The organism is Streptomyces sp. NPDC090798 (assembly GCF_044768965.1).
Lineage (GTDB): Bacteria > Actinomycetota > Actinomycetes > Streptomycetales > Streptomycetaceae > Streptomyces.
The window spans coordinates 1-47,626 of sequence record NZ_JBIVXA010000038.1 but is presented as its reverse complement, the minus strand read 5'-3'; the positions used below and the strand labels follow the sequence as shown (position 1 = coordinate 47,626).

General features: G+C 69.7%; 46 protein-coding genes and 1 pseudogene. 18 read left to right on the top strand and 29 right to left on the bottom strand.

Annotated features, from left to right (window positions below; translation table 11 throughout):
• The first annotated feature begins 970 nt into the window (after window positions 1-970).
• Genes deoC through ACIQTP_RS45190 form a run of 3 tightly spaced genes read left to right on the top strand, consistent with a single transcriptional unit; the run spans window position 971 to window position 4,276 of the window.
• Window positions 971-1,921: a deoxyribose-phosphate aldolase gene (gene deoC, locus ACIQTP_RS45200; protein ID WP_402036020.1), complete on the top strand. Its 951-nt coding sequence runs from the start codon at window positions 971-973 to the stop codon at window positions 1,919-1,921.
• Window positions 1,922-1,926: 5 nt separating this feature from the next.
• Window positions 1,927-3,375: an aldehyde dehydrogenase family protein gene (locus ACIQTP_RS45195; protein WP_402035092.1), complete on the top strand. Its 1,449-nt coding sequence runs from the start codon at window positions 1,927-1,929 to the stop codon at window positions 3,373-3,375.
• Complete coding sequence (locus ACIQTP_RS45190) at window positions 3,368-4,276, top strand: aldehyde dehydrogenase family protein (RefSeq protein WP_403411615.1); 909 nt, start codon at window positions 3,368-3,370, stop codon at window positions 4,274-4,276. The genes ACIQTP_RS45195 and ACIQTP_RS45190 overlap by 8 nt, the downstream gene beginning before the upstream one ends.
• A 37-nt stretch (window positions 4,277-4,313) precedes the next feature.
• Here ACIQTP_RS45190 and ACIQTP_RS45185 read toward each other — a convergent pair whose 3' ends face one another.
• Window positions 4,314-4,730: a hypothetical protein gene (locus ACIQTP_RS45185; protein WP_403411612.1), complete on the bottom strand. Its 417-nt coding sequence runs from the start codon at window positions 4,728-4,730 to the stop codon at window positions 4,314-4,316.
• Between the two features lie 221 nt (window positions 4,731-4,951).
• Between ACIQTP_RS45185 and ACIQTP_RS45180 the strand changes: the two genes are divergently transcribed.
• Entirely contained in the window at window positions 4,952-5,578 is a 627-nt protein-coding gene (locus ACIQTP_RS45180) for a uridine kinase (protein WP_402035085.1), read from the top strand.
• Window positions 5,579-5,798: 220 nt separating this feature from the next.
• Here ACIQTP_RS45180 and ACIQTP_RS45175 read toward each other — a convergent pair whose 3' ends face one another.
• Entirely contained in the window at window positions 5,799-6,551 is a 753-nt protein-coding gene (locus tag ACIQTP_RS45175; protein WP_403411608.1) for a SigE family RNA polymerase sigma factor, read from the bottom strand.
• 309 nt (window positions 6,552-6,860) lie between these two features.
• Here ACIQTP_RS45175 and afsQ1 point away from each other — a divergent pair, with 309 nt between their 5' ends.
• From afsQ1 to ACIQTP_RS45150, 5 genes are all read left to right on the top strand, one after another.
• On the top strand, window positions 6,861-7,538 hold the full coding sequence (gene afsQ1 / locus ACIQTP_RS45170; protein ID WP_403411605.1) for a two-component system response regulator AfsQ1: 678 nt from the start codon (window positions 6,861-6,863) through the stop codon (window positions 7,536-7,538).
• A complete protein-coding gene (locus ACIQTP_RS45165) occupies window positions 7,535-9,112 on the top strand; it encodes an ATP-binding protein (protein ID WP_403411602.1) in 1,578 nt (525 codons plus the stop codon). Before afsQ1 ends, ACIQTP_RS45165 begins: the two co-directional genes overlap by 4 nt.
• Window positions 9,109-9,756 (top strand): hypothetical protein, encoded by a 648-nt coding sequence (locus ACIQTP_RS45160; protein WP_403411599.1) that lies wholly within the window; start codon window positions 9,109-9,111, stop codon window positions 9,754-9,756. The genes ACIQTP_RS45165 and ACIQTP_RS45160 overlap by 4 nt, the downstream gene beginning before the upstream one ends.
• A gap of 295 nt (window positions 9,757-10,051) precedes the next feature.
• A complete protein-coding gene (locus ACIQTP_RS45155; protein ID WP_403411597.1) occupies window positions 10,052-10,603 on the top strand; it encodes a VanZ family protein in 552 nt (183 codons plus the stop codon).
• 119 nt (window positions 10,604-10,722) lie between these two features.
• Complete coding sequence (locus ACIQTP_RS45150; protein ID WP_402035080.1) at window positions 10,723-10,923, top strand: PspC domain-containing protein; 201 nt, start codon at window positions 10,723-10,725, stop codon at window positions 10,921-10,923.
• Between the two features lie 104 nt (window positions 10,924-11,027).
• Here ACIQTP_RS45150 and ACIQTP_RS45145 read toward each other — a convergent pair whose 3' ends face one another.
• Window positions 11,028-11,381 carry an ATP-binding protein gene (locus ACIQTP_RS45145; RefSeq protein WP_403411595.1) on the bottom strand — a complete coding sequence of 118 codons (354 nt, stop codon included), beginning with the start codon at window positions 11,379-11,381 and terminating at the stop codon, window positions 11,028-11,030.
• A 147-nt stretch (window positions 11,382-11,528) separates the two neighbouring features.
• Complete coding sequence (locus ACIQTP_RS45140) at window positions 11,529-12,677, bottom strand: adenosine deaminase (RefSeq protein ID WP_403411592.1); 1,149 nt, start codon at window positions 12,675-12,677, stop codon at window positions 11,529-11,531.
• Window positions 12,678-12,789: 112 nt separating this feature from the next.
• Between ACIQTP_RS45140 and ACIQTP_RS45135 the strand changes: the two genes are divergently transcribed.
• A complete protein-coding gene (locus ACIQTP_RS45135) occupies window positions 12,790-13,551 on the top strand; it encodes an alpha/beta hydrolase (protein WP_403411589.1) in 762 nt (253 codons plus the stop codon).
• 79 nt (window positions 13,552-13,630) lie between these two features.
• On the opposite strand, the gene ACIQTP_RS45130 is transcribed toward ACIQTP_RS45135, so the two are convergent.
• Window positions 13,631-14,593: a LysR substrate-binding domain-containing protein gene (locus ACIQTP_RS45130; RefSeq protein ID WP_403411586.1), complete on the bottom strand. Its 963-nt coding sequence runs from the start codon at window positions 14,591-14,593 to the stop codon at window positions 13,631-13,633.
• A gap of 62 nt (window positions 14,594-14,655) precedes the next feature.
• On the opposite strand from ACIQTP_RS45130, the gene ACIQTP_RS45125 reads away from it, so the two are divergent.
• Both ACIQTP_RS45125 and ACIQTP_RS45120 read left to right on the top strand, forming a co-directional pair.
• Window positions 14,656-15,945, top strand: a complete 1,290-nt coding sequence (locus tag ACIQTP_RS45125) for an MFS transporter (protein ID WP_403411583.1) — start codon at window positions 14,656-14,658, stop codon at window positions 15,943-15,945.
• A 121-nt stretch (window positions 15,946-16,066) separates the two neighbouring features.
• Entirely contained in the window at window positions 16,067-17,059 is a 993-nt protein-coding gene (locus ACIQTP_RS45120) for a sigma-70 family RNA polymerase sigma factor (protein WP_403411580.1), read from the top strand.
• On the opposite strand, the gene ACIQTP_RS45115 is transcribed toward ACIQTP_RS45120, so the two are convergent.
• Window positions 16,961-17,347: an STAS domain-containing protein gene (locus ACIQTP_RS45115; protein WP_402035065.1), complete on the bottom strand. Its 387-nt coding sequence runs from the start codon at window positions 17,345-17,347 to the stop codon at window positions 16,961-16,963. The two genes, ACIQTP_RS45120 and ACIQTP_RS45115, sit on opposite strands and share 99 nt — an antisense overlap.
• A 143-nt stretch (window positions 17,348-17,490) precedes the next feature.
• Between ACIQTP_RS45115 and ACIQTP_RS45110 the strand changes: the two genes are divergently transcribed.
• The gene (locus ACIQTP_RS45110; protein WP_403411577.1) at window positions 17,491-18,411 is read left to right on the top strand and encodes an AEC family transporter; all 921 of its coding nucleotides are present in this window, start codon (window positions 17,491-17,493) and stop codon (window positions 18,409-18,411) included.
• Between the two features lie 66 nt (window positions 18,412-18,477).
• On the opposite strand, the pseudogene ACIQTP_RS45105 reads toward ACIQTP_RS45110, so the two are convergent.
• From ACIQTP_RS45105 to ACIQTP_RS45075, 7 genes and pseudogenes are all read right to left on the bottom strand, one after another.
• Window positions 18,478-18,792: pseudogene (locus ACIQTP_RS45105) on the bottom strand (Uma2 family endonuclease); the annotation flags it as partial.
• A 78-nt stretch (window positions 18,793-18,870) separates the two neighbouring features.
• On the bottom strand, window positions 18,871-20,154 hold the full coding sequence (locus tag ACIQTP_RS45100) for a thymidine phosphorylase (RefSeq protein WP_099920969.1): 1,284 nt from the start codon (window positions 20,152-20,154) through the stop codon (window positions 18,871-18,873).
• An 87-nt stretch (window positions 20,155-20,241) separates the two neighbouring features.
• A complete protein-coding gene (locus ACIQTP_RS45095; protein WP_402035059.1) occupies window positions 20,242-20,655 on the bottom strand; it encodes a cytidine deaminase in 414 nt (137 codons plus the stop codon).
• Window positions 20,652-21,914 (bottom strand): ABC transporter permease, encoded by a 1,263-nt coding sequence (locus ACIQTP_RS45090; RefSeq protein ID WP_403411573.1) that lies wholly within the window; start codon window positions 21,912-21,914, stop codon window positions 20,652-20,654. The genes ACIQTP_RS45095 and ACIQTP_RS45090 overlap by 4 nt, the downstream gene beginning before the upstream one ends.
• Complete coding sequence (locus tag ACIQTP_RS45085; RefSeq protein ID WP_402035055.1) at window positions 21,911-23,038, bottom strand: ABC transporter permease; 1,128 nt, start codon at window positions 23,036-23,038, stop codon at window positions 21,911-21,913. Before ACIQTP_RS45085 ends, ACIQTP_RS45090 begins: the two co-directional genes overlap by 4 nt.
• On the bottom strand, window positions 23,035-24,615 hold the full coding sequence (locus ACIQTP_RS45080) for an ABC transporter ATP-binding protein (RefSeq protein ID WP_402035053.1): 1,581 nt from the start codon (window positions 24,613-24,615) through the stop codon (window positions 23,035-23,037). The genes ACIQTP_RS45085 and ACIQTP_RS45080 overlap by 4 nt, the downstream gene beginning before the upstream one ends.
• Window positions 24,616-24,966: 351 nt before the next feature.
• A complete protein-coding gene (locus ACIQTP_RS45075; protein ID WP_403411568.1) occupies window positions 24,967-26,016 on the bottom strand; it encodes a BMP family protein in 1,050 nt (349 codons plus the stop codon).
• Between the two features lie 212 nt (window positions 26,017-26,228).
• On the opposite strand from ACIQTP_RS45075, the gene ACIQTP_RS45070 reads away from it, so the two are divergent.
• Window positions 26,229-26,498, top strand: coding sequence for a hypothetical protein (locus ACIQTP_RS45070; RefSeq protein ID WP_403411565.1), 270 nt, complete (start codon window positions 26,229-26,231; stop codon window positions 26,496-26,498).
• Window positions 26,499-26,679: 181 nt separating this feature from the next.
• On the opposite strand, the gene ACIQTP_RS45065 is transcribed toward ACIQTP_RS45070, so the two are convergent.
• From ACIQTP_RS45065 to ACIQTP_RS44995, 15 genes are all read right to left on the bottom strand, one after another.
• Window positions 26,680-27,747, bottom strand: coding sequence for a BMP family protein (locus tag ACIQTP_RS45065; RefSeq protein WP_403411562.1), 1,068 nt, complete (start codon window positions 27,745-27,747; stop codon window positions 26,680-26,682).
• A gap of 374 nt (window positions 27,748-28,121) precedes the next feature.
• Window positions 28,122-29,396, bottom strand: a complete 1,275-nt coding sequence (locus ACIQTP_RS45060) for an amidohydrolase (RefSeq protein ID WP_403411559.1) — start codon at window positions 29,394-29,396, stop codon at window positions 28,122-28,124.
• Window positions 29,397-30,083: 687 nt separating this feature from the next.
• On the bottom strand, window positions 30,084-30,581 hold the full coding sequence (locus tag ACIQTP_RS45055) for a hypothetical protein (RefSeq protein WP_403411556.1): 498 nt from the start codon (window positions 30,579-30,581) through the stop codon (window positions 30,084-30,086).
• Window positions 30,578-31,273, bottom strand: a complete 696-nt coding sequence (locus tag ACIQTP_RS45050) for a contact-dependent growth inhibition system immunity protein (protein WP_403411553.1) — start codon at window positions 31,271-31,273, stop codon at window positions 30,578-30,580. Before ACIQTP_RS45050 ends, ACIQTP_RS45055 begins: the two co-directional genes overlap by 4 nt.
• A 20-nt stretch (window positions 31,274-31,293) precedes the next feature.
• Window positions 31,294-31,605, bottom strand: coding sequence for an RNase A-like domain-containing protein (locus tag ACIQTP_RS45045; protein WP_403411550.1), 312 nt, complete (start codon window positions 31,603-31,605; stop codon window positions 31,294-31,296).
• Complete coding sequence (locus tag ACIQTP_RS45040; protein WP_403411547.1) at window positions 31,602-32,276, bottom strand: hypothetical protein; 675 nt, start codon at window positions 32,274-32,276, stop codon at window positions 31,602-31,604. Before ACIQTP_RS45040 ends, ACIQTP_RS45045 begins: the two co-directional genes overlap by 4 nt.
• A 141-nt stretch (window positions 32,277-32,417) precedes the next feature.
• Entirely contained in the window at window positions 32,418-33,134 is a 717-nt protein-coding gene (locus ACIQTP_RS45035) for a hypothetical protein (RefSeq protein WP_403411544.1), read from the bottom strand.
• A gap of 16 nt (window positions 33,135-33,150) precedes the next feature.
• Window positions 33,151-34,899, bottom strand: a complete 1,749-nt coding sequence (locus ACIQTP_RS45030; RefSeq protein WP_403411541.1) for an RNase A-like domain-containing protein — start codon at window positions 34,897-34,899, stop codon at window positions 33,151-33,153.
• Window positions 34,899-35,213, bottom strand: coding sequence for a WXG100 family type VII secretion target (locus ACIQTP_RS45025; protein WP_403411538.1), 315 nt, complete (start codon window positions 35,211-35,213; stop codon window positions 34,899-34,901). Before ACIQTP_RS45025 ends, ACIQTP_RS45030 begins: the two co-directional genes overlap by 1 nt.
• 43 nt (window positions 35,214-35,256) lie before the next feature.
• Entirely contained in the window at window positions 35,257-35,682 is a 426-nt protein-coding gene (locus ACIQTP_RS45020; protein WP_403411535.1) for a WXG100 family type VII secretion target, read from the bottom strand.
• 79 nt (window positions 35,683-35,761) lie between these two features.
• Complete coding sequence (locus tag ACIQTP_RS45015) at window positions 35,762-36,604, bottom strand: poly-gamma-glutamate hydrolase family protein (RefSeq protein WP_403411533.1); 843 nt, start codon at window positions 36,602-36,604, stop codon at window positions 35,762-35,764.
• A 136-nt stretch (window positions 36,605-36,740) separates the two neighbouring features.
• Window positions 36,741-37,820: a hypothetical protein gene (locus ACIQTP_RS45010; RefSeq protein ID WP_403411531.1), complete on the bottom strand. Its 1,080-nt coding sequence runs from the start codon at window positions 37,818-37,820 to the stop codon at window positions 36,741-36,743.
• A gap of 80 nt (window positions 37,821-37,900) precedes the next feature.
• Window positions 37,901-38,839: an N-acetylneuraminate synthase family protein gene (locus ACIQTP_RS45005; protein WP_402035023.1), complete on the bottom strand. Its 939-nt coding sequence runs from the start codon at window positions 38,837-38,839 to the stop codon at window positions 37,901-37,903.
• A gap of 14 nt (window positions 38,840-38,853) precedes the next feature.
• The gene (locus ACIQTP_RS45000) at window positions 38,854-40,086 is read right to left on the bottom strand and encodes a cytidylyltransferase domain-containing protein (RefSeq protein ID WP_403411527.1); all 1,233 of its coding nucleotides are present in this window, start codon (window positions 40,084-40,086) and stop codon (window positions 38,854-38,856) included.
• A 73-nt stretch (window positions 40,087-40,159) separates the two neighbouring features.
• Window positions 40,160-41,467: a DUF6716 putative glycosyltransferase gene (locus tag ACIQTP_RS44995; protein WP_403411524.1), complete on the bottom strand. Its 1,308-nt coding sequence runs from the start codon at window positions 41,465-41,467 to the stop codon at window positions 40,160-40,162.
• Window positions 41,468-41,665: 198 nt separating this feature from the next.
• Between ACIQTP_RS44995 and ACIQTP_RS44990 the strand changes: the two genes are divergently transcribed.
• From ACIQTP_RS44990 to ACIQTP_RS44980, 3 genes are all read left to right on the top strand, one after another.
• Complete coding sequence (locus ACIQTP_RS44990) at window positions 41,666-42,646, top strand: glycosyltransferase family 2 protein (RefSeq protein ID WP_403411521.1); 981 nt, start codon at window positions 41,666-41,668, stop codon at window positions 42,644-42,646.
• Window positions 42,643-43,977, top strand: coding sequence for an alpha-2,8-polysialyltransferase family protein (locus tag ACIQTP_RS44985; RefSeq protein ID WP_403411518.1), 1,335 nt, complete (start codon window positions 42,643-42,645; stop codon window positions 43,975-43,977). The genes ACIQTP_RS44990 and ACIQTP_RS44985 overlap by 4 nt, the downstream gene beginning before the upstream one ends.
• A 165-nt stretch (window positions 43,978-44,142) precedes the next feature.
• Window positions 44,143-45,327 (top strand): acyltransferase family protein, encoded by a 1,185-nt coding sequence (locus tag ACIQTP_RS44980; protein ID WP_403411515.1) that lies wholly within the window; start codon window positions 44,143-44,145, stop codon window positions 45,325-45,327.
• A 14-nt stretch (window positions 45,328-45,341) separates the two neighbouring features.
• Here ACIQTP_RS44980 and ACIQTP_RS44975 read toward each other — a convergent pair whose 3' ends face one another.
• On the bottom strand, window positions 45,342-45,992 hold the full coding sequence (locus ACIQTP_RS44975; RefSeq protein WP_403411513.1) for a TetR/AcrR family transcriptional regulator C-terminal domain-containing protein: 651 nt from the start codon (window positions 45,990-45,992) through the stop codon (window positions 45,342-45,344).
• 124 nt (window positions 45,993-46,116) lie between these two features.
• Here ACIQTP_RS44975 and ACIQTP_RS44970 point away from each other — a divergent pair, with 124 nt between their 5' ends.
• Window positions 46,117-47,535: an FAD-dependent oxidoreductase gene (locus tag ACIQTP_RS44970; protein ID WP_403411620.1), complete on the top strand. Its 1,419-nt coding sequence runs from the start codon at window positions 46,117-46,119 to the stop codon at window positions 47,533-47,535.
• Window positions 47,536-47,626 lie beyond the last annotated feature (91 nt).

Below are 47,626 nucleotides of genomic sequence, written 5' to 3'. Positions count from 1 at the left end.
TCCCGCCGAAGGATCTTGAAGATCTCCTGTTCGAACCATGCTCCCGAGTGGTCCTCCAGGTCCATGGCGGCGTCGAGCTGGTCCCCCTCGGGCGCGTCAGCGTCATTGAGGATGGCGAGCAATTGGACCGCGACGACATCGTCCGGCTGTGACCTCATCGACCCGGCTCTCCCTCTCGAACTGATCTTTGACTCCGCGGCGACGCTCTCACCGAAACGGCTCCCTCTGACGCCCTGTCGCCGGCGCACTCCGCCTGCCCTCGCTTCCTCAGTCCGACCGAGGTCATGGAGGAGTTCCAGATCTCCGAGCCGACGTCATCATCCTTGGACGCCGGCAGATTTCCTATCGCTTTAAAGGCCCCGGCTCGCCCGGCGTTCGAAAGCGGGACGATCGGGAGCGCCCCAAGCCCCCACCCTTCACCCCGCCCCGCACCCCCTGGCCCAACCACCGCTTGACCACGAGGCCGAAGACCAATGCCCCACCCACCCTGGCCGCATCCCCAGCCCGTCCCACGCTCGAGGACAAACCCTTGGGCGGTCCGGGGGGCGGCAGCCCCCGACGGGGTGCAGACGGAGCGCAGGGGCCCGGGGGCGCAGCCCCGCAGAGGTCCCGGGACGGAGCCCCGCAGGGGTCCCGGGGGCGCAGCCCGCAGGGTCCCGGGGGCGCAGCCCGCAGGAGGCCCGAGAGCGCAGCCCCGCAGGAGGCCCGAGAGCGCAGCCTCTCAAGGGTCCGGGGGCGTAGCCTCTGACGGGGTCGAAGTAGCGCAGCCCCGCAGAGGTCCCAGGACGGAGCCCCGCAGGGGTCCCGCAGAGGTCCCGGCGCGCAGCCCCTGGTGGGGTCGGAGGGGCGGAGCCCCTGGGATGGGACGGGTAGGGGCGGCGGGGGCGAGACCCGCCCGGTGCGCACTCCCCCACACCCACCCCCAGGGCTGTACAGCCGCTACGCGCGTAGATATGCTCAGCTCGTGACCATGCCCACCACTGCACCCGCACTCGGCGACGTAACCGCGTCAGACAGCACGCTGCGCCGCTTCCTCCACGGGCTCCCCGGCGTCGACACGGTCGGCCTGGAGGCGCGCGCCGCCGCGCTCGGCACCCGTTCCATCAAGACGACCGCGAAGGCGTACGCCATCGACCTCGCCATCTCGATGGTCGACCTGACGACGCTGGAAGGCGCGGACACCCCGGGCAAGGTCCGGGCGCTCGGCGCCAAGGCGGTCCACCCCGACCCGACCGACCGTACGGCCCCCGCCACGGCCGCGGTCTGCGTCTATCCCGACATGGTGGCCACCGCCAAGGACGCCGTCGCCGGCTCCGGCGTGAAGGTAGCCTCCGTCGCCACCGCCTTCCCGGCCGGCCGCGCGGCCCTCGACGTGAAGCTCGCCGACGTCCGCGACGCGGTCGCCGCCGGCGCCGACGAGATCGACATGGTCATCGACCGCGGGGCGTTCCTCGCGGGCAAGTACATGAAGGTGTACGACGAGATCACCGCCGTGAAGGAGGCCTGTGGGACCAGCGCCCGCCTGAAGGTCATCTTCGAGACCGGCGAGCTCTCGACGTACGACAACATCCGCCGCGCGAGCTGGCTCGGCATGCTGGCCGGCGCGGACTTCATCAAGACCTCGACCGGCAAGGTCGCCGTCAACGCGACCCCGGCGAACACGCTCCTCATGCTGGAGGCGGTCCGCGACTTCCGCGCCCAGACCGGCGTCCAGGTCGGCGTGAAGCCCGCCGGCGGCATCCGCACCACCAAGGACGCCATCAAGTTCCTGGTCCTGGTGAACGAGACCGCGGGCGCGGACTGGCTGGACAACCACTGGTTCCGCTTCGGCGCGTCCTCGCTCCTGAACGACCTGCTGATGCAGCGTCAGAAGCTGGCCACCGGCCGCTACTCCGGCCCCGACTACGTGACGGTGGACTGATCACCATGGCATCCGCATCCGCATCCGCTTTCGAGTACGCACCGGCGCCCGAGTCCCGCTCCGTCGTCGACATCGCGCCCTCCTACGGCCTGTTCATCGACGGCGAGTTCACCGAGGCGGCGGACGGCAAGGTCTTCAAGACCGTCTCCCCCTCCACCGAAGAGGTCCTGTCCGAGGTCGCCCAGGCGGGCGCGGAGGACGTCGACCGCGCCGTGAAGGCCGCCCGCAGGGCCTTCGAGAAGTGGTCGGCGCTGCCCGGCTCCGAGCGCGCCAAGTACCTCTTCCGCATCGCCCGGATCATCCAGGAGCGCTCCCGCGAGCTCGCCGTCCTGGAGACCCTCGACAACGGCAAGCCGATCAAGGAGACGCGCGACGCCGACCTCCCCCTGGTCGCCGCGCACTTCTTCTACTACGCGGGCTGGGCCGACAAGCTCGACCACGCCGGCTTCGGCGCGAACCCCCGCCCCCTGGGCGTCGCGGGCCAGGTCATCCCCTGGAACTTCCCCCTCCTGATGCTGGCGTGGAAGATCGCCCCGGCGCTGGCGACCGGCAACACGGTCGTCCTCAAGCCCGCCGAGACGACCCCCCTGTCCGCCCTGTTCTTCGCGGACATCTGCCGCCAGGCGGGCCTGCCCAAGGGCGTCGTCAACATCCTTCCGGGATACGGCGACACGGGCGCCGCGCTCGTCGAGCACCCCGACGTGAACAAGGTGGCGTTCACCGGCTCCACCGCCGTCGGCAAGGCGATCGCCCGCCAGGTCGCGGGCACGGACAAGAAGGTCACCCTCGAACTCGGCGGCAAGGGCGCGAACATCGTCTTCGACGACGCCCCCATCGACCAGGCCGTCGAGGGTGTCGTCACCGGCATCTTCTTCAACCAGGGCCAGGTCTGCTGCGCGGGCTCCCGTCTCCTCGTCCAGGAGTCGATCCAGGACGAGCTGCTGGACTCGCTGAAGCGCCGCCTCTCCACGCTCCGCCTCGGCGACCCCCTCGACAAGAACACGGACATCGGCGCGATCAACTCCGCCGAGCAGCTGTCCCGCATCACCTCGCTCGTCGAGCAGGGCGAGGCCGAGGGCGCCGAGCGCTGGTCCCCGGCCTGTGAACTCCCCTCCTCCGGCTACTGGTTCGCCCCGACGCTCTTCACGAACGTCACCCAGGCGCACACCATCGCGCGCGACGAGATCTTCGGCCCGGTCCTGTCCGTCCTCACGTTCCGGACCCCCGACGAGGCCGTGGCCAAGGCCAACAACTCCCAGTACGGCCTCTCCGCCGGCATCTGGACCGAGAAGGGCTCCCGGATCCTCGCCGTCGCGAGCAAGCTGCGCGCGGGCGTCATCTGGTCCAACACGTTCAACAAGTTCGACCCGACCTCGCCGTTCGGCGGTTACAAGGAGTCGGGCTTCGGCCGCGAGGGCGGCCGTCACGGCCTGGAGGCGTACCTCGATGTCTGAGAAGACCGACAAGAACGAGCAGCAGCGACTGAGCGTCTTCAAGACCTACAAGCTGTACGTCGGCGGGAAGTTCCCGCGTTCCGAGAGCGGCCGGGTGTACGAGGTGACGGACTCGAAGGGCAAGTGGCTGGCCAACGCGCCGCTCTCCTCCCGCAAGGACGCCCGTGACGCGGTGGTCGCCGCCCGTAAGGCGTTCGGCGGCTGGTCCGGCGCGACGGCGTACAACCGCGGTCAGATCCTCTACCGCGTCGCCGAGATGCTGGAGGGCCGAAGGGACCAGTTCGTCCGTGAGGTCGCGGACGCGGAGGGCCTGTCGAAGTCCAAGGCTGCCGCGATCGTCGACGCGACGATCGACCGCTGGGTCTGGTACGCGGGCTGGACCGACAAGATCGCCCAGGTCGTGGGCGGCGGCAACCCGGTCGCGGGCCCCTTCTTCAACCTCTCCACCCCGGAGCCGACGGGCGTCGTCACCGTCCTCGCCCCCCAGGAGTCGTCCTTCCTGGGCCTGGTCTCGGTGATCGCCCCGGTGATCGCGACCGGCAACACGGTGATCGTGATCGCGAGCGAGAAGTCCCCGCTCCCGGCGCTGTCGCTGGGCGAGGTGCTGGCCACGTCCGACCTGCCGGGCGGTGTCGTCAACGTCCTCTCCGGCAGGACGGCGGAGATCGCAGCTCCCCTCGCCGCGCACCAGGACGTCAACGCGATCGACCTCGCGGGCGCGGACGACGTACTGGCGAAGGAGCTGGAGATCGCCGCGGCCGACAACCTGAAGCGGGTCGTCCGTCCACAGCCTGTGGATTATTCACGGACGCCCGGCATCGAGCGCCTGACGGCCTTCCTGGAGACGAAGACGGTCTGGCACCCGACGGGCGCCCTCGGCGCCTCCGGCTCGTCCTACTGAGTGGATCCCCGCGCCCCGTTCCGGGGCGCGGGGAAGCTCACGCACCCCCCAGCAACCCCAACGCCTGCCCCACCACCGGCACGCTGCCCACCGACGGCGCCTGCGCCAGCGGCCCCGTCAGGGCCTGCGAGGTCAGCGGCTCGAAGTCCGCGAGCTGGGTGCCCACCCCGTTGTCGAGCGGGTCGACCCCGGTGCCGGCGAGCGGGTTGGGCTTGAGGCCCGCGACCGGGCCGGTGACGTATCCCACCGTGCCGGTCAGGGCCCCCAGGCCCGCCTGCGGGTCGAGGTTGCCCAGCGAGGCGGGCTGGGCGCGCATCAGATCCACGGCGGGGGCCGTGTCCGCGACGGCCGGACTCGCGGCGGCGGCCGCACCGGCGGCGACCACCCCGAGCGCGACGGCGACGCGCGCGGTGGTGCGGGCCAGGGGGGTCTGCTGGTGTGCGTGTCGCGCCATCGGAAGTCCTCTTCGGTGAACGTAACGCATGCGGGCGGAGAGCAACGGGAATCGCACGCAGAGTAGTTGACCCGGATGCCGTTCCGGGCGGCGATGGCGGCGGATTCCCCTGTGAGGGTCAACAGACATACGGACGTAACCCCGATAATCCTTCGGGATAATGTTCCGGAGGCCTGCCGAAGCGCGGCGTGGCCCGGCCGAGTCACAGAAGGTACAGAGAATTGGGTTCCCCTCCTCCGATACCCACCCGTGTGGTGCTGCTCTGCGGCCCCTCCGGCTCTGGAAAGTCCCTTCTCGCGGCCGACTCCGGGCTCCCTGTGCTCCGCCTCGACGACTTCTACAAAGAGGGCACCGACCCGACGCTCCCCCAGGTCGAGGGCAGCTCCGACATCGACTGGGACCATCCGCAGTCGTGGGACGCGGACATCGCGGTCGCGGCGATCGAGGAGCTGTGCCGTACGGGACGTACGACCGTTCCCGTCTACGACATCGCGCTGAGCGCCCGTACCGGTGCGGAGGCGCTGCACATCGGGCCCACGCCGCTGTTCATCGCGGAGGGCATCTTCGCCGCCGAGATCGTCGAGCGCTGCCGGGAGCTGGGGATGCTGGCCGACGCGCTGTGTCTGTCCCGCGGCCCGCTGACCACGTTCCGCCGCCGCTTCCTGCGGGATCTGCGGGAGGGCCGCAAGTCGGTCCCGTTCCTGCTGCGCCGCGGCTGGCGCCTGATGCGCGCCGAACGTTCGATCGTGGCCCGGCAGAGCGCGCTGGGCGCCCACCCCTGCGACAAGACCGAGGCCCTGGGCCGACTGGCCGCGGCGGCCGCCGGACGCTGCACGACAGCGGCGTAGACACGAGCCCCTGCGCGGAAACACGCACAGCGGCCACACACAGCGGCTACACGAGAAAAGCGGCCACACACGAAAAGAGGCCCAGGCGGACCCCCCGTCCGCCCGGACCTTTTCTCGTTTCCCCCGTGCTCCGCAGGGGTCCCCCGACCCCGTTGGCTTTCCCCCCGGTACTGCTCCCCCGTACCAACCGGCAGACCGGTTACCTGCCCCCCACAGACCTTCAGGCGACGAGCTCCCCGAAGGACTCCTCCTCGTCACGGCCGAAGCTGAGGACCTCGTCCTCACGCATGCGGCGGAGCGACCGCCAGATGCTGGACTTCACCGTGCCGACACTGATGTCGAGGATCTCCGCGATCTCCGGGTCCGTGCGGCCCTCGTAGTAACGGAGGACCAGCATGGTGCGCTGGAGTTCGGGCAGCCGGGCCAGCGCCTGCCACAGCACGGCGCGCAGCTCGGTGCCGCGCATCGCGTCCGTGTCACCGGCGGTCTCCGGCAGTTCCTCGGTCGGGTACTCGTTCAGCTTGCGGCGGCGCCACGCGCTGATGTGCAGATTGGTCATGGTGCGGCGGAGGTAGCCCCCGACCGCGGCCTTGTCACTGATCCGGTCCCAGGCCCGGTACGTCGAGAACAGCGCGCTCTGCAGCAGGTCCTCGGCCTCGAAGCGGTCCCCGGTCAGGTGGTAGGCGGTTGCGTACAGGGAGGCGCGGCGCTCCTGGACGTAGGCGGTGAACTCCGCCTCCGACACCGAGCGACGTTCCCCCGTGGCCTCCCTGTACGCGGCTCCCCCGTGAGCTCCCCCGTTACCGCCGTTCTCCCCCGTGAAGGCGTCAACCACCGTCATGTACATGGTGTGCTGACGCCCGGCGCCGCGAGCGCACCCCCGCCCGCTCACGGCACCGGACTTCTCCGAACCCCTGACGTCGTGGAGCCGCGTGACAACTGCGCTAGTGCTGGTGCTGTGCAGCGTGTTCATCTCGCGCCCCCCGTCGTGGAGTTCCGGTTCTTCGGTTCGTTCCGTCGTGCTGTGTTGCCGTCTTGCCGTCTTGCTCTCTTGCTTGTGTCGAAAAGCTTGCCCGGGCCACTTCATGGCCGTGTCCGCCGACTGTCACAGACCTGTCACAGGGCCCCTCCCCAGGCGCGTCACGGCACGATCACAGCGAGGTCACAGAGGAGAGCGGTACGGCCGCGTGAAGGCCCTTCAGGTGCCACCTTCTGTGCGGGAGATGGGTGGGAGCGCTCCAACTGTCGAAAGAGTCCCTCGCCATGGGCCAGAATGACGTTCGTGCCTTCCCTGTTGCTGATCGAGGACGACGACGCCATCCGTACGGCCCTGGAGCTCTCTTTGACGCGCCAGGGACACCGGGTGGCCACCGCTGCCACCGGCGAGGACGGTCTGAAGCTGTTGCGTGAGCAGCGGCCGGATCTGATCGTGCTGGACGTGATGCTGCCCGGCATCGACGGGTTCGAGGTGTGCCGGCGCATCCGGCGCACGGACCAGCTGCCGATCATTCTGCTGACCGCGCGCAGCGACGACATCGACGTCGTGGTCGGACTCGAGTCCGGCGCCGACGACTACGTCGTCAAGCCCGTGCAGGGGCGGGTGCTCGACGCCCGTATCAGGGCCGTGCTGCGGCGCGGGGAGCGCGAGGCCAACGACTCGGCGACGTTCGGTTCCCTCGTCATCGACCGGGCGGCCATGACGGTCACCAAGAACGGCGAGGATCTGCAGCTGACGCCGACCGAACTGCGGCTGCTCCTGGAGCTGAGCCGCCGGCCCGGACAGGCGCTGTCCCGCCAGCAGTTGCTGCGACTGGTGTGGGAACACGACTACCTGGGCGACTCGCGGCTGGTGGACGCGTGTGTCCAGCGGCTGCGCGCGAAGATCGAGGACGTACCGTCCTCGCCCTCCCTGATCCGTACGGTCCGCGGAGTCGGCTACCGACTGGACACTCCTCAGTGACCCCACCGCACGACGAGCTCCGCGGCTGGGCCGCGGCGCGCCGGGCGATCCTGGCGGGGCTGCGCTTCACGAGCCTGCGACTGCGGCTGGTCGTGGTGTTCGGACTCGTCGCGCTCACGGCCGCCGTGTCGGCGTCGGGCATCGCGTACTGGCTCAACCGCGAGGCGGTGCTGACGCGTACGCAGGACGCGGTGCTGCGCGACTTCCAGCAGGAGATGCGCAACCACGCGAGCATGCTGCCGGTGCACCCGGCGCGGGACGAACTGCAGCGCACGGCGGGCCAGATGGCCAACAGCAGCCAGCGCTTCAGCGTGCTCCTCGTCGCCCAGGACGGCAACGGCAAGACGGTCATCGGCAACTCCGCGCTGGACACCTTCACGCTGGACGACGTACCCAAGTCCCTCCAGAAGGCCGTGAACAAGGAGCAGTCGCTCTCCTCGAACAACAAGTCGGCCTATCACCTGTACTGGCAGCGCATCACCGACCACGACAAGCCGTACCTGGTGGGCGGCGCGAAGGTGATCGGCGGGACGACGACCGGCTACATGCTCAAGTCCCTGGAGCCCGAGGCCAAGGACCTCAACTCGCTGGCCTGGTCACTGGGCATCGCGACCGGCCTGGCCCTGATCGGCTCGGCGCTGCTCGCCCAGGCTGCCGCGACGACGGTCCTCAAGCCGGTGCACCGCCTCGGCATCGCGGCCCGCCGCCTGGGCGAGGGCAAGCTCGACACCCGGCTGCGCGTCTCGGGTACGGACGAGCTCGCGGACCTCTCCCGTACGTTCAACCACACCGCGGAGTCCCTCGAGAAGCGCGTGGACGACATGAGCGCCCGCGAAGAGGCGTCCCGCCGCTTCGTGGCCGACATGTCCCACGAACTCCGTACGCCGCTCACCGCGATCACCGCCGTGACGGAGATCCTGGAAGAGGAACTCGACGCGGAGACCGGCAGCGTCGACCCGATGATCGAGCCGGCCGTCCGGCTGGTCGTCAGCGAGACCCGCCGCCTCAACGACCTCGTCGAGAACCTCATGGAGGTCACCCGCTTCGACGCGGGCACCGCCCGGCTGGTCCTCGACGACGTGGACATCGCCGACCAGATCACCGCGTGCATAGACGCGCGCGCCTGGCTGGACGCCGTCGACCTGGACGCCGAGCGCGGCATCATGGCGCGCCTCGACCCGCGCCGCCTGGACGTGATCCTCGCGAACCTCATCGGCAACGCGCTCAAGCACGGCGGCAGCCCGGTCCGTGTCTCGGTCCGCGAAGAGGCCGACGACCTGCTCATCGAGGTCCAGGACCACGGGCCCGGCATCCCCGAGGACGTCCTCCCGCACGTCTTCGACCGCTTCTACAAGGCGAGCGCCTCCCGCCCCCGCTCCGAGGGCAGCGGTCTGGGCCTGTCCATCGCCCTGGAGAACGCGCACATCCACGGCGGCGAGATCACCGCGGCCAACGCGCCCAAGGGGGGCGCCGTCTTCACGCTCCGCCTCCCGCAGGACGCGTCGGAGCTGCTCGCCGACGACGAGCGCGAGCGCGGACGGAACGGGAACGGTACGGAGGGCAGCGCCGGATGACGACCTTGGTACGAGGCCGAGGCGGGCGCCGACGGACGCCTCTCGCCCCCCTCTCCCTCCTCTCCCTCCCCCTTCTCGCCGTCCTGCTCGCGGGCTGCGGTATCCGTTCCACCCAGGTTCCGACGGACTTCGGCCCGGCGCCGTCCCGGGTCCCGTGCGCGCTGTCCGGCCCGGACATCACCACCCAGTCCTCCCATGGCATCCCGGTCCAGGTCTTCCTGATCTGCTCCGGGCAACTGGTGACGGTCGACCGGTCCGTGCGGATTCCCGACGGTACGGCGGAGGGGGCGCGGCGGGTTCTGGTGGCGCAGGGGCTTCTCGACGAGCTCGCCGAGACGCCCTCCACGCCCGAACAGCAGGCCGGCTACACGACCGACGTGCGGGGCGGGATGACGGTGAGCGGGCCTCGGCCCAAGGACCCCGAGGACGCGCTCCGCCTCAGCACCCCGCCCCAGGACCTGACCTCCGCCGCCCTCGCCCAGATCATCTGCACCTTCTCCGACTCCGCCGCCGCGCAGGACGACGGTTCGGTCATCCTCGGTGGCCCCGGCACGACCCCGCTGCGCAGCTACGAGTGCCCCACCGACGTCCGCGCCAACCCCACCACCAAGTCCCCACCGTCCACGGCGATCTCCGGCGCGTAATCGTTTCGGGCAACTGTTTCCTCGCCCCCGCCGCCCCTACCCATTCCCATCCCCTGGGGGCTCCGCCCCCAGACCCCCTATCGGCCTGAACGGCCTCGTCCTCAAACGCCGGACGGGCTGAAGACGCCGGCCGGAGTGCAGGCTTTCAGGGGCGCGGGGAACTGCGCGACCCGCCCCCACCGGCCCGCGGACGCCAAGCCGTTCCCGCTGCGCACCGTATGTGTGGCGCATCCCTCAGCCCCAAGCTCACCAACAACCCGGAACCAATCCTGCCGACCCCCGCGTCTTGGGAGGCGTGCAACGTCAAGGCGAAGGCGGCGGCAGCGCCGTGACCCGCGTCCGTGCGACAGGAGGTCTCCTCCTCGTCGCACATCTCGCGCTCGTCGCCTGGATCACCCTGCGTCCCCTGGACGTCCCCTGGGTGAGCCCCGCCAACCTCCGCCCGTTCGCCGGCATCAGGGCCGACCTCGCGCTGGGCCCGGCGGAAGCCGCCCGCCGGATAGGTGAGGGCCTCGGTCTGCTCGCCCCACTCGGCGTCCTGCTGCCCATGGCCGGCGGCAGGCTGACGGCATCCCCGCTCGGCTCCCTCGTCCGCACGGTCGCCGCCGGCGCCCTGATCTCACTGGGCATCGAACTGCTGCAGACCGGCGTCCCCGGCCAGGTCGCGGACGTCGACTCCCTGCTGCTCAACACGGTCGGCGTCGCCCTGGCCCATCTCGCGGTCGTGCCCACCGCCAGGGTCAGGCTCCGCCGCCGGGCCGAGACGCGGCGCCACGCGGCCCTCCCCCGGGAGGACACGGCTCAGGGTCGCACCCCGACGATTCCCAGGGTCGGCATCGCCCCGTAGAGCGACGCTTCGCCCGCTTCGTCACCGTAGCGTTGAAGACATCGAAGAAGACCTCGATGCCTCGACATCCCGGCATCCCGGCATCCCGGCATCCCGCCACGGTTCACGAAGGAGCCATCATGAACGCCCTTGCCCGCCCCACCAACGGCCGCATGATCGGCGGAGTGTGCGCAGCGCTGGCGCGGCGCTTCGGCACCTCCGCGACCACGATGCGTGTGATCTTCGTTCTCTCCTGCCTGCTCCCGGGCCCTCAGTTCCTGCTCTACATAGCGCTGTGGATCCTGTTCCCCTCCGAGGACAAGGCCCGCACGGCCTGGTGACCCCCCGCGGCTCCCACGGCACGACACGCCGGTGAGGCGCACCCCAATCAGGGTGCGCCCCACCGGCGTTCGTACAGGCGAAAGGGCGAAGCGAGCGGAAGGCGTCAGCCGAGCGGCAGCCCGTTCAGCGGCAGACCGTGCGTCGGCAGGCCCTGCAGCGGCAGTCCCCCGAGCAGCCCGGCCACCGGCGCCGTCGGCCCGTCGGCAAGGACCTTCGCGACGGCGGGCTGGGCCGCGGCCACCCCCGCGCCGAGCGCGCCCTGCCCCTGGGTGAGCGCCTCTCCCGCACCCGGGAGCGCCGCCGCGACGTTCTGCGCGGGCAGCGTCTGGGTGACCGTGCCCAGCGCCTGGGAGGCATCCGGCACGGCCGGGGCGGCGTTCGCGGCGCCCGCGCCGACGGCGGCGAATGCGGCACCGAGAGCGGCGACACCGAGGGTCTTGGCAGCAGACTGCTTCATATTGAATGCGTCCTTGGATCCGTGTGACGGGGATGTGAGCGGTCCAAAAACGTAAACACGCAGAGCCACCCGCCGCAAACATCAAAAAGCAGCCGAGTCATGGAGAACAAGTGAAGACCCGGCTGCTTTTCGCTCCTTCGATCAGCCCTATTCCTCCAAGGAACCGCTGGTGGAGGCGGTCTGCTGGAACAGCCATTCGGACTTGAGCTCTGCATATCCAGGCTTGATCACGTCATTGATCATCGCCAGTCGTTCATCGAAAGGAATGAATGCTGACTTCATAGCATTGACAGAGAACCACTGCATATCGTCGAGCGAATAACCGAACGCATCGACCAGGTGCTCGAATTCGCGCGACATGCTCGTCCCTGACATGAGCCGATTGTCCGTGTTCACGGTCGCCCGGAAGTGCAGGCGCCGCAGCAGACCGATGGGGTGCTCCGCGTAGGAGTCGGCAGCGCCGGTCTGGAGGTTGGAGCTGGGGCACAGTTCGAGTGGGACGCGCTTGTCACGCACGTACGAGGCCAGGCGTCCGAGCTTCACCGAGCCGTCCGCCGCGACCTGGATGTCGTCGATGATCCGCACACCGTGACCGAGCCGGTCCGCACCGCACCACTGGAGCGCCTGCCAGATGGAGGGGAGCCCGAAGGCCTCGCCGGCGTGGATGGTGAAGTGGTTGTTCTCGCGCTTGAGGTACTCGAAGGCGTCGAGGTGACGGGTGGGCGGGAAGCCCGCCTCGGCGCCCGCGATGTCGAAGCCCACCACGCCCAGGTCGCGGTAGCGGTTGGCCAGTTCGGCGATCTCCAGGGCGCGGGCCGCGTGCCGCATGGCGGTGAGCAGGGCGCCGACCCGGATGCGGTGGCCGTTCTCCCGGGCACGCCGTTCGCCCTCCCGGAAACCCTCGTTGACGGCCTCGACGACGTCTTCGAGGGTGAGCCCGGCCTCCAGGTGCTGCTCGGGCGCGTACCGCACCTCGGCGTAGACGACCCCGTCCTCGGCGAGATCCTCGGCGCACTCGGCGGCGACCCGCACCAGCGCCTCGCGCGTCTGCATGACGGCACAGGTGTGGGCGAAGGTCTCCAGGTACCGCTCAAGGGACCCGGAGTCCGCGGCCTCACGGAACCAGACGCCGAGTTTGTCGGGGTCGGTCTCCGGGAGCCCGGAATAGCCTGTCTCCTGGGCGAGTTCCACGATCGTCCCGGGGCGCAGGCCCCCGTCGAGGTGATCGTGCAGCAGGACCTTGGGCGCCCGGCGGATCTGTTCCGAGCTCGGGGTGTTCTTGATCTGGCTCGTCATTTTCGCACTCTAGACCCTACGCGCGTAGATCTCCTGTCACGCCGTCCGTCGATACGTAACGGTGACCAGGCGGACGGGTGGCGTACACCGTCACTTCTGAGACTGTTCTGTCATGGCACAGCAAGCGACGCCGGTTCGCAGGGCCCGGCTGGGGAGGGCGATCGGCCCGGAGCCGACGGCCGTCAGCGGAGTGGTTCTGCTGCTCCCGGGCGGCGACGAGGTCTCCGCGCGCAGACCGTCCCCGATGTTGGCGACCGCCTCCGTGCGCGCGCTCGGCCGCCGGCTCATGCGCACGGGAGGCGCGGAAGGTCTGGCGACCCATGTCGTGCACTACCGCTTCCGCGGCTGGAACGGCAGCGAGGCGCATCTCGCGAGCGACGCGTCCTGGGCCGCCGACGAGGTCGTACGCCGCTACGGGGACGTGCCGGTGTGCCTCGCCGGTGTGGGCATGGGCGGCCGGGCGGCGCTGCGTGCGGCCGGGCACACCGCCGTCACCTCCGTTCTGGCGCTCGCCCCCTGGCTGCCCGAGGACGACGTGGCGGCGCCACCCGAACCGGTGAAGCAGCTCGCCGGGCGGCGCGTGCTGATCGTGCACGGCACCAACGACGAGCGGTCCGACCCGGAGTTGTCCTTCCGGCTCGCGGCGCGGGCGAAGAAGTCCAACCGGGACATCTGCCGGTTCGAGGTCCACTCCGACGGGCACGGGTTGCACCAGTACCGGTCCGAAGTGCACGCGCTGGCACAGGACTTCGTGATGGGGGCGTTGTTCGGACACGGGGTGTCGCGGCCGTTGGAGGATGCGCTGGCCGCGCCGCCGCCGTTGGGGTTGCGGATGCCGCTCGCCTCCGGCTTCGGGCGGGCGTTGCGTCGTTAGGTTGTTTGGTGTCTGCGGGTGCGTGGGGGCTGGTCGCGCAGTTCCCCGCGCCCCTGAGGCAGCGGCACTGCTCGTGCCGTCAGTCAGGAAGGAGCCGTCCCCTTCGTGACAGTAGGAACTTCTTGAAGGCTGCCACCGGTGGCGTGTCCGGGTGGCCGTCCAGCCATGCCACCCCGATCTCGCGGACCGCTCTCGGGGCCGTGACCGTCAGTTCGACCACCCCCGGGCGGGGCACGGCCGGTGGTGGCAGGAGGGCGACTCCGAGGCCGGCGGCCACCAGGCCCCGTAGGGTCTCGGCCTCCTCGCCCTCGAAGGCGATCCGGGGCCTGAAGCCGGCCTCCTGACAGAGGTCGTCGGTGATGCGGCGCATGCCGTAGCCGGGTTCGAGGGTCACGAAGGTCTCGTCGGCCGCCTCGGCGAGGCGGACGCGTTTGCGGGCGGCGAGGCGGTGGTCGGCCGGGACGACGAGCCGGAGCTTCTGTTCGTCGAGGAGGCGGCCCACCAGGTCGGGCGCGTCCGGCACCGGCGAGGTAAGGCACAGGTCCAGCTCGCCCGAGCGCAGCCCCTCCAGCATCGCCTCGCCGTAGTTCTGGACGAGGCTGAAGCGGACCCGGGGGTGGTCGGCGCGGAAGGCCCGGATCAGACCGGGGACGGTCTCCGACCCCATCGTGTGCAGAAAGCCGAACGCGACCTTGCCGGTGGCCGGGTCGGCGTCCGCGCGCACCTCCTCGGCGGCGCGCTCGATCTCGGCGAGGGCCCGTTCGACGGAGGAGAGGAACGTACGGCCCGCGGGGGTGAGGGAGACCGTGCGGCCCCGGCGGGCGAACAGATCGACGCCGAGATCCTGTTCGAGCCGGACCATGGCGCGCGAAAGGGTCGACTGAGGGACCCGCATCTCCCGCGCGGCGCGCGTGACGTGCTCCGTGCGGGCGACCCCGGCGAAGTACGCGAGGCGTGGAGCGAGCAGCCGAGACATGCCCGCGCTGTCTTCTGTGTCACTGGACGGTGACAGGTGAGCCTGTGACCTTTGCTGATGCGCCATGGGAACGATTATGGCCATTCCATGCATTGGACGGATGAACGGCGGCTCTTTAGTTTCGAAGCATGCCTTCCGCCAGTACCGGGGCGTCCACCACCGTGGGCGCCGCCTCCTCCGTCACGTCCTCCACCGCCATCGCCGACTCCCGTCTCACCCCGGGTGGGCCCGGCTATCGCCGGATGAGCTTCGCGCTCTTCCTCGCGGGTGTGGCGACCTTCGCGCTCCTCTACTCCACGCAGGCCCTTCTCCCGCTCGTCTCCACGGACTTCGGGGTCAGCGCGAGCGAGGCGAGCTGGACGGTTTCGGCGGCGACGGGCGCACTGGCGCTGTTCGTCCTCCCCATGAGCGCGCTGTCGGAGCGGTTCGGTCGGCGTACGTTGATGACGGCGTCGCTGACCGTCGCGGTGGCGGTCGGGCTCCTGGTCCCCTTCGCCCCGTCGATCGGCTCGCTGGTCGCGCTGCGGGCGGTGCAGGGCGCGGCCCTGGCGGGCCTTCCGGCTTCCGCGACGGCCTATCTGGCGGAGGAGGTCCGCCCCAAGGCCCTGATCACCGCGATCGGCCTCTTCGTGGCGGGCAACAGCGTCGGCGGGATGAGCGGCCGGGTCATCACCGGGTGGGTCGCGCAGGAGTGGGGCTGGCGGGTGGCCGTCGCCACGATCGGGATCATCGCGGTGGCCTGCGCGGTCGCCTTCCGTATGCTCCTGCCCGCGCCGAAGCACTTCACGCCCGGCTCGCTGCGGCCGCGGGTGCTGGCCCGTACGGTCCGTGACCATCTCGCGAACCCGCTGCTGTGCCGGCTGTACGCGATCGGCGCGCTGTTCATGATGGTCTTCGGCGGGGTCTACACGGTGATCGGCTACCGCCTGACCGAGGCCCCGTTCTCCCTCCCGCAGGGCATCATCGGCTCGATCTTCCTGGTGTACCTGGTCGGTACGGTGTCGGCGTCCACGGCGGGCAGGCTGGTCGCCCGCCTGGGCCGGCGCGGCTCCCTGTACCTGGCGGGCGGCACCACGACCTCCGGCCTGCTCCTCTCCCTGGTCGACTCCCTCCCCTTCGTCCTGCTCGGCCTGGTGCTGATCACCGCGGGCTTCTTCGCGGGCCACGCGGTGGCGTCCTCGTCGGTCAGCCACACCGCCAAGCAGGGCCGCGCCCAGGCCTCGGCCCTCTACCAGTCCGCGTACTACATCGGCTCCAGCGCGGGCAGCACGCTCGGCGCGGTCGCCTTCCACGCGGGCGGGTGGGCCGGGACGGTGACGCTCGGACTGTTCGCGGTCCTCGGCGTCGTCACGATCACGCTGTTCGGCTCCCACGCGGCCCGCACACGGACCCGCCGCGAGCCGGCCCTGGCGCACTGACGCGACCGAGCTGCGCTTTTCCCCACTTCGGGGGCCATTGTCAGTGGGCTGCGGTAGCTTCCGAAGTGCTGGCGCAACGAGGCGACGGTGCGACGGGAACGGCCACAGGGGTGGGTTGGCTATGAGCGACGGTACGGCGGCGACGACAGATCTGGACGTCCGGCTGGAGAAGCACCGGGTCGAGCTGACCGGGTACTGCTACCGGATGCTCGGCTCCTCCTTCGAGGCGGAGGACGCGGTGCAGGACACGATGGTCCGCGCCTGGCGGAGCTACGACAAGTTCGAGGGCCGTTCGTCGATGCGCTCCTGGCTGTACCGGATCGCCACCAACGTCTGCCTCGACATGCTGAACGCGGGCAACCGGAGGGCTCGTCCGATGGATCTGAGCGGTCCCTCACCCCTGGCTCAGGCGGCGCTCACCCCGCGCCCGGACAACACCTGGCTGGAGCCGATGCCGGACGCGCGTGTGCTGCCCACGGTCAGTGACCCGGCCGAGGCGGCGGTGGCCAAGGAGTCGGTGCGCCTCGCCTTCATGGCCGCCCTGCAGCAGCTGCCGCCCAAGCAGCGCGCCGTGCTCATCCTGCGCGAGGTCCTGGCCTGGAAGGCGGCGGAGGTCGCCGAGCTGCTCGGGACGACGGTCGCCTCGGTCAACAGCGCGTTGCAGCGGGCCCGCGCGACCCTCGCGGAGAGCGACAGCGCCGAGGCCGCCGTGCTTGACCCGCTCGACGAGGAGCAGCAGAAGCTCCTGGAGCGCTATGTCGCCGCGTTCGAGGGGTACGACATGACGGCGCTGACCGCGTTGCTCCACGAGGACGCGATCATGACGATGCCGCCGTTCGACCTGTGGCTGCGCGGCACGGGCGACATCACCGGTTTCATGACGACCCTCGGTGCCTCCTGCGCGGGCTCGCGCCTGCTGCCGGTCGCGGTCAACGGTCTGCCGGGATTCGCGCACTACAAGCCGGATCCGGAGGAGGGCGGCTTCAGTGCCTGGGCGATCCAGGCGCTGGAGATCTCAGACGGCCGCATCACCGGATTCCACTGCTTCCTCGACACCAAGCGCTGGTTCCCGCTCTTCGGCCTCCCCCTCCAGCTCGAAGCGGAGTCCGACTAGATCGAGAAGCAGGAGAAGGGGCGGGGCCGGGGCGCGCAGGCGGATGCGGCCCCCGGCCCGGCGGGCGGCGAGCTGCATCCGGGCCAGGGCGTCGACGGTGGCCAGGCCGGGTGGACCGAGGCCCGCGACATCGCAGACCAGCACCCTGGCACCGGTCGCCGCCAGCCGCGCGCGCACGTCGTCACAGAGCCTCGGCACCTGGTCACGGGTGACGGGGCCGGGCAGCACGAGTACGGCGGGTGTCGTGGCGTCCACAGTCAGTAGACCGGCCGGGGGCACGGAACTCATCGCGGAGGGCGGACCGTCGGGGCGCGCGCCCGCAAAGGATCACATTGACCTGCGCACCTCCCGCCCCAGAGGGTTGGGTGTATGCCCCATGAACCAGCGCCTTCCGTGATACCCGACGGCCTCCTCCGCTCCAAGGGGGCACCGTGCAAGGGGTGCTGACGGGCTTCGCGGTCATCGCCGTGGTCATCGGGATCGGTTATGTCATCGGGCGCCGCGGCTATCTCGGGGAGAACGGGCGGGAGGTGCTGACGAAGCTCGCCTTCCATGTGGCCTCCCCCGCACTGCTGTTCACCACGCTCGCCCGGGCCGACCTGTCGGTGATCTTCTCCAGCCGGCTCCTGGTGACGGCGATGAGCACGGCCGCGGCGGCCGGTGTCTTCGTCGCGATCGGGGTCGTACGCGGCTGGGGCATGGGCCGGACGACGATCGGCGCGCTCTGCTCCAGTTACGTCAACTCGGGCAACCTCGGCATCCCGATCGCGGTGTACGTGCTGGGGGACGCCTCCCTCGTCGCGCCCGTGCTGCTCTTCCAGCAGATCATGGTCACGCCCATCGCGCTCACCGTCCTCGACCTGTCGGGGAAGGGTGAGAAAGGCCCCCTGTGGCAGCGGCTGATCACTCCTCTGCGCAACCCCATCGCGGTCGGTTCGCTGAGCGGGGTCGCGGTGTCGGCGACCGGTCTGAGCCTGCCGGGGCCGGTCATGGACCCGCTCACGCTGATCGGCAACATGTCGGTGCCCGCGGTGCTGCTGGCGTTCGGTATCTCGTTGTGCGGCAGCACGCTGCCCGGCCGGGGCGCGGACCGGTACCCGGTGCTGCTGTCCGTCGCCCTGAAGTCGGTGGGCCAGCCGCTGGTCGCCTGGGCCCTGGCCGTGGGCCTGTTCGGGCTGCACGGGGCGCCGCTGCTCGACGTCGTGGTCACCTCGGCGCTGCCCGCCGCCCAGAACCTCTTCACCTATGCCTCGCGCTACCGGGTCGGCGAGACGCTGGCCCGGGAGTCGATCCTGCTGTCGACGATCCTGTCGGTGCCGGTGCTGGTGGTGATCGCGGCGGGGCTCGGCTGACGGTGCGCCAACCGGCGTTCGAGAGGAGTCGGCGCGCAAGAAACTGGGCGCCGCCCCTCGGGTACGTCAGTCGACGGGGAACACGCTGGTGTCGAGGGTGAGATCGAAGGGCTCGGGCAGCGTGATCGCGTCGCCGGACTTTCCGGCGCGCAGGACGCGGTAGACGTCGCCTGTGGGTTCGCCGTACAGCGTCACCGTCGGGCCGCCGGCCGCCCATCGGTCGACAAGCAGGCAGAGGGGGATGCCTCCGGCGGCGTAGGCGGCGGGCTTGCTGACGCGGTCATGCGCGGCGTTGGACTTCGAGGTGACTTCGACGACGAGCTCCGCCATGCCTGCAGGGATGTGACTACTCAGGCCGTCCCCCTCCACCACGGGCGCTACGCGTCACCGAGTCCAGCATGCCGAACGGGATCGGTGGGCGTCCACCGATCCCGTTCACCCGTACGAGGAAAGCGCAGGTCAGGCGATGCGTTCCAGCACGACCGGGGTGGCCTTGAAGTCCGTGCCCGCGGCCGCGATGTCGTAGGAACCCTCGACCGACTCCAGGGCGTACTCGAAGCGCTCGGGGGTGTCGGTGTGGAGGGTCAGCAGCGGCTGGCCCGCGGTGACGGTGTCGCCGGGCTTGGCGTGCAGTTCGACGCCCGCGGCGGCCTGCACCGGGTCCTCCTTGCGGGCGCGGCCCGCGCCCAGGCGCCAGGCGGCGATGCCGATGTCGTAGGCGTCCAGACGGGTCAGGACGCCGGAGGACGGGGCCGTCACCACGTGCTGCTCGCGGGAGGTGGGCAGGGCGGCGTCCGGGTCACCACCCTGCGCGGCGATCATGCGGCGCCAGACGTCCATCGCCGAGCCGTCCGCGAGGGCCTTCGCCGGGTCGGCGTCCTTGATGCCCGCCGCGTCCAGCATCTCGCGCGCCAGGGCGATGGTGAGTTCGACGACGTCGGCCGGGCCGCCGCCCGCCAGGACCTCCACCGACTCCCGTACTTCGAGCGCGTTGCCCGCCGTCAGGCCCAGCGGGGTCGACATGTCGGTCAGGAGGGCGACCGTCTTCACACCGTGGTCGGTGCCCAGGCCGACCATCGTGGAGGCGAGTTCGCGGGCGTCCTCGATGGTCTTCATGAAGGCGCCGGTGCCGACCTTCACGTCCAGGACCAGCGAGCCCGTGCCCTCCGCGATCTTCTTCGACATGATGGAGGAGGCGATGAGGGGAATCGCCTCCACCGTGCCCGTGACGTCACGGAGCGCGTAGAGCTTCTTGTCCGCCGGGGCCAGGCCGTCGCCCGCGGCGCAGATGACCGCACCGGTCGTGTCGAGGACGTTCAGCATCTCCTCGTTCGACAGCAGGGCGCGCCAGCCGGGGATCGACTCCAGCTTGTCCAGCGTGCCGCCGGTGTGGCCGAGGCCGCGTCCGGACAGCTGCGGGACCGCCGCGCCGCAGGCGGCGACCAGCGGCGCCAGCGGCAGGGTGATCTTGTCGCCGACGCCGCCCGTGGAGTGCTTGTCGGCGGTCGGGCGGGAGAGGGAGGAGAACTCCATGCGCTCGCCGGAGGCGATCATCGCGGCGGTCCAGCGGGCGATCTCGCGACGGTTCATGCCGTTGAGCAGGATCGCCATGTTGAGGGCGGCCATCTGGTAGTCGGCGACCTCGCCGCGGGTGTACGCGTCGATGACCCAGTCGATCTGCGCGTCGCTGAGCTCGGCACGGTCCCGCTTGGTGCGGATGACGGAGACGGCGTCCATGGCCATGGCTTTCCTTCCGAAGACTTCCGAAAATCCGCGGCCCCTCCCGACCGGTCGTTCATCGTCCGGTCGTCGGGAGGGGCCGCGCAGGCGTTACTTGGTGAGATTCTCCGGCCCGAAGGCCTGCGGCAGCATCTCGGAGAGCGGCAGGATTCCGGCCGGGGTCTCCAGGAGCAGACCGGCCCCGCCGAACTCGTACAGCAGCTGGCGGCAGCGTCCGCACGGGACGAGGATCTCGCCCTGTCCGTCGACGCAGGTGAAGTGCGTCAGCCGACCGCCCCCGGTGTTCAGCAGCTGGGAGACCAGACCGCACTCGGCGCACAGTCCGAGCCCGTACGAGGCGTTCTCGACGTTGCAGCCGGTGACGGTCCTGCCGTCGTCGACGAGGGCCGCGACGCCGACCGGGAAGCCCGAGTAGGGGGCGTACGCCCGGGACATGGCGTCCCGCGCGAGCTCCCGCAGGGCCTCCCAGTCGACGGCCGTGGAGCCGGCGTCGGCGGACGTCACTTGCCCTGTCCTCTCCGGTACGGCATGCCGTCCGCCTTCGGCATCCGCAGATGCTGCGCGGACAGCGAGAGCACGAGCAGGGTCACCACGTACGGCGTGGCGCTCACGAACTGCTGCGGGACCTCGTCAGTGGCGAGATACCAGACGAACATCAGCGCGGAGACCACGGCCGTGACGACCGCGGGCACGACCCGCTTCTTCCATGCCAGGTAGGCCACGGCGAACACCAGCAGGATCGCGAGGAGCAGGATCAGCGCGTGCACGTTGGTGCCGCCGCCGCGCAGGTTGAGGCTGTCGGTGTAGCCGAACAGGCCCGCGCCGAGGGCGAGGCCGCCCGGCATCCAGTTACCGAAGATCATCGCGGCGAGGCCGATGTATCCGCGGCCGGCCGTCTGACCGTCCAGGTACACGTTGGACGCGACGATCGACAGGAAGGCACCGCCGAGGCCGGCGAAGCCGCCCGAGATGATCACGGCGATGTACTTGTACTTGTAGACGTTGACGCCGAGGGACTCGGCGGCCACCGGGTTCTCACCGCAGGAGCGCAGGCGCAGGCCGAAGGCCGTGCGCCACAGCACCCACCAGGTGGCGGGGACGAGGGCCACCGCGACGACGGTGAGCGGCGAGAGGTCCGTGACCAGTCCGCCGAGCAGACCCGCGATGTCCGAGATCAGGAACCAGTGCTTGCCGTTGAGCGTGGACAGCCAGCTGGACAGCCCTGGGATGTCGAAGGTGCCGAGCGAGTCGATCGGCGGGGACTGCTTGGAGGAGCCCTGCGGCGCGTTCTCGAAGGTGAACTTGGAGAGGTAGCGGGTGGTGCCGAGCGCCAGGATGTTGATGGCCACACCGGAGACGATGTGGTTGACGTTGAAGGTCACCGTGGCGATGGCGTGCAGGATGCCGCCGAGGCAGCCGCCGATGATGCCGAAGGCGACACCGGTCCACGGGCCCCACTGGTAGCCGGCCCAGGCACCGAACCAGGTGCCGAGGATCATCATGCCCTCGAGGCCGATGTTGACGACGCCCGCGCGCTCGGACCACAGGCCGCCGAGGCCCGCGAGGCCGATCGGCACCGCGAGGCGCAGCGCCGTGGACATCTGTCCGGTCGAGGTGATGCCGTCCGCGCCGGTGATCAGGCGGACGACCGAGGTCAGGATCAGTACGCCCGCGATGATCAGCAGGAGCACGGGGAGCGAGAATCGGCGGCTGCCCTTGCCGGGCTGCTGCGCCTGCGGCTTGGCGACGGTCGCGGTGCTCATCGGGCAGCCACCTCCTTCGGGGAGTTGTTGTTGGCGGCGGCCGCGGCCAGTTCCTCACCGACCCGCTTCTGCTGGCGGCGCAGGCCCCAGACACGTACGGCCTCGTACGAGATGACGACCGCGAAGACGATCAGACCCTGCATGATCGTGGCGATCTCCTTCTCGTACGCCACCGGGGTCGCGTAGTCGAGCGCAGGGGACGCCTTGTCGAGGAAGGCCCACAGGAGGGCGGCGAGGGCGATGCCGCCCGGGTTGTTGCGGCCGAGCAGCGCGATGCCGATGGCGGTGAAGCCGAGACCGGCCGGGAAGCTCAGGCTGTAGGTGTGGGCGTCACCCAGCAGCAGCGGCAGACCGGAGAAGCCCGCGATCGCGCCGGAGATCAGCATCGCGGTGAGCACCATCTTCTTGGCGTCGACGCCGGAGGCCGCGGCGGCGGTCTCGGAGGCACCGGTGGCGCGCAGGTCGAAGCCGAAGCGGGTGCGGTTGAGGACGAGCCAGTACAGAACGCCCATGAGGACCGCGATGAAGACCATGCCGTAGATCTCGCCGACGTCCGAGCCGAGGTTGATACCAGGGAACCAGCCGGACTTCTTCATGATGCCGGTCGTGTTGTTGTTGCCGACCTGCACACCCCAGATGTTCTCCGCGGTGAGGTAGCCGATGAGGCTGGTGGCGATCGCGTTGAGCATGATCGTCGCGACGACCTCGCTCACACCGCGGGTGACCTTCAGGACGCCCGCGATACCGGCCCAGAAGGCGCCGGTGCACACGGCGACGAGCATGAGCACCGGGATCTGCAGGTAGGACGGCAGCGCGAGATGCGCGCCGACCACCGCGGTCATCATCGCGCCGAGGCGGTACTGGCCGTCGACGCCGATGTTGAACAGGTTCATACGGAAGCCGATGGCCACACCGAGTGCCGCGATGTAGTACAGCGACGCCTGGTTGATGATCAGCACCTGGGTGTCGGAGTACGTCGCCTGCTGCAGCATCAGGGAGTACGGCTCGAACGGGCTCTTGCCCGAGGCGAGCAGCACGACCGAGGTCAGCGCGATCGCCGCGACGAGCGCGATGACCGGGCCGGCCACCGCGAGGAGCACGCGCTCCTTGTCGAACTTCTTCATCGGGCCTCGTCCTCCGGGGCGGCGCTTTCCGCTACGTGCTCCAGGTGTCCGGAGGCGGCGCCGGTCATGGCCGAGCCGAGTTCCTCCGGGGTGACGGTCGCCGGGTCGGCGTCCGCCACGAGCCTGCCGTTGTAGATCACCCGCAGGGTGTCGGACAGGCCGATCAGCTCGTCCAGGTCGGCCGAGATCAGCAGCACGGCCAGGCCCTCACGGCGGGCCTCGCGGATCTGGTCCCAGATCGCGGCCTGCGCGCCGACGTCCACACCGCGGGTGGGGTGGGCGGCGATCAGGAAGCGCGGCTTGTGGCTCATCTCGCGGCCGACGATCAGCTTCTGCTGGTTGCCGCCGGAGAGCGAGGCGGCGGTGACGTCGATGCCGGGGGTGCGGACGTCGTACTCCTTGACGATCCGCTTGGTGTCCTCCTGGGCGCCCTTGTTGTCGAGCCAGAAGCCCTTCGCGTTCGGGGCCTCGGTGACATGGCCGAGGATGCGGTTCTCCCAGAGCGGGGACTCCAGCAGCAGGCCGTGGCGGTGGCGGTCCTCGGGGATGTACCCGATGCCCTTCTCACGGCGCTTGCGGGTGGCCCACCCCGTGATCTCCTCGCCGAGGAAGCCGATGGCTCCCGAGTCGGCGTGCTTGAGGCCGATCAGCGCGTCGATGAGCTCGGTCTGGCCGTTGCCCTCGACACCGGCGATGCCCATCACCTCACCCTCGTGGATGGTGAAGGTGACGTCGTCGAGGATGCGACGCACCGCGGCGGCGGTCTCGGCCCTGTCCTCTATGACCAGACCGGCGCCCGTCGGCTCGGCGAGCTCGCCGAGGGAGGGGGCACCGCTCGCGAAAACCGTGAGGCCCTCGACCTGGATGACCGGCTTGTCCGTGACGGTGGACTCGGCGGTCTCCGGAGTCGGAAGCTCGCTGCCGACCATCATCTCGGCGAGCTGGCGGGGGGTCGTCTCGGCGGGAACGGCCGTGCCGACCGTCGTACCGCGCCGGATGACCGTGATCTCGTCGGCGACCGAGAGGACCTCGCCCAGCTTGTGCGAGATGAAGATGACGGCCAGGCCCTCGGACTTGAGCTCGCGCAGGTTGTCGAAGAGTGCGTCCACCTCCTGCGGCACCAGTACGGCGGTGGGCTCGTCCAGGATCAGGGTGCGGGCGCCGCGGTAGAGGACCTTGAGGATCTCCACGCGCTGACGCTCGGCGACACCGAGGCCCTCGACCAGGACGTCCGGGCGGACGTTCAGCCCGTACCGGTCGGAGATCTCCTTGATCTTCTTACGGGCGCCCCCGCCGATGCCGTGCAGCTTCTCGCTGCCCAGGACGACGTTCTCCAGGACGGTGAGGTTGTCGGCGAGCATGAAGTGCTGGTGGACCATGCCGATGCCGCGTGCGATGGCGTCGGCGGGGCTGTGGAAGGTGACCTGCTGGTCGTCGACGGTGATCGTGCCCTCGTCCGGCTTCTGCATGCCGTAGAGGATCTTCATCAGCGTCGACTTGCCGGCACCGTTCTCGCCGACGAGGGCGTGGACCGTGCCCTTGCGGACCGTCAGGTGGATGTCATGGTTGGCCACCACACCGGGGAAACGCTTGGTGATCCCCGCCAGCTCGACCGCGGTCGACTGCGCGGTGAGCGGAGGGCTGCTGGACGCGTCGATGGCGCACTCTCCTTGGAAAAGGGGCCTATCTACGCGCGTAGCGCCCCTGCTTTGAATTGCACTCGGACGGACCGGGTTCTTTTCGGACTACTTTCTGGTCCGGTCCGGTCCGATCCGACCCGAGCATTCTGCCGCGCGAACGGGGCACGGGAAGGTCATCCTCCCCACGCCCCGTTCCGTGGCCGTAACGCTGCCATTACAGCGTTGCCATGGCCATGGTTTCGACGTCTGGTGATGACGTCGTGACCTGGGCCGGGATCAGGACTCGGGTCAGGAGGTCTTGACCGTGATCGAGCCGTCCTTGATACCCGCCTCGGCCTTCTTCAGCGCGGCCTGCAGGTCGGCGTTGTTCTTGAACACCGGGTTCGAGTCGGCGAGGCCGACACCGCCGGTGGCCAGGCTGGCACGGACGACGCCGGTCTCGGGCTTGCCGTCCGCCACCGACTTCGCGAGGTTGTAGACCGCTCCGGCGACGTCCTTGGTGGCCGAAGTCAGGATGTAGTCCTTGTACTTGGCCAGTGCGTCCTGCTTGTACTGGTCGGAGTCGACGCCGATGGCCCACACCTTGTGCGAGGCGGCGGACTGGATGACGCCCTGACCCGACAGGCCCGCGGCGGCGTAGATCACGTCTGCGCCCGCCTCGATCTGACCCTCGGCCGCGTCCTTGCCCTTGTCGGGGCTGGAGAAGCCACCCTCCTGGGGCGTCTGGGTCAGGTACTGCTTCTCGATCTTGATCTTCGGGTTGACCGACTGGGCGCCCTGGACGTACCCGGCCTCGAACTTGTGGATCAGCGGGATGTCCACGCCGCCGACGAAGCCGATGTGGTCCTTCTTGGTGGCCTTCGCCGCCGCGACACCCGCGAGGTAGGAGGCCTGCTCCTCGTGGAAGACCATGTCGGCGACGTTCGCGGCCTTGTCCTGCTCGTCGTCGATGATGCCGAAGGTGATCTTCGGGTACTTCGCCGCGACCTCCTTGATGGCCGGCGCGTACACGAAGCCGACACCGATCACCGGGTTGTAGCCGGACTTGGCGAGCTGCTCCAGGCGCTGCACCTTGTCGGCGTCGGACTCGCCGTCCTGCGGCTCGATGTCCCGGCCGCTGATCTTGAGGTCCTTCTCGGCCTTCTGGAAACCGGCGAACGCGGCGTCGTTGAAGGACTGGTCGCCCTTGCCGCCGATGTCGTACGCAAGGCCAATACCCTTGGTCTTGGTTGAGCCGCCGCTCGAGGCTTCGGTGGACGAGCCGCCACAGGCGGAGAGAGCAACGGCGAGGGATGCGGTCGCAACGCCCGCAACCGCGATTCGGGACACCCGGCGCATGAACGTGACTCCTTTGTGCAGGCGCCCAAACCAGGCGCTGATTCCGCCGCAGCGTAACGCGCGTAGACATAGCAGAGAACCCACGTCGCCAGAGTGTTATCCGACCGTTTTGAACCCTCGGAGAACAAACTCCCAACACCAAGGGTGCCTCCAGGGCTTCCACTCGGCAAAGACGCCCGGCCCCCGGACCCGGCGCCGATCTATGGGATGTCATGTACCAAACCAAGACACTTTGCCGGTCCCGCGGCGACAAGGCCGACGTGTACGGCAAGTGGTCGGCAAGTGGGTGGGCACGCGCCACCGGCACGACGTCGAAGGCCGTCCGCATCGCCAACCCGAGGCCGTCCGGCGTCGAGGTGTACGGGATCACCGTCGGGGCGGAGGAGCCGGTCCAGCCGACCGGATTCCATGAGCGCGTCCGGCGCATCCGGCGCACCTGGCGCACCTGGCGCTCGCGGACGACCACGAACGACGGCGCATGACCAGGCATGACCACGCACGACCAGGCACGACCGCACGACCGCACGGCCGATGGCCGCATGGCCGCATGGCCGCATGGCCGCATGGCCGCATGGCCGGATGGCCGGATGAATGAGGGAGCCTCCGGCCCGATGCACGGGCCGGAGGCTCCCTCATTCAGTGATCAGTGAAGACAGGCACGACTCACTGGGTCGTCTTGACGGTGACCTTGCCGTCGATGATGTCCTGCTTGGCCTTGTCGACCGCCGCGACCACGTCCGCCAAGGCCTTGTACTTCGGGTTGGTGTCGGCGAAGCCGACGCCGCCCGACTTCAGGTCACCGCGCACGACACCGCTCAGCGGCTTGCCGTCGACGACGGACTTGGCCAGGTCGTACACCGCGCCGCCGACGTTCTTCAGGGCCGAGCCGAGGATCCAGTCCTTGTACTTGGCCAGAGAGCTCTGCGCGTACTGGTCGGAGTCGACGCCGATGGCCCACACCTTCTTGGAGGCGGCCTCGGAGATCACGCCCTGACCGGAGAGGCCGGCCGCGTGGTAGAGCACGTCCGCGCCCTTCTCGATCTGGCCGGCCGCCGCGTCCTTGCCCTTGTCGGGGCTGGCGAAGCCACCCTCCTGGGGCGTCTGCGTCAGGTACTGCGACTCGATCTTGATGCTCGGGTTGACCGACTTCGCGCCCTGGTCGAAGCCCGCCTCGAACTTGTGGATGAGCGGGATGTCCACGCCGCCGATGAAGCCGATGTGGTTCTTCTTGGTGGCCTTCGCCGCCGCGACACCCGCGAGGTAGGAGGACTGCTCCTCGTGGAAGACCAGGTCGGCGATGTTCGCCGCCTTGTCCTGCTCGTCGTCGATGATGCCGAAGGTGGTCTTCGGGTACTTCGCCGCGACCTCCTTGACGGCCGGCGCGTACACGAAGCCGACACCGATCACCGGGTTGTAGCCGGACTTGGCGAGCTGCTCCAGGCGCTGCACCTTGTCGGCGTCGGACTCGCCGTCCTGCGGCTCGATGTCCCGGCCGCTGATCTTGAACTCGGTCTCGGCCTTCTGGAAACCGGCGAACGCGGCGTCGTTGAAGGACTGGTCGCCCTTGCCGCCGATGTCGTACGCGAGACCGATGCCCTTCCCGGTGTAGCCCGACGAGCTCTTCTTGGAGTCGCTGCTCGTGTCGGTGCTCGACTTGCCACAACCGACCGCCGCGAGGGCGATGACCGAGACAGCCACCGCTGCTTGGGAGAACCTGGTCCTCCGAGACATCAGACGCACAGCAAGCACCCTTCATCCCCACGGCCGTCGCCGGTCCGCTTCCCCAACACGCCGCCGACGCAGCGATTTCGGCGCACAGTAACGCGCGTAGAAGGGGAGGGGAACGGGGTTTCTCCTGGCCGTTATCGAACCGTGCCGCCACCGGGTTACGTTTGCCCGCCACCCGTTACGCCCGGGTGACGCAAGCGGACGAAGGGGTACCGATCGGGACATCGGACGGACCGGCGGCCCGGTGCCCCTACGTCATCTATGCGCCATCTCCGAATGAGCGTCTCGCGCTCGTGGGACCGCGTCCAGGGCCTGTCCGGCGGACCATGCCCGACAGGACCTGGACCTGGACGGACCTGGACCTGGACCTACAGGGCCTAGCGGATCGCGTCGAGCAGGGCCGCCGCGGTGAAGAGCTCGACTCCGGCCGTGATGGCCGACTCGTCCACGTCGAAGTCGCCGCGGTGCAGGTCACGGGTGGTGCGCTCGCCCGGCGTACGGACGCCGAGGCGGGCCATGGCGCCGGGCACGTGCTCCAGGTACCAGGAGAAGTCCTCGCCGCCGAGGCTCTGCTCGGTGTCCTCGACGGAGTGCGGGCCGCGCCGCGAGGTCATGGCGTCATGGAGGAGATCCGTGACCGCCGGGTCGTTGACGACCGGCGGGACGCCCCGGATGTAGTTGATCTCGGACTTGGCGCGGTACAGGTTCGCGATCTCGTCGATGGCCGCGTGCAGCAGGTCGGGCGCCTGCCGCCAGGCCTCGAGGTCGAGGCAGCGTACGGTCCCGGAGAGCTCGGCGTGCTGCGGGATGACGTTGCAGGCGTGCCCGGACTCGATCCGTCCCCAGGTCACCGCGAGCCCGCTGCGGGCGTCCACACGCCGGGCGACGAGGGACGGCACGTCGGTGACGACGCGCGCGGCGGCGGTGACCAGGTCGGTGGTGAGGTGGGGGCGCGCGGTGTGGCCGCCGGCGCCGTCGAGTGAGACTTCCAGCCGGTCGCAGGCCGAGGTGATGGGACCGTGGCGCAGTCCGATCCGCCCGGCGTCGACCTTCGGGTCGCAGTGCACGCCGATGATCCGCCCCACGCCGTCCAGCACTCCGGACTCGATGGCGTCGGGCGCGCCCCCGGGCAGGACCTCTTCGGCGGGCTGGAAGATCAGCCGCACGGGATGCGGCAGGAGCCCCTGGCGATGCAGCTCGGCGAGGACGAGCCCGGCGCCGAGGACGACGGTCGTGTGCACGTCGTGGCCGCAGGCGTGGGCGCGGCCGGGCACGGTCGAGCGGTACGCGCAGTCACTCTTCGTGTCCGGGATGGGCAGCGCGTCGATGTCGGCGCGCAGCGCGAGCATGCCGCGTCCGCCGTCGACCGCGCGGTCCCGGGCCTGTTCCCCGTCCCCTTCGCCCTCCCCCGCACCGCGGTCGATCCCGATGTCACAGATGAGCCCGGTTCCGATGTCGAGCACGCGGGGCTTGAGGCCCGCCTGCTCCAGGCGTGCCTTGAGTGCCGCGGTGGTGCGGAACTCCTGGTTGCCGAGCTCAGGGTGCATGTGCATGTCGCGCCGGAACGCGATCAGCTCGGCACGCAGGGCGTCGGACACGGCGCCGGGGAGCGCTGCTCCCCCGGGGACATCGGCCTCGTACTCTCGGGACATCAATTGGTTCACCCTTTGAAGGGTAGGGCGACGGGGTGGCCAACTGACCCACGATCAACAAAACTTCAGCCCGTTAGGGGAAGAAACTTGGCCACGCGCCGCATAGGTTTCAGGTGGGATGGGTATGCTCGCCCGTCTTTCCGGACGATGGGATCTTGAGCCAGACGGTATTCCCGCCCCGCCCGGGCCGCATCCCGGCCGGAGGCCGACTGCCGCGTCCGGGACGATGACCGGCCGCCGCATCCGAGAGGATGACCGGCTGCCGCGTCTGGGACGATGGACGATGACCGGCTGCGGTGACGGTCCGTGACCACGGGGCGACGCGAGCCCTTGATGCGGGACGCCGACCCTCTCTCGATCCAGTCCGCCGGGGCTGCCCGCGGACTCCCATTGGGGAACGCTCGGGGTGTCCGAGCCCATTCCCGTGCTCTACGGTCCCACAGACCTGACCAAGATCATGCGCACGGATGCCTGGACACCACCCCCTGTCGACCCGGGCGCGAGGGGCCGCCGGGCCCGCCCCGGAGGGACGACGGGGACACATCCCCGGGCTCCTGATCAGCGGCCCGGGTCAGACGGCCGACGCCACACCCTCGACCTCGACCCCGACCTCATCGAAGCCATGCGCAAGGAGATGCCCGGCCTGGGCGGCGTTCGCGGTGCACATGGGCCGGTGAGCGAGTCGCCTCAGTCGTCGCCGACCTGGATCAGCAGCGCGAAACGGTCGCCGTCGCTGCCGATGACGAACGTGTCGATCGAGCAGCTGGTGACGGTGTCCACGCTGAGGTCGTCCCTGTTGGACCACCAGCGCGCGCCGGGACCGAGCAACCCCACCACACGTGCGGCGATCGACTTGGCCTCGGCAGAGTCCATGAAAGCGAATTCGGGGAACAGCAGGCTCGCCGAGGCGAGTTCGCCCAAAAGTGCGGTGGCCTCCGCCGGAGACTTGGGGTACAGCGACATTTCGATCTGCGGCGCGGAGGCCGGTCCGTCCGTGCCGTAGGCGTACCGGTGCCAGTAGCCCTCGTACAACTCGACGACAAGAGCGTGCACTTCCTCGGCGACGGCCTTCGTGAGACCGCCCGGCCCGCCGGTGGGCCGAAGTCGGCCCGCGCCGACGTACACGCGCAGATCGGACGAGAGGCTCTTGAGCAGGACCGACAACTCGTCCACAGGCGTGGTCACTTCACATCGCCCTGCGGCGGGGGCCCGTACTGGGCCCGCGGCCCACTGAGCCGGTCGGCGACCAGTGCGAGCCAGCCGCTCGGTGCGTACGGGGCCGGGGGGTCCACCTCCATGCCCAGCTCGGCGACGGCGAGAGCGTAGTCGGACTCGTCGAGGTCGAGTGTGAGGAGTTCGTGCAGCTCGCCGATGAGCCGAGCGACGAGATGGGGGTCGGTGGAGGTTCGGTAGTCGTCGACGGCCGCATCGTGGTCGTCGAACTCGTCCGGCATGTCCTGGGAGAACCAGCCACCGAGGAACTGGGCGAGTTCGGGGAAACGGGCGTGCCACTCCCAGTGGGTGGCGGGGGCGGCCGGGGGCGGGGCCTCGCCGGTCTCGACACTGTGCTTGATGTGGTCGGCGAGGCAGGCCAGCCACTGCTCGATGTCCGACTCGGGAAGCTGGACGTCCGGGATCGCGTAGAACTCGCCGAGGCGCAGACGCAGTCGGCCGGGCGGGTTGCGGGCGTACTCCCGCAGCTGGGCCTCCGCCGTGGCCAAGGCCCAGGGGCGGGTGTGCCAGGTGTGGCGGAGGTAGGCGGTCAGGGCCTGGCTGGGCTTGTCCGGGGTGTCGTCCGCCGGCTGCCCGGCGTAGGCACGGATCACCTGGTCCAGTTCGCCGTAGCGGCGGTCGTGTTCGAGGGGGCTCAGGGGCACGGTGATCAGCCTCTACGGGTCTACAGGTAAGTGGGGAAGGTGGCGTGGACGACGAAGCCATGAGGACGGGTCGCGTCGCGCTTGAGCACCACGCGGGCGGCCCGTACGTCCACGGGCTCACGGCCCGCCAGCATCATCGCCTGGAGCAGGACCCGGCCGACCGGCTCGGTGCGCGAGGGCCACGACGCCTCGATCGTCAGGCGGGGGCGGGTGGCCTGGGCGAGCCAGCGGTGAATCAGCTGCTCATTGACGGTGACGACCTGCTGGGTGGCCCACTGGGCGGTTTCGCGGTCCGGGTAGGTGGCGGCTCTGTTGGCGGTCGGCCTTGTCATCGTCCTGAGACTCCATGCAGCTCGGCGAGGTGTTCATTGCCCTTTCGGACGATCCCCCGCAGCACGTCGCGAGACACCCACGGGATGCTCTGCGAAAGCGTCGCGCGCAGAACGTCCGGATCCGGAAAGAGGAGCAGGGCTTCCTGTGTCTGCGCTATGAGAGCCGTTGCCCTGCTCGCGCATTCTCCGGGATGCATGCTGTCGAACCCGGCCCACAAACACTCGTCGAGTGTTTCGAACTCGTCGGCCTCCACCCAGTATTTGAAGTCGATCACTTCCGGAAACGCGAGGGAGACCTCCCAGGGAGCCATGGGAAGCTCCCCGTAGCCGGGCACAACCTCACTGTCGAGCTTGCGGATGGCCGAGGCGGCGTCCGACAGATACTCCTCCACCGGACGACCGCCGGCCGCGAGGGTCAGCCTCTCCTCGAAACCTGCCGGAAGTCGGGTTCGCAAGGAGCTCGCCAACACCTCTGCGACAAGATCCACCGTCGCCGCGGCAGTGGCCGGCGGCAGCGCCCAGGAAACACCCAGCGCCCGCTGCATACTCCGGCAGAGACGGGCAATCTCGTGCTCGAAGTCCTCGTTCTCCGAGGTGTTCACGCGAAGGGACAGGCCGAGCAACCGCGAAACAAATCCGTTGTTGAACACTGCCCCGATGTATGTGGTCAACGCCGGCGACACCTTTCTTGCTTGAAGCTGGACGCGGCTACGGGTCTCACCGTCCCGTCACGCGGTATCTGCATTGGGCGGTTTCGCGGTCGGGGTAGGTGGCGGTGCGGGTGCGCATGTCGTGGCCCCTGGCCGTACGGACTACGCGGAAACCCAGCGCGGAGGGTGCTGTTCGCGCATGTGTGTGGTGAAGGTATCGGCGATGAGTGGCAGCCAGTCCGACCAGGCAAGGTCTCCCGAACCCAGTCCGTGTTCGACCTCGAAGAACCTCGACAGCGATTCCTCGTCGTGGAGAATGGCCAGCGCTTCCACGCACTCCGCCACAATCCGCGGAAGCCGCCACAGGCAAATCGGATGACAGTGCTCGATGTAGAGCTGCAGTCCCTCGGATTCCGTCAGGTCGTCTTCCGTGGCCATACCGTCCTGGCCGAAGTAGTTCAGCAGGAATTCACTGAGCTGCGGAAACCGGCGGCTGAGTTCCCAGCTCGTCGGCGTCGCACGCGAAAGTCTGGCAACGAATCCCGAGGGCCAGGATTCCACCTGCAGAGCGATATCCCGCAGAACCCTCCATGGCTCGTCCGGCGCCGAGCCGACCACCAACTCAACCAGATCAGCGGGAACTCCACAGCGATTCCGAGCCTCCGGGCTCAGGGCATCAGCAATCACACGCACTTCCCCCCCGATCTCGTAAAGGTTCCTTCCTCCGCTCTCACCCGCCTGCCACAGAGCCCGGATCGCGGGTTCGAGAGCGGCGTCACGTTCTTCCGGCTCCACGGGAATACCGCGGCCACGGAACACGGACAACAGAACTCGTGCCCCCTCGAAGCGAAAGTGGTTGATCGTGTCTTCGCTGAGCATGCCGCTGCGCCGCTCCTCAGTTCTTCGTCGGGGTGGAGGTGATAAGCGTGAACGGGGGGTCCAGCTTCGTGTTCGGGTCGGGATCCGGCTTCACCCTGATCTGTACACCATGGGACTCGACGACCCGCGGATCCTGACGGTGCTGCAGGCCGTACTGGTAGTCGTCCTTGGAGATGCTGGTGCCTGTCACCGGTCCGTTCGGATCATGGTAGGTGAACACCCTGCTCGGCGGATGGTACGGGGGCCCGCTCTTCAGATAGGCCTCGATCGCGGCCTGCTCCTTGTCGATGGTGAGCTGCGTGTACTTCTGGGCGTCGGCCATGTCCTTGAAGGTCGACGCAGCCGGAATGTTGCTCTGGTCCCGAAGGCGCTGGGCGAGTTGGTCGTCCGTCTTCCCAATATGCTTGTCGACACCGTGCGAGTTCTCGATGTATTCCTGGTTCGCCAGGTCTAGCGGGTACTTGTGGTTTCCCGCCGCGTCATTCGGAACAGTCCACTTGTGTTCCTTCTTGAAGTCGTTGAGCGCCCGCGCGCCGAAGGCCTCCGCCCTGGCCTCCTCCGCGTTGAACGTGGGCGCGCTTCTGAGCGCCTCGTCCAGTTCCCACTCCAGCTCGAGAAGTAAGCTGGCCGCGTCGCTGAACTTCTGCTGGTAGATCTCTACGGCCTTGTCCGCGGCCGCCCGGTCCATGTGCTGGCGGAAGGTCATGACCAGCTTGCCGAACATGGCGCTGCCGGCGAGTTCGAGCAGTTCCAGTGGGTCGAGCCCGGTCGTCAGGTCCGCCACCATCCCCTTGGCCGCGGTCTTGGCCAGGTTGGTGGTGGTCTCCCGGCAGGTCTTCGCCACCTGGGCCAGGTCGTCGCAGGTCTTCTGGATGGTGTCGGCGGTGTGGTGGAGGACCTCCAGGATCGGGCGGCGTTGGGCGGGTGCCACCGTCCCCGAGGTCTTCCAGCTACGGCCGCCCTGCTGAGCGATGTTCCCCTGCGCGTCACGGTTGCGGCCCCAGGCGGTGGTCCCCCAGATCGCCTGGCAGAACGACTTCATCGCACTCTGCCACTCACTGTTGCCCTGAGGGTCCGTCATATAACTTATGGCGGAGGTAAAGTTGTCGCCCGCTTTCAGGGCCGTGCTCGCGGCCTGGCGCCACGCGGTGGCCATCCCCTTGAGGTCGTCCTCGCGGGCGCCCGGGGTGATCTCGTGGGTCTTACCGAGGTTGAGCCCGTACTCGATGGCCGGCCGGATGACATCCGCGAGGAAGTCCGGGATCTCGCCGAGCGCCCCGGAGATCGCCCAGGAGTCGGCGTCCTCGCCCGTGCCGGTCCACTTGATGTCGTTGACCTTGCCGTAGTTGGGCTCCTTGTCGATGACAGCCGGGGGCGTGCGGCGTGGTGGCGGCCCCTGCATTCTGCGCGCGAACCAGTCCGCCGCCTGGTAGTTGTTGGCCGTCACTGTCAGCCCGACCGCGACGCCTCCGACGCTCACCACGCTGGTTGCCCAGGTCGTGACGAACTTCTCGGTGATCTTCATGTACACATTGGCGAAGGAGTCAGGACCCCACCCGGTACCTGCCGACTGGCTGTACTGATTGAGCGCCTCGACCAGCTGGTTGGCGCCCTTGTCGTAGTCGAACTGCCCGTCACGCACCACTGCGGACGAGTAGTACAGGTGCGGTGGCTGTACGTCGAACCCGCCACCGCTGCCGGGCGGCGCCTGCCTCAACTGGTCGCGTTCCTGCCTGCGTTGGGCGTCGCTGGGACGGTCGGCCATCAGGCGCCTCCCCAGCCCCGCAGCACGGCCCGGTGCGCCGCCGCATAGTTGGCGTGGCCCGTCGTGACGTATTCGTGCAGCCACTTCTGTGCGGCCTGGAGGTCCTGGGCGCAGTGGTCCCACTCGTCGAGTTTGTCGACGAAGACCTCGCGGGCTTCGCCTTCCCAGGAGAGGACGACAGGGACGGCTCGGTCGTAGAGATCGTCCAGCTTGCCGTTGAGCTTCTTGAGGATGTCCTCCAGTTCGACGGCGAGGTCGTGAAGGGTGGTGAAGGAGACGGCTAGGTGGTCGTCGGCGGCATCTCCAGGCTGCATGTTTCCCCCGGTACGTGAAATGTGCATCGTGGTCTGCGGGAGGTCAGAGGGCGTCAAGGCCGCTGCTCGGGCGCGCGGCTGGGTTCGCCGACACGGCGTCCGGGTTCGGGGTGGAGAGCCGGGCGACCTCGCTGCCCACGTCCACCCGAATCTGACGCATCCGCTCGACCACGGCCAGTTCCTGCTCCGTGAAGCCGTCGCGGCTCAGCCGCACGGCCTGCTCCAGGTGCTTCATCACTTTGCGGATGCGTACGGCGTCCTCGGTCGCCGCCCGGTGGAACTCGCGGTACGCCGTCGCCGCCGGGCCCCGCCAGCCCGCCTCGACGCGGTCGACGATCGAGTCCATGCGCTTGACCTGCTGGTCCAAGTGGTCCTGCATGTCATCGAGGTCGTTGGCCAGCTTCGTCAGGTCCTCGTGGGAGGCTCGCAGATCTCTTGGGCTGCCCTGAAGGCCCGAACGGTCTCCCACGCCGACCCCCGTCGCGTCAGTCCGTCAACTCCCGTGTTCGCACCGGTGATCCTAACAACTCACGCTCAGCACGGCTGGCTCACAGCACCGTCTGCCCCGCCTCCACCCGGTCGATCGCCCTGCGGGTCGCGGCGGCGAAGGTCCAGAAGGACGGGAGGAGGTTGGTCGCGCGGTCGGCGATCGTGTTCTTGCCGTCGGCGAACATCGCGGTGCGCAGGGCCGTGGTCATCTCCAGCTGGGCACCCATGCCGAGGAGTGTGCGGTTGCAGATGTTGTCCGGGTCGATGCCCGCGATCTCCTCCTCCCCCGAGGCCGTCACCGCGCGGATCCCGGCCGCGGTGAACTCCTCCATGAGGTAGTGGCGGAAGGTGGAGTTGAGGCCGCCTACGAGGACGGCCGCGGCGCCTGGCTCCAGGCCCGCCTGCTCCGGCTTGCAGCCGTGGAGGGAGAGGACGTTCAGGCTGCCCGCGCACAGGGAGCGGGCGATCGTGTCGTCGCAGTGGGTGGAGGTGACGTGCAGGTCGCCGTTTCCGGTTCTCATCAGCCCTTCGAACATCCAGAAGTCGTGGACCGGTCCGGCGGGCGGGGTGGGTGAGAGGTCGGCGGGGTCGTAACCGGCTATCGCGAGGCAGAGTTCCGAGGTGCCCCCTTCGATGCCGCCGCCGTGCGGGGCGATGACCGTGGAGCGGAGGAAGGGGGCGCGGCCGGCCGTGCTCCGGTCGTCGATCAGGTGGCGTCTGGAGCGGCGGCCCCAGTCCGTGCCCTCCGTCCAGGCGGGGTTGGCGTACAGGGCCGTGTTCGAGGCCTGTTCGGCGGCTGCCGCGGGCGTGGCGGTCGCCGTCGCGGTCGCGGCGGCCGTGACCGTGCTCAGGACGGGTGTCGCCGCGAGCGCGGTGAGGAGGGTACGGCGTTTGATCTTCATGACAACCGAGGATGTCAGCCGAAGCGGCCCGCCGGGCGGTGAATGCCCGGCGGGCCCCGGCCCGCCGGGTCAGGTACGCCGGGTCAGGTACGCCGGGTCAGGTACGCCGGGTCAGGTACGCCGGGTCAGGTACGCCCTATATCGCCGCCACCGACGACAACCGGTGTACGTCCCGTGCCGTCCCCGTCACCCCGGACAGGAAACCCTGGGCGCGCGGAGAGGCGTTCTCGGTCAGCCAGGCCGGGTCGATGTCGCAGACAGCGACGCGGACCTCGGTGCCGGCCAGGGCCAGCGGCAGCGTGTGGACGACCGTGGAGGGGAAGCTGAGGATCGTGCGGCCGATGGGGCCGCGGCGGGCGATCAGTTCCAGGGGGAGGTCGGGGCGGACGATCTCCAGGCCGGTCTCCGCGGCCAGCCGGTGGAGCTTTTCGGCGCTCTCGCGGCGGTGGGCGAAGTAGCGGGTCGCGCCGTGGGACCTGGCGAGGGTGCGGACCGCCTCGAGGTAGCGGTCCCCGTCGACGACACCCGTCTCGACGAGGGACGTTCCCACCAGGTCCGCGCCCTTGGTGAGGCGGGGCGGCCCGAAGCGGGCCCGGGTCCAGGAGAAGTCGTTGGCGGTGACGCGCACACCGATCGGGGTCTCGTCGATCGGCATCGAGGAGAACACCTCGACCGTACGGTGCTCACCGGGCGTCAGCCGGCGCCGGGCCAGGGAGGACACCGGGGCGAAGAGCAGATCGCGCGGGCCCGGTCGGCCGCCCTTGCGGTGCCAGCGGACCAGGCGCTCACCACGGGCGAGCTGGGCGACGAACTCCATCGTCGCCGTGCCGTCGTCGACCACGACCAGGTCGGGGGCGCGGGTGATGGTCAGGAGGAGCTGCACATAGCGGGAGAACGGGTCTCCCATGACGATGCGGCGGGCCCTGCGCAGCAGCGGGGCGAGGCCGCCGATGGTGTGGAAGGGCGCCGTGGTGCCACTGCGCGCCTCCTCCCAGCGGACCGAGTGGCCCTCGTCGCGGGCCAGTTCGGCCATGCGACGCAGTTGGCCACGGGTCATGGGGTCGTTGGGGGACAGGACGACGAGGGTGAGCCCCGCGTCGGGCGCCGTGCCGTGGTGGACAGAGGTGTGTGCCCATTCCAGCACGTTCAGGAGCTGTACCGGACTCTCGACGAAGGCGAGAGTGTGGGGGCCGGTGGATCCGGCGCGGGGGCTCATCGACGTACGACCGTCCTGTCGTAAGGAGTTGTCGTAGGGAGGTGGGAGGTAACGCGTGGGGGGTTCGAGGGGTCAGGGCCTCAGACCGCGAGCGGCTCGCCCGCGGCCGCGGCGATCTCGGCCTCGGCGACGACGCCCGTGACGCGGCGCAGCTTCTTCATGGGGCCGAGCTCGGACTCGTAGACCTTCTTGACGCCGTCGCCGAGGGAGGCCTCGATGGTGCGGATGTCGCGGACGAGGCGGGTGAGGCCCCCCGGCTCGACGGAGGCGGCCTGGTCGGAGCCCCACATCGCGCGGTCGAGGGTGATGTGACGCTCGACGAAGGTGGCGCCCAGGGCGACCGCGGCCAGCGTGGTCTGCAGGCCCGTCTCGTGACCGGAATAGCCGATCGGGACGTTCGGGTACTCGGCCTGGAGGGTGTTGATGACGCGGAGGTTGAGCTCCTCGGCCTTCGCCGGGTACGTGGAGGTGGCGTGGCACAGGAGGATGTTGTCCGAGCCCAGCACCTCCACCGCGTGGCGGATCTGCTTCGGGGTCGACATGCCCGTGGACAGGATGACCGTGCGGCCGGTGGCGCGCAGGGAGCGCAGCAGCTCGTCGTCGGTGAGGGACGCGGAGGCGACCTTGTGGGCGGGGACGTCGAACTTCTCCAGGAAGGCGACGGCCTCGGTGTCCCACGGGGAGGCGAACCAGTCGATGTTCTTGCTCTTGGCGTAGTCGTCGATCTGGCGGTACTCGTCCTCGCCGAACTCCACGCGGTGGCGGTAGTCGATGTAGGTCATGCGGCCCCAGGGGGTGTCGCGCTCGATGTCCCACTGGTCGCGCGGGGTGCAGATCTCCGGGGTGCGCTTCTGGAACTTGACGGCGTCGCAGCCGGCCTCGGCCGCGGCGTCGATCAGCTTGAAGGCGTTCTCGAGCTCGCCGTTGTGGTTGATGCCGATCTCGCCGACGACGTAGACGGGGTGGCCGGGGCCGGCGGTCTTCGAACCGAACGTGCGCAGACGGGAGTTGGTGCTCATGGTGAAGAAGTTCCTTACTTGTCGAGGGAGTCGAGAGAAGGACCGAGGATCCAGCTGGCGATCTCTCGGATCGCGCCGTCGCCGCCGGGGACGGTGGTGACCGCGCGTGCGGCGCCGCGCACGACGTCGTGGGCGCTCGCGACCGCCACGGGCCAGCCCACGAGGGCGAAGCACGGGAGGTCGTTGACGTCGTTGCCGACGTAGAGCACGCGCTCAGGCGCGATGCCCTGCTCCTCGCACCACTGCTTCAGTGCGAGGTCCTTGCGGTCGATGCCGTGCAGGACCGGGATCTTGAGCTTCCGGGCCCGGGCGGCGACCACCGGGTTCTGTTCCGTGGACAGGATCAGCATCGTCAGCCCGCTCTTGCGGAGGGCGGCGATACCGAGCCCGTCTCCGCGGTGCACGGAGACGAATTCCCGTCCGTCGGAGTCGATCAGCACCCTGTCGTCGGTCTGGGTGCCGTCGAAGTCGAGGACGACCGCGTCGATGTCTTCGGCGGTCGGGAGCGAACCGGGTCGGTTCGCGTCGAAGAGGGGGGCCAGCGCGCGGGCGCGGGCGAGGTCGTGCGGGTCGTCGATCTCCAGCACGCGGGCCGGGTCGGTGCGGACGAGCTCCGTGCGGCCGAAGAAGCGGTGCTGGTGCTCGCGCAGGCCCGCCGCGTCCATGGCGTAGGCCGCGCCGGTCTCCAGGAGGTCCTGGGGCCGGTCCTGGCGGCGGGGCCGGAAGGACTTGTCGTGGTTGACGCCGTTGCCGCCCTTGGTGGACTCGTCGGCGTCGTCGCGCCAGATGAAGCCGTGGAAGTTGGCCACCGTCAGCGCGGTGTCGGCGCCGTTCTCGGCGACCGCCCCGGCGACCCCGTCGATGTCCTCCCGCGTGATGAACGGGCTGGTGCACTGGACGAGCAGGACCACGTCGACCGCGGATCCGTGCAGCGCCTCGTGGGCGTCCAGGGCGTGCAGGACGGCGGCCTCGGAGGTGGCGGTGTCACCGGCGATGGCGGCGGGGCGCAGGACGACCTCGGCGCCCGCCTCGCGGGCGGCGGCGGCGATCGCCTGGTCGTCGGTGGAGACCACGACGTCCGTGACGAGCCGCGTCGCCCGGCACTCGCGCACCGCGCGGGCCACCAGCGGCACTCCGCCGACCGGGAGGAGGTTCTTGGCGGGGACGCCCTTGGAACCGCCGCGCGCGGGGATCACCGCGAGCACCCGGCGCACCGGCGCCGCTTGACCCGCTTCCGAGTTGGTCATGCGCTGTTCTCCTTGACGAGGGACACGGGGAAGATCTGAGGGACCGGCGGAAGGCCTGAGGGATCGGCGGTGGTCACAGCTCCCCCATCCGCCGGATCACGGGGGCCACACGCTGCACTCCGTGGCGGTAGGCGCCGCGGGCCGCCCGGCGGACGATCTGCCGTACGGGGCTGGGCTCCTTGTCGGCCGCGGGGGCGCCGGGCAGCGGGCTGCCGTCCGGGGCGAGGTGGTGGCGGGCGAGGATCCCGGGGAGGTAGCCGGGGGCGGTGACGGGCGTGTAGTAGGGGGCGAGGGGCAGCAGTCCGGGGGCCGCCAGCAGGCCGGTGATCCGGGCGCGCGCCTCGTCGAAGGCCGTCTCGTACCGGCCGTCGGCCGCCACGCCCTGCCGGGCCACCCACGCCGGGTCGGGCGCCGGCTCGTGTCCGGCGTCGAGCTGGTCCCAGGAGGCGAGGCAGCCGGAGCCCACGAAGTGGTGGTTGCCGAGCGCCTCGCGCACCCCGAGGTCGCTGAGGACGACGGTGGGGATGCGGCGGTGCAGGGACTCCAGGGCCGCCGTGGAGCTGATGGTGACCAGCAGGTCGGTGCGGTCGAGCACCTCGCCCATGTGGCCGTACACCAGCCGGAAGTTGGCGGGCAGGTCGGTCTTCTGCGCCAGCTTCTGGTAGGGCAGCTCCTCGATGTGCGTGGTGTGTTCGCCCGGCTTGGAGCGCAGTTTCAGCAGCACCTCGCGGTCCGGGTGGAGGCGGGCGTGCTGGATCAGCCGGTTCAGCAGGTACGTACGGTCCTTGCGGTTCTCCGGGACGGAGGGCTGGGCGGCGAAGACGACCGTGTACGGGTCGTGCTTCTCGTAGGCGGCGCCGCCCAGGAAGGGCAGTGCCACCTCCGTCACCGAGGAGGCGTCGGCGCCCACTCCCTCGTACACGGCCCGGAACCGCTCCGCGTCCTGGCGGGAGTTGGCGAGGACGAGGTCCGCGCCGTGCCGCAGCAGCAGGCCGTCGGTGAGCTTCTCGTAGACGACGCCGACATAGCCGGTGACGACCACGGGCCGCTTGGTCCGCCCCTCCCAGACGTGGGCCAGGCCGTGCAGGATCGCCTGCACACCGCCGCCCACGAGGGCGACGACGAGGACGTCGTACGGCTCCCCATCCATGGCGCGCAGGAATTCGACGGCGGTGACCTCGCGGAGGGAATCCGCGCGGACGCCGACTTCTTCGAGTTGGCGGGCGGTGGGGGTGGCTCGGCCCCGCAGGAGATAGCCGTCGAGCAGAATGTCCGATTCATTCGGTGAAATGCGATTCGCGGTGAGCGAACCCCATTTCCACCGGGTGTCGGAATCCGCGAGAACGGCGACCCGCAGGGACTTCCTGGTACTTGCTGGCACGTCCAAGACGCTAGGAAGCCATTCCGAGTTGCGGCCCAACCTGAATGCAACAAACGGTTAACAGCACATCGACGAATGGCGAATCGGGCCGTGATCCTGCCGGAAATCAGCTGGGTTCACGGCTTCGCCACGCGTCGTTCACCTGACATCTCACCAACGGTCAAGACGAATGCTGGGCCGCCGCCTAACGTCACGTGGGTGGTCAAGCTCTCCGTCATCGTGCCGTTCTACAACGTGCAGCAATATGCACCCGACACCTTGAAGAGCCTGCGTGCGAACGCACGTGAGGACTTCGAATTCGTTCTCGTGGACGACTGTTCACGAGACGAGACACCGGACATTCTCGCGCGCGCGGAGCGCGAGCTCCCCGGCGCGGTGTATGTCAGACACGAGAAGAACGGAGGACTGGCGACCGCGCGCAACACGGGCATCGACGCGGCGCACGGCGAATACCTCACGTTCCTCGACGGGGACGACTGGCTCGCCCCCGGCTATTACGAACAACTCGTCGCCTCCATCGAGCAGTTGGGCTGCGACTTCGTCCGTACGGACCATGTCCAGTGCACCGCGCGGGCCCGCACCATCCACAGGGTCCCGCACGGCCGGCGCGGAGTGGTGCTGAACCCCCGCGACGCGATACTGCCCGCCGACCGCTCCACCTCCGTCGACTACGCCTACGCCTGGGCGGGCATCTACCACCGCCGGCTGGTCGACCGGGGGCTGCTGCACTTCACCGACGGCCTGCGGACGGCCGAGGACCGGCCCTGGATCTGGAAGCTGCACCGGGAGGCGGAATCCTTCGCCACGGTGGGCCTTCTCGGTGTGTTCTACCGGCGTGGTGTGGCCTCTTCCCTCACCCAGATCGGGGACGTGCGCCAGCTCGACTTCATTCGCGCGTTCGACCAGGTGGTGGCGGAAACCGCCGCGGACCGCGACGCCGAAAAACTCCTGCCCAAGGCCGTGCGCACCTATTGCGCGATTATTTCCCATCATCTGGGATCCATCGAAAGGTTCGAGCCGGCAGTGGCACGGAAACTGAAGTCGATGAGCGCCATCGCTCTGCGGAATATGCCGCAGGACGTGCTCGACGACGCCCTCGACTCGATGGACATCCAGCGCGCCACGCGGCTGCGCCGGCTGCGCCGCCGTCCGGCTCCCGCCACGGGGGTGGCCGCGTGACCACCCAGATCTTCATGGCGTCCACGCTGTACGGCACCGCCACGCTGGCCGCGGCCCTGGACACCGACTGTTTCGGCCCCGCCGACCGGCGCATCCTGCTCGTCTCCAACAACGCGGCGACGCCCGAGACGACGCCCGGCGTCGACGAGATGCCCGGGTTCGAGCAGCTGCGCGGCCGCTTCGACGACGTGATCTCGTGGAACGAGACCATCTCCCCCTTCCACCCGGGCGGCTGGGCCCCGCGGCTCGACGACGTCCCCCTGTGGGAGCGGCATCTGCGGCTCGCCTGGAACCTCGGCGACGACGACATCGAGCTGGCCGTCGAGTCGATCCAGGTCAACCCGGCGCTCGGCATCTCGCAGATCTTCATGGGCGCGCCCGTCACCGTGTACGCCGACGGCCTGATGAGCTACGGCCCCACCCGCAACAAGATCGACCCGCTGGTCGGCACGCGCGTGACCCGCCTGCTCCACCTGGACCTCGTCCCCGGCCTCAAGCCGCTGCTCCTCACCGAGTTCGGCGTCGAGCCGGAGATCGTGCCGACGGACGCGTTCTCCAAGGTGCTCGCCGAGCTGGTCGACACCGGCGACGAGCTGCCGTTCGTCGACGAACCGACCCTCCTGCTCGGCCAGTACCTCTCCGCGCTGGACATCCTCACCGCCGAGGAGGAGGAGAACCTCCACGTACGGATGCTGAAGGGCGCCCTCGCGCTCGGCCACACGCGTGTGGTGTTCAAGCCGCATCCCTCGGCCCCGGCCCGCTGGTCACGCCTGCTGGAGAAGGAGGCCGAGAAGCTCGGCGCCGACCTCACCGTGCTCGACACGCCGGTCCTCGCCGAGGTGCTCTACCAGCGGATGCGCCCCGCCCTGGTGGTCGGCTGCTTCTCCACCGCGCTGCTCACCGCTTCGGCCCTGTACGGCCTGCCGGTCGCCCGCGTCGGCACCGGCCCCCTCCTCGACCGTCTCACGCCGTACGAGAACAGCAACCGCGTCCCCGTCACGATCGTGGACGCACTGCTGCCCGAACTGACGGACGAGTCGGCGGTCAACGAGCAGCGCCGGGGCATGGACGTGGCGGAACTGACGGACCTCGTCCGGGCCGTCGGCTTCGCGATGCAGCCGAAGATCTACCCGGATCTGCGCCCGGCCACCGAGGCCTTCCTGACCAGGCATCTGAACCACCACACCCGGCGCTACTTCAAGCGCAAACGCCTCACCTCGCTGGCGCTGCCCGGCGCGGTCCCGGCGCAGCTGGCGTTCATCCCGCGCAACGCCACCGTGCGCCGGGTGGCGCGCCGCGCCCGCTCGCTGAAGCGGGCGGTGGGTCGCTGATCCGGTTCCTGGGCCGGGCCGTCGCAGGCCGGCCCGGGAACCCGAAACGACATACAGGTGAACGCCCACGGACCGTCGGGCGAATCGTCGGTCGGACGACCAGGTGGACCTTATTAATCGGATTAGTGTGCTGTGGGTCCACTGAGTCCCGTTGAGGGGAAACCTGTGATCGACTCGCGCGAGGCCGTCCAAGTGGCCTCCACGGGCACCGTGGCCCGCACCGTCCTGCCACCCGCGGACGTACCGCCCCCCGCGAAACCGGCGGGGCCCCGGGAGACGCGGCTGCGCGCACTGGACGGACTGCGGCTGGTCGCCGCGCTGATGGTGGCCGCGTACCACTACGGCGGGCGCGACGGCGAGGTCGCGAAAGCCTGGGGCAGCTCGCCGCGCCACCAGTTCCCGGTGCTGCACGGGTACTTCGCGTACGGCTGCCTGGGCGTCCAGGTGTTCTTCGTGATCAGTGGCTTCGTCATCTGCATGAGCGGCTGGGGCCGCCCGCTGCGCTCGTTCTTCGCCTCCCGTGCCTCCCGGCTGCTGCCCGCGTACTGGGCCGCGATCATCCTGGTGACGGTGGTGTTCGCACTGCCGATGGTCGCGTTCAAGACGGTCGCGCCGAGCGACACCCTGGTCAACCTCACGATGCTGCAGTATCCGCTCGGCGTCGACCGGGTCCTGGGCGTGTGCTGGACGCTGTGGGCGGAGGTCCGCTTCTATGCCCTCTTCGCGCTGTGCATCGTCCTGCCCGGCGCGAACCGCCGCCGCGTGATCATGTTCTGCGCCGGCTGGACGCTGGCCTACGCCATCGCCCAGGGCGCCAAGATGCCGCTGCTGGACATCGTCCTGATGCCCCAGTACGCGCCGTACTTCATCGGCGGCGTCGGCCTCTACCTGGTGCACCGCGACCGCAAGGACGTGTACGCCTGGGGCATCGTGGCCGTGAGCTGGCTGATCGGCCAGCACTACGCGGTGCAGGGGCTGTGGCACGCCCCGCAGGCGGGCGGCTTCTCCTACCGCACCACCTACGGCATCGTCCTCGTCGTCACCTTCGGCTACGTCGCGGTCGCCGCGATCGCCCTGGGCTGGCTGCGCTGGGCCAACTGGCGCTGGCTGACGGTCGCGGGCGCGCTGACGTACCCCTTCTACCTCGTCCACGAACACCTGGGCTGGGTCGTCATCAAGGCCCTCCACCAGGGGCTGCACATCCCGTCGTACGCCACGTTCCTGCTGACGGCGGCGAGCATGCTGCTGCTGGCCTGGCTGCTGAACCGGTACGTCGAGAACTGGCTGACGCCGAAACTGCGCACGGCGCTGTCGAAGCCCCGGCCGACCGTGGGGGCGTCTCGGCCGTAGGGCACACCGCCGCTTCAGCCGATCCCGTACCGCGTCCCGATCCCCGCGATCACCAGGGCCAGCCCTTCTTCGAAGTGCCGGTCGTAGTCCTCGAAGATCTCCGCGCCCGCCGCGGCCGACAGAGGGAAGTCGGCCATCCGGCGGGCGCGGTCGTCCACGTCGTATCCCTCGCGCCGCTCGCCGGGGAGCGGCTGGACGCCCTGTTCCTCGGTGACGAACCCGAGGGTGTAGAGGTAGGCCGTCGTGGCCGCCCGGGCCGCCTGGGCGAGGGTGAAGCCCGCGTCCGTGAGCAGGCGCAGGTTCTGTTCCATCTCGACCGCGTGCAGAGTGCCGGTGAAGCGTGAGCCGCTGAAGACCCTGGCACCGTCGCGGTAGCTCAGCAGCGCGGCGCGCAGTGCGCGGTTGGCCGCCAGCAGCCGCTCCTGCCAGGTGGCGTCGGGGTCGACCGGAGCGGCCTCGGTCATCCGGCGGTACATCTCCGTCGCCATCTCGTCGAGCAGCGCCTGTTTGTCCTTGAAGTGCCAGTACAGGGCGGGTGCCTTGACGTCCAGCTCCTTGGCGATGGCGCGCAGGGTCAGGCCCTCCAGTCCCCCCTCGTTCAGGAGTTTCAGGGCGGTGTCCGCGACGCGCTTGCGGTCGAGCGGCGCTCGTCGTTCCGTACTCACACTTGACAACTTAACACCGTTAAGGCCACGCTCGGAACCGCCGGAACTTAACGGCGTTAAGGAGAGTGTGGTCATGGCAACACAGACAACGGCGGCAGCCGCGGGCCGGGATGTGAACTCGGGCGTGGACGTGGACGTTCTGATCGTGGGGGCGGGCCCCGCGGGTCTCGCCCTCGGCGTCGACCTCGCCCGGCGCGGGGTGGACGCGCTCGTCGTGGAGCGGACCGACGGTCTGTTCCCCGGCTCGCGCGGCAAGGGCATCCAGCCGCGCACGATGGAGGTCTTCGAGGATCTCGGCGTACTCGACGCGATCCGCTCGGCCGGTGGCCCCTACCCCGTCGGGATGATCTGGCAGGACGGGGAGCCGCAGGGCGAGCACCGGATGTTCGACCCGGCCGAGGCGAGCGACGGTTCGCCGTACGCCGAGCCGTGGATGGTGCCGCAGTGGCGTACGCAGGAGATCCTCTTCGCGCGCCTCGTCGAACTGGGCGCAAGCGTCGCCTTCGGGCGCGAACTGCTGACGATCACCCAGGACGCGGACGGGGTGACGGCCCACTTCGCCTCCGGCGCCGCCGTCCACGCGCGGTACCTCGTCGGCGCCGACGGCGGCCGCTCGACGGTGCGGCGCGCGCTCGGGATCGCCATGACCGGCGAGACGGTCGACCCGCATCCGGCGCTGGTGGCCGACATCCGCGTCACGGGCCTGGACCGCGACCACTGGCACGTGTTCCCGCCCCGGGACGACGACGGCTTCCTGGCGATCTGCCCGCTCGCCGGCACCGAGGACTTCCAGCTCGCCGCCCGGTTCCCGGAGGGGACCGAACCCGATCTGTCCCTGGAGGGCGTACGGAAGGTCGTCGCCGCCCGCTCGCACCTCGCCCCCGAGGCCGTGACCGAGGTGCGCTGGGCCTCGGACTTCCGCCCGCGGGCGGCGCTGGCGGACCGCTTCCGCGCGGGGCGGGTCTTCCTCGCCGGGGACGCGGCACACGTCCACTCCCCGGCCGGCGGCCAGGGCCTCAACACCAGCGTCCAGGACGCCTACAACCTGGGCTGGAAACTGGGCTCGGTGCTGGGCGACGGCGCCCCGGAGGCACTCCTCGACTCCTACGAGGAGGAACGGCGGCCCGTCGCCGCGCGCATGCTCGGCCTGTCCACGGCCGTCCACCGCGGCGAGGCCCGGCGCAGCGCGCAGACGACGGGCCAACTCGGCCTGGGCTACCGGGACTCGTCACTCTCGACGGACCTGCGCGAGGGCCTTCCGCAGGACGCACTGCGGGCCGGTGACCGCGCCCCGGACGGCACCCTCCCCGACGGCACCCGGCTCTTCGACACCTTCCGCGGCCCCCAGTGGACCCTGCTCGCGGCCGGCCCGGAAACCCGGGCGCCGGAACTCCCCGTCCGCACGGTCGGCATCCCCGCGCACGAGTCGTACGGCACCGGCCTCTTCCTGATCCGCCCCGACGGTTACGTGGGGTGGGCGGGCGCGACGGCTTCGGAGCTGCGGGAGTACGCGAGGCGCCTGGGCGTCCTCGACAGGGCCTAGGTGTATTGATCACGAGCGTTGTTGACACTCGCCGGTGCTTGATCATGGCGAAGACCTCCGGTGTGGTGGAGCTGTCTAGGACTGCACCGCA

Coding starts and splice junctions, on each gene's coding strand:
- ACIQTP_RS45175 (WP_403411608.1), bottom strand. CDS start 6,551: ATGAACACGCTGCACAGCACCAGCACTAGCGCAGTTGTCACGCGGCTC.
- ACIQTP_RS45000 (WP_403411527.1), bottom strand. CDS start 40,086: ATGACCAACTCGGAAGCGGGTCAAGCGGCGCCGGTGCGCCGGGTGCTC.
- ACIQTP_RS45125 (WP_403411583.1), top strand. CDS start 14,656: ATGCCTTCCGCCAGTACCGGGGCGTCCACCACCGTGGGCGCCGCCTCC.
- ACIQTP_RS45025 (WP_403411538.1), bottom strand. CDS start 35,213: ATGCAGCCTGGAGATGCCGCCGACGACCACCTAGCCGTCTCCTTCACC.
- ACIQTP_RS45160 (WP_403411599.1), top strand. CDS start 9,109: ATGACGACCTTGGTACGAGGCCGAGGCGGGCGCCGACGGACGCCTCTC.
- ACIQTP_RS45195 (WP_402035092.1), top strand. CDS start 1,927: ATGGCATCCGCATCCGCATCCGCTTTCGAGTACGCACCGGCGCCCGAG.
- ACIQTP_RS45060 (WP_403411559.1), bottom strand. CDS start 29,396: ATGTCCCGAGAGTACGAGGCCGATGTCCCCGGGGGAGCAGCGCTCCCC.
- ACIQTP_RS45120 (WP_403411580.1), top strand. CDS start 16,067: ATGAGCGACGGTACGGCGGCGACGACAGATCTGGACGTCCGGCTGGAG.
- ACIQTP_RS45065 (WP_403411562.1), bottom strand. CDS start 27,747: ATGTCTCGGAGGACCAGGTTCTCCCAAGCAGCGGTGGCTGTCTCGGTC.
- ACIQTP_RS45035 (WP_403411544.1), bottom strand. CDS start 33,134: ATGCTCAGCGAAGACACGATCAACCACTTTCGCTTCGAGGGGGCACGA.
- ACIQTP_RS45135 (WP_403411589.1), top strand. CDS start 12,790: ATGGCACAGCAAGCGACGCCGGTTCGCAGGGCCCGGCTGGGGAGGGCG.
- ACIQTP_RS45150 (WP_402035080.1), top strand. CDS start 10,723: ATGAACGCCCTTGCCCGCCCCACCAACGGCCGCATGATCGGCGGAGTG.
- ACIQTP_RS45075 (WP_403411568.1), bottom strand. CDS start 26,016: ATGCGCCGGGTGTCCCGAATCGCGGTTGCGGGCGTTGCGACCGCATCC.
- ACIQTP_RS45005 (WP_402035023.1), bottom strand. CDS start 38,839: ATGAGCACCAACTCCCGTCTGCGCACGTTCGGTTCGAAGACCGCCGGC.
- ACIQTP_RS45010 (WP_403411531.1), bottom strand. CDS start 37,820: ATGAGCCCCCGCGCCGGATCCACCGGCCCCCACACTCTCGCCTTCGTC.
- ACIQTP_RS45185 (WP_403411612.1), bottom strand. CDS start 4,730: ATGGCGCGACACGCACACCAGCAGACCCCCCTGGCCCGCACCACCGCG.
- ACIQTP_RS45090 (WP_403411573.1), bottom strand. CDS start 21,914: ATGAGCACCGCGACCGTCGCCAAGCCGCAGGCGCAGCAGCCCGGCAAG.
- ACIQTP_RS45190 (WP_403411615.1), top strand. CDS start 3,368: ATGTCTGAGAAGACCGACAAGAACGAGCAGCAGCGACTGAGCGTCTTC.
- deoC (WP_402036020.1), top strand. CDS start 971: ATGCCCACCACTGCACCCGCACTCGGCGACGTAACCGCGTCAGACAGC.
- ACIQTP_RS45085 (WP_402035055.1), bottom strand. CDS start 23,038: ATGAAGAAGTTCGACAAGGAGCGCGTGCTCCTCGCGGTGGCCGGCCCG.
- ACIQTP_RS45045 (WP_403411550.1), bottom strand. CDS start 31,605: ATGACAAGGCCGACCGCCAACAGAGCCGCCACCTACCCGGACCGCGAA.
- ACIQTP_RS45015 (WP_403411533.1), bottom strand. CDS start 36,604: ATGAAGATCAAACGCCGTACCCTCCTCACCGCGCTCGCGGCGACACCC.
- ACIQTP_RS45115 (WP_402035065.1), bottom strand. CDS start 17,347: ATGAGTTCCGTGCCCCCGGCCGGTCTACTGACTGTGGACGCCACGACA.
- ACIQTP_RS45070 (WP_403411565.1), top strand. CDS start 26,229: ATGTACCAAACCAAGACACTTTGCCGGTCCCGCGGCGACAAGGCCGAC.
- ACIQTP_RS45100 (WP_099920969.1), bottom strand. CDS start 20,154: ATGGCCATGGACGCCGTCTCCGTCATCCGCACCAAGCGGGACCGTGCC.
- ACIQTP_RS45030 (WP_403411541.1), bottom strand. CDS start 34,899: ATGGCCGACCGTCCCAGCGACGCCCAACGCAGGCAGGAACGCGACCAG.
- ACIQTP_RS45145 (WP_403411595.1), bottom strand. CDS start 11,381: ATGAAGCAGTCTGCTGCCAAGACCCTCGGTGTCGCCGCTCTCGGTGCC.
- ACIQTP_RS45130 (WP_403411586.1), bottom strand. CDS start 14,593: ATGGCGCATCAGCAAAGGTCACAGGCTCACCTGTCACCGTCCAGTGAC.
- ACIQTP_RS45140 (WP_403411592.1), bottom strand. CDS start 12,677: ATGACGAGCCAGATCAAGAACACCCCGAGCTCGGAACAGATCCGCCGG.